The organism is Paenibacillus sp. YAF4_2, from assembly GCF_052113225.1.
GTDB lineage: Bacteria > Bacillota > Bacilli > Paenibacillales > Paenibacillaceae > Pristimantibacillus.
On sequence record NZ_JBFRCT010000003.1, the window covers coordinates 230,686 to 288,356 of the forward strand.

The 57,671-nt window shown below is 46.8% G+C and carries 52 protein-coding genes, 2 riboswitches and 1 other annotated feature (2 of these 55 only partly in view); of the genes, 40 read left to right on the top strand and 12 right to left on the bottom strand.

The window, feature by feature from the left end:
• The 9 genes from AB4Y93_RS08635 to AB4Y93_RS08675 form a co-directional block, all read left to right on the top strand.
• Positions 1 to 1,686, top strand: partial view of a peptide-binding protein gene (locus AB4Y93_RS08635; protein ID WP_441890919.1) — the 3' portion only. Its footprint begins 57 nt before the window's first position; 1,686 of the gene's 1,743 nt are visible here — the last part of the coding sequence; its start codon lies beyond the left edge, outside the window; its stop codon occupies positions 1,684 to 1,686.
• 260 nt (positions 1,687 to 1,946) lie between these two features.
• Positions 1,947 to 2,918, top strand: a complete 972-nt coding sequence (locus tag AB4Y93_RS08640; protein ID WP_441890921.1) for an ABC transporter permease — start codon at positions 1,947 to 1,949, stop codon at positions 2,916 to 2,918.
• Positions 2,915 to 3,886 (top strand): ABC transporter permease, encoded by a 972-nt coding sequence (locus AB4Y93_RS08645; protein WP_441890923.1) that lies wholly within the window; start codon positions 2,915 to 2,917, stop codon positions 3,884 to 3,886. Before AB4Y93_RS08640 ends, AB4Y93_RS08645 begins: the two co-directional genes overlap by 4 nt.
• Complete coding sequence (locus AB4Y93_RS08650) at positions 3,853 to 4,869, top strand: ABC transporter ATP-binding protein (RefSeq protein WP_441890925.1); 1,017 nt, start codon at positions 3,853 to 3,855, stop codon at positions 4,867 to 4,869. Before AB4Y93_RS08645 ends, AB4Y93_RS08650 begins: the two co-directional genes overlap by 34 nt.
• A 6-nt stretch (positions 4,870 to 4,875) precedes the next feature.
• A complete protein-coding gene (locus tag AB4Y93_RS08655) occupies positions 4,876 to 5,856 on the top strand; it encodes an ABC transporter ATP-binding protein (protein ID WP_441890927.1) in 981 nt (326 codons plus the stop codon).
• Between the two features lie 228 nt (positions 5,857 to 6,084).
• Positions 6,085 to 7,197, top strand: a complete 1,113-nt coding sequence (locus AB4Y93_RS08660) for a sulfate ABC transporter substrate-binding protein (RefSeq protein WP_441890929.1) — start codon at positions 6,085 to 6,087, stop codon at positions 7,195 to 7,197.
• Positions 7,198 to 7,232: 35 nt separating this feature from the next.
• Positions 7,233 to 8,075 carry a sulfate ABC transporter permease subunit CysT gene (gene cysT / locus AB4Y93_RS08665; protein WP_441890931.1) on the top strand — a complete coding sequence of 281 codons (843 nt, stop codon included), beginning with the start codon at positions 7,233 to 7,235 and terminating at the stop codon, positions 8,073 to 8,075.
• 11 nt (positions 8,076 to 8,086) lie between these two features.
• Positions 8,087 to 8,971: a sulfate ABC transporter permease subunit CysW gene (gene cysW, locus AB4Y93_RS08670; RefSeq protein ID WP_441890932.1), complete on the top strand. Its 885-nt coding sequence runs from the start codon at positions 8,087 to 8,089 to the stop codon at positions 8,969 to 8,971.
• Positions 8,972 to 9,023: 52 nt separating this feature from the next.
• Positions 9,024 to 9,242 carry a YezD family protein gene (locus AB4Y93_RS08675; protein ID WP_441890934.1) on the top strand — a complete coding sequence of 73 codons (219 nt, stop codon included), beginning with the start codon at positions 9,024 to 9,026 and terminating at the stop codon, positions 9,240 to 9,242.
• Positions 9,243 to 9,296: 54 nt separating this feature from the next.
• On the opposite strand, the gene AB4Y93_RS08680 is transcribed toward AB4Y93_RS08675, so the two are convergent.
• Positions 9,297 to 9,443 (bottom strand): YqzM family protein, encoded by a 147-nt coding sequence (locus AB4Y93_RS08680; protein WP_441890936.1) that lies wholly within the window; start codon positions 9,441 to 9,443, stop codon positions 9,297 to 9,299.
• A gap of 214 nt (positions 9,444 to 9,657) precedes the next feature.
• Here AB4Y93_RS08680 and uvrC point away from each other — a divergent pair, with 214 nt between their 5' ends.
• A complete protein-coding gene (gene uvrC, locus AB4Y93_RS08685; protein ID WP_441890938.1) occupies positions 9,658 to 11,535 on the top strand; it encodes an excinuclease ABC subunit UvrC in 1,878 nt (625 codons plus the stop codon).
• Positions 11,536 to 11,603: 68 nt separating this feature from the next.
• Here uvrC and AB4Y93_RS08690 read toward each other — a convergent pair whose 3' ends face one another.
• Positions 11,604 to 12,341 (bottom strand): hypothetical protein, encoded by a 738-nt coding sequence (locus tag AB4Y93_RS08690; RefSeq protein ID WP_441890940.1) that lies wholly within the window; start codon positions 12,339 to 12,341, stop codon positions 11,604 to 11,606.
• Positions 12,342 to 12,999: 658 nt separating this feature from the next.
• The gene (locus AB4Y93_RS08695) at positions 13,000 to 14,592 is read right to left on the bottom strand and encodes a CPBP family intramembrane glutamic endopeptidase (protein WP_441890942.1); all 1,593 of its coding nucleotides are present in this window, start codon (positions 14,590 to 14,592) and stop codon (positions 13,000 to 13,002) included.
• Between the two features lie 250 nt (positions 14,593 to 14,842).
• Positions 14,843 to 15,003: riboswitch (cyclic di-AMP (ydaO/yuaA leader) on the top strand.
• Positions 15,004 to 15,076: 73 nt separating this feature from the next.
• Here AB4Y93_RS08695 and AB4Y93_RS08700 point away from each other — a divergent pair.
• Positions 15,077 to 16,417: a TrkH family potassium uptake protein gene (locus AB4Y93_RS08700; RefSeq protein WP_441890944.1), complete on the top strand. Its 1,341-nt coding sequence runs from the start codon at positions 15,077 to 15,079 to the stop codon at positions 16,415 to 16,417.
• Between the two features lie 17 nt (positions 16,418 to 16,434).
• Positions 16,435 to 17,097: a potassium channel family protein gene (locus tag AB4Y93_RS08705; RefSeq protein WP_167280458.1), complete on the top strand. Its 663-nt coding sequence runs from the start codon at positions 16,435 to 16,437 to the stop codon at positions 17,095 to 17,097.
• Positions 17,098 to 17,473: 376 nt separating this feature from the next.
• On the opposite strand, the gene AB4Y93_RS08710 is transcribed toward AB4Y93_RS08705, so the two are convergent.
• The gene (locus AB4Y93_RS08710) at positions 17,474 to 18,349 is read right to left on the bottom strand and encodes a LysR family transcriptional regulator (protein ID WP_441890946.1); all 876 of its coding nucleotides are present in this window, start codon (positions 18,347 to 18,349) and stop codon (positions 17,474 to 17,476) included.
• A 248-nt stretch (positions 18,350 to 18,597) separates the two neighbouring features.
• Here AB4Y93_RS08710 and AB4Y93_RS08715 point away from each other — a divergent pair, with 248 nt between their 5' ends.
• The 3 genes from AB4Y93_RS08715 to sdhB are packed head-to-tail and all read left to right on the top strand — an operon-like array spanning position 18,598 to position 21,815.
• Positions 18,598 to 19,269 (top strand): succinate dehydrogenase cytochrome b558 subunit, encoded by a 672-nt coding sequence (locus tag AB4Y93_RS08715; protein WP_441890948.1) that lies wholly within the window; start codon positions 18,598 to 18,600, stop codon positions 19,267 to 19,269.
• A 27-nt stretch (positions 19,270 to 19,296) separates the two neighbouring features.
• Positions 19,297 to 21,054 carry a succinate dehydrogenase flavoprotein subunit gene (sdhA, locus tag AB4Y93_RS08720; protein ID WP_441890950.1) on the top strand — a complete coding sequence of 586 codons (1,758 nt, stop codon included), beginning with the start codon at positions 19,297 to 19,299 and terminating at the stop codon, positions 21,052 to 21,054.
• Positions 21,055 to 21,056: 2 nt separating this feature from the next.
• The gene (sdhB, locus tag AB4Y93_RS08725; RefSeq protein ID WP_441890952.1) at positions 21,057 to 21,815 is read left to right on the top strand and encodes a succinate dehydrogenase iron-sulfur subunit; all 759 of its coding nucleotides are present in this window, start codon (positions 21,057 to 21,059) and stop codon (positions 21,813 to 21,815) included.
• A 171-nt stretch (positions 21,816 to 21,986) separates the two neighbouring features.
• Here sdhB and AB4Y93_RS08730 read toward each other — a convergent pair whose 3' ends face one another.
• On the bottom strand, positions 21,987 to 22,295 hold the full coding sequence (locus AB4Y93_RS08730; RefSeq protein ID WP_279590381.1) for a winged helix-turn-helix transcriptional regulator: 309 nt from the start codon (positions 22,293 to 22,295) through the stop codon (positions 21,987 to 21,989).
• Positions 22,296 to 22,482: 187 nt separating this feature from the next.
• Here AB4Y93_RS08730 and AB4Y93_RS08735 point away from each other — a divergent pair, with 187 nt between their 5' ends.
• Entirely contained in the window at positions 22,483 to 22,881 is a 399-nt protein-coding gene (locus tag AB4Y93_RS08735; protein ID WP_441890954.1) for a DoxX family protein, read from the top strand.
• A 68-nt stretch (positions 22,882 to 22,949) separates the two neighbouring features.
• Here the strand turns inward: AB4Y93_RS08735 and AB4Y93_RS08740 are convergent, their stop codons facing one another.
• The 3 genes from AB4Y93_RS08740 to AB4Y93_RS08750 form a co-directional block, all read right to left on the bottom strand.
• Positions 22,950 to 23,795, bottom strand: coding sequence for an EamA family transporter (locus AB4Y93_RS08740; RefSeq protein WP_441890956.1), 846 nt, complete (start codon positions 23,793 to 23,795; stop codon positions 22,950 to 22,952).
• Between the two features lie 237 nt (positions 23,796 to 24,032).
• Positions 24,033 to 24,842, bottom strand: coding sequence for a histidinol-phosphatase (locus AB4Y93_RS08745; protein ID WP_441890958.1), 810 nt, complete (start codon positions 24,840 to 24,842; stop codon positions 24,033 to 24,035).
• A 264-nt stretch (positions 24,843 to 25,106) separates the two neighbouring features.
• A complete protein-coding gene (locus tag AB4Y93_RS08750; protein WP_441890960.1) occupies positions 25,107 to 26,009 on the bottom strand; it encodes a LysR family transcriptional regulator in 903 nt (300 codons plus the stop codon).
• Positions 26,010 to 26,168: 159 nt separating this feature from the next.
• Between AB4Y93_RS08750 and AB4Y93_RS08755 the strand changes: the two genes are divergently transcribed.
• Both AB4Y93_RS08755 and cysK read left to right on the top strand, forming a co-directional pair.
• Positions 26,169 to 27,443, top strand: coding sequence for an MFS transporter (locus AB4Y93_RS08755; protein WP_441891608.1), 1,275 nt, complete (start codon positions 26,169 to 26,171; stop codon positions 27,441 to 27,443).
• A 69-nt stretch (positions 27,444 to 27,512) separates the two neighbouring features.
• A complete protein-coding gene (cysK, locus tag AB4Y93_RS08760; RefSeq protein WP_441890962.1) occupies positions 27,513 to 28,448 on the top strand; it encodes a cysteine synthase A in 936 nt (311 codons plus the stop codon).
• A 555-nt stretch (positions 28,449 to 29,003) separates the two neighbouring features.
• Here cysK and corA read toward each other — a convergent pair.
• Positions 29,004 to 29,939, bottom strand: coding sequence for a magnesium/cobalt transporter CorA (corA, locus tag AB4Y93_RS08765; RefSeq protein ID WP_167280448.1), 936 nt, complete (start codon positions 29,937 to 29,939; stop codon positions 29,004 to 29,006).
• Between the two features lie 372 nt (positions 29,940 to 30,311).
• A riboswitch (SAM riboswitch) is annotated at positions 30,312 to 30,414 on the top strand.
• A gap of 100 nt (positions 30,415 to 30,514) precedes the next feature.
• On the opposite strand from corA, the gene metA reads away from it, so the two are divergent.
• The 10 genes from metA (at position 30,515) to AB4Y93_RS08815 (ending at position 41,247) form a co-directional block, all read left to right on the top strand.
• On the top strand, positions 30,515 to 31,432 hold the full coding sequence (metA, locus tag AB4Y93_RS08770; protein WP_441890964.1) for a homoserine O-acetyltransferase MetA: 918 nt from the start codon (positions 30,515 to 30,517) through the stop codon (positions 31,430 to 31,432).
• Positions 31,433 to 31,478: 46 nt separating this feature from the next.
• Entirely contained in the window at positions 31,479 to 32,639 is a 1,161-nt protein-coding gene (locus AB4Y93_RS08775; RefSeq protein WP_441890966.1) for an aminotransferase class I/II-fold pyridoxal phosphate-dependent enzyme, read from the top strand.
• Between the two features lie 6 nt (positions 32,640 to 32,645).
• Positions 32,646 to 33,818, top strand: a complete 1,173-nt coding sequence (locus tag AB4Y93_RS08780) for an aminotransferase class I/II-fold pyridoxal phosphate-dependent enzyme (protein ID WP_441890968.1) — start codon at positions 32,646 to 32,648, stop codon at positions 33,816 to 33,818.
• A 154-nt stretch (positions 33,819 to 33,972) separates the two neighbouring features.
• On the top strand, positions 33,973 to 35,112 hold the full coding sequence (gene mqnC, locus AB4Y93_RS08785; protein WP_167280444.1) for a cyclic dehypoxanthinyl futalosine synthase: 1,140 nt from the start codon (positions 33,973 to 33,975) through the stop codon (positions 35,110 to 35,112).
• Positions 35,113 to 35,256: 144 nt separating this feature from the next.
• On the top strand, positions 35,257 to 36,276 hold the full coding sequence (locus AB4Y93_RS08790; protein WP_441890971.1) for an FkbM family methyltransferase: 1,020 nt from the start codon (positions 35,257 to 35,259) through the stop codon (positions 36,274 to 36,276).
• 381 nt (positions 36,277 to 36,657) lie between these two features.
• Positions 36,658 to 37,605, top strand: a complete 948-nt coding sequence (locus AB4Y93_RS08795) for a putative sporulation protein YtxC (protein WP_441890973.1) — start codon at positions 36,658 to 36,660, stop codon at positions 37,603 to 37,605.
• Between the two features lie 41 nt (positions 37,606 to 37,646).
• Positions 37,647 to 37,908: a binding site (T-box leader), on the top strand.
• A 63-nt stretch (positions 37,909 to 37,971) separates the two neighbouring features.
• Positions 37,972 to 39,909 carry a threonine--tRNA ligase gene (gene thrS / locus AB4Y93_RS08800; protein ID WP_441890975.1) on the top strand — a complete coding sequence of 646 codons (1,938 nt, stop codon included), beginning with the start codon at positions 37,972 to 37,974 and terminating at the stop codon, positions 39,907 to 39,909.
• Positions 39,910 to 39,969: 60 nt separating this feature from the next.
• Positions 39,970 to 40,521, top strand: a complete 552-nt coding sequence (locus AB4Y93_RS08805; protein ID WP_441890977.1) for a 3D domain-containing protein — start codon at positions 39,970 to 39,972, stop codon at positions 40,519 to 40,521.
• Between the two features lie 66 nt (positions 40,522 to 40,587).
• The gene (locus tag AB4Y93_RS08810) at positions 40,588 to 40,719 is read left to right on the top strand and encodes a hypothetical protein (RefSeq protein WP_441890979.1); all 132 of its coding nucleotides are present in this window, start codon (positions 40,588 to 40,590) and stop codon (positions 40,717 to 40,719) included.
• A gap of 150 nt (positions 40,720 to 40,869) precedes the next feature.
• A complete protein-coding gene (locus AB4Y93_RS08815; protein ID WP_441890981.1) occupies positions 40,870 to 41,247 on the top strand; it encodes a hypothetical protein in 378 nt (125 codons plus the stop codon).
• A 265-nt stretch (positions 41,248 to 41,512) separates the two neighbouring features.
• On the opposite strand, the gene AB4Y93_RS08820 is transcribed toward AB4Y93_RS08815, so the two are convergent.
• Positions 41,513 to 42,805 carry an ammonium transporter gene (locus tag AB4Y93_RS08820; protein WP_441890983.1) on the bottom strand — a complete coding sequence of 431 codons (1,293 nt, stop codon included), beginning with the start codon at positions 42,803 to 42,805 and terminating at the stop codon, positions 41,513 to 41,515.
• A gap of 271 nt (positions 42,806 to 43,076) precedes the next feature.
• Here AB4Y93_RS08820 and liaF point away from each other — a divergent pair, with 271 nt between their 5' ends.
• The 10 genes from liaF (at position 43,077) to glnA (ending at position 54,677) form a co-directional block, all read left to right on the top strand.
• A complete protein-coding gene (gene liaF, locus AB4Y93_RS08825; protein WP_441890985.1) occupies positions 43,077 to 44,192 on the top strand; it encodes a cell wall-active antibiotics response protein LiaF in 1,116 nt (371 codons plus the stop codon).
• Between the two features lie 5 nt (positions 44,193 to 44,197).
• Positions 44,198 to 45,244: a histidine kinase gene (locus AB4Y93_RS08830; protein WP_441890987.1), complete on the top strand. Its 1,047-nt coding sequence runs from the start codon at positions 44,198 to 44,200 to the stop codon at positions 45,242 to 45,244.
• Entirely contained in the window at positions 45,231 to 45,896 is a 666-nt protein-coding gene (locus tag AB4Y93_RS08835; protein WP_441890989.1) for a response regulator, read from the top strand. The genes AB4Y93_RS08830 and AB4Y93_RS08835 overlap by 14 nt, the downstream gene beginning before the upstream one ends.
• A 75-nt stretch (positions 45,897 to 45,971) precedes the next feature.
• The gene (locus tag AB4Y93_RS08840; protein ID WP_441890991.1) at positions 45,972 to 46,385 is read left to right on the top strand and encodes a YugN-like family protein; all 414 of its coding nucleotides are present in this window, start codon (positions 45,972 to 45,974) and stop codon (positions 46,383 to 46,385) included.
• A gap of 223 nt (positions 46,386 to 46,608) precedes the next feature.
• Positions 46,609 to 48,258, top strand: coding sequence for a S1C family serine protease (locus AB4Y93_RS08845; protein WP_441890993.1), 1,650 nt, complete (start codon positions 46,609 to 46,611; stop codon positions 48,256 to 48,258).
• Positions 48,259 to 48,335: 77 nt separating this feature from the next.
• Entirely contained in the window at positions 48,336 to 49,028 is a 693-nt protein-coding gene (locus AB4Y93_RS08850) for a response regulator transcription factor (RefSeq protein ID WP_167280433.1), read from the top strand.
• Between the two features lie 7 nt (positions 49,029 to 49,035).
• Complete coding sequence (locus tag AB4Y93_RS08855; RefSeq protein ID WP_441890996.1) at positions 49,036 to 50,556, top strand: sensor histidine kinase; 1,521 nt, start codon at positions 49,036 to 49,038, stop codon at positions 50,554 to 50,556.
• A 30-nt stretch (positions 50,557 to 50,586) separates the two neighbouring features.
• Entirely contained in the window at positions 50,587 to 51,552 is a 966-nt protein-coding gene (locus AB4Y93_RS08860; RefSeq protein ID WP_441890998.1) for a 4-hydroxy-3-methylbut-2-enyl diphosphate reductase, read from the top strand.
• A gap of 386 nt (positions 51,553 to 51,938) precedes the next feature.
• Positions 51,939 to 53,000 carry a 3-deoxy-7-phosphoheptulonate synthase gene (gene aroF, locus AB4Y93_RS08865; RefSeq protein ID WP_441891000.1) on the top strand — a complete coding sequence of 354 codons (1,062 nt, stop codon included), beginning with the start codon at positions 51,939 to 51,941 and terminating at the stop codon, positions 52,998 to 53,000.
• Positions 53,001 to 53,252: 252 nt separating this feature from the next.
• Entirely contained in the window at positions 53,253 to 54,677 is a 1,425-nt protein-coding gene (gene glnA, locus AB4Y93_RS08870) for a type I glutamate--ammonia ligase (protein ID WP_441891002.1), read from the top strand.
• Between the two features lie 47 nt (positions 54,678 to 54,724).
• Here glnA and thpR read toward each other — a convergent pair whose 3' ends face one another.
• Positions 54,725 to 55,303 (bottom strand): RNA 2',3'-cyclic phosphodiesterase, encoded by a 579-nt coding sequence (thpR, locus tag AB4Y93_RS08875; RefSeq protein ID WP_441891004.1) that lies wholly within the window; start codon positions 55,301 to 55,303, stop codon positions 54,725 to 54,727.
• Positions 55,304 to 55,427: 124 nt separating this feature from the next.
• Here thpR and serC point away from each other — a divergent pair, with 124 nt between their 5' ends.
• The gene (serC, locus tag AB4Y93_RS08880; protein ID WP_441891006.1) at positions 55,428 to 56,516 is read left to right on the top strand and encodes a 3-phosphoserine/phosphohydroxythreonine transaminase; all 1,089 of its coding nucleotides are present in this window, start codon (positions 55,428 to 55,430) and stop codon (positions 56,514 to 56,516) included.
• A gap of 59 nt (positions 56,517 to 56,575) precedes the next feature.
• On the opposite strand, the gene AB4Y93_RS08885 is transcribed toward serC, so the two are convergent.
• A complete protein-coding gene (locus AB4Y93_RS08885; protein ID WP_441891008.1) occupies positions 56,576 to 57,292 on the bottom strand; it encodes a response regulator in 717 nt (238 codons plus the stop codon).
• A gap of 161 nt (positions 57,293 to 57,453) precedes the next feature.
• Here AB4Y93_RS08885 and trmL point away from each other — a divergent pair, with 161 nt between their 5' ends.
• Positions 57,454 to 57,671: the start of a tRNA (uridine(34)/cytosine(34)/5-carboxymethylaminomethyluridine(34)-2'-O)-methyltransferase TrmL gene (gene trmL, locus AB4Y93_RS08890; RefSeq protein WP_441891010.1), read on the top strand. 247 nt of this gene lie beyond the right edge of the window; 218 of the gene's 465 nt are visible here — the first part of the coding sequence; it begins with the start codon at positions 57,454 to 57,456; the stop codon falls past the right edge of the window.

Genomic DNA, 57,671 nt, shown 5'->3' on the forward strand with positions numbered 1-57,671 from the left:
GTAATCGCAGGCTGTTCTAGTAATAACAATGGTAACAGTACCAATTCTCCATCACCAACAGCGACAACAGCAGACGAGTCARCATCCCCTTCCGCAGAACCATCTGAAGATCCTAATACGCCTAAAGTAGGCGGTACATTAACAGTAAGTACATTCTCCGACATCGTATCGGTCAATCCTATTTTCGTAAATGATACGGCATCCGGCGATATGCAGTATTTGTTATTCGCCCAGTTGTATGATCTAGACCGCGACGGCAACCTGGTTGTACAGCCATGGTCGATCGCTGCTGAGCTTCCACAGGTTTCGGAAGATGGCAAAACGTATACCGTAAAAATGAAAAATACGGCCAAATGGAGTGATGGTCAGCCAATCACTGCAGAAGATTTGGTCTTTACCCTTAATACAGTGATTAACCCAAAAACAGGTGCACCAGGTATCAGCCTTTATGACAAGGTTGGCAGTGTAGAGAAAGTCGACGACTACACGGTCAAAATTACTCTGAAGCAAGTGTATGCACCATTCCAGTACTCCCTGATGCTCAATCCGGTGCCAAGCCATATTCTGAAGGATGTGAAGCCAGAAGAACTGCAGGCTAATCCATTCGGTAAGGATCCTGCCAAGACGGTTACAAGTGGTCCTTGGAAATGGTCGGAATGGAAGACAGGTCAATACGTAAGTCTTGAAGCGGATCCGAATTACTGGGGTGAAGTGAAGCCAAACATTCAAAAAGTTGTGTACAAAATTTATGCGGATCAAAATACCGAGGTTCAAGCTCTGATTAAGGGTGATGTTGATACTTCACTTGCGATTCCGATTACACAGCTTGAAGCGGTAGAGAAAAATGACAAGATTAATGTGATCAAAGGGGCAACTTCAACTTACGAATATATCAGCTTCAACTTTGATGCAAACAACTTCCCAGATAAGTTCATTCCATTCAACACGCAAAAGAGCCGTCAAGCTATTGCTTATGCTCTGAACCGCCAAGGCATGGTCGATAATGTCCTGAAAGGTACAGGTGCCCTGATGAACGCGCCATTCCTGCCAGGCTCCTGGTCAGATCCAGGAGACAAAGCAGTTAACTATGCCTATGACGCGGAGAAAGCAAAAGCCTTGCTTGCTGAAGATGGCTGGGTACCAGGTAAAGACGGTATTCTCGAAAAAGACGGCCACCGTTTCTCGTTCGAGCTGCAATACAACGCCGGTAACAGCCGCCGTGAAGCCGTATCCCAAATTATTCAGCAAAACCTGAAAGACGTTGGTATTGAAGTGAAGCCAACAGCGATTGACTTCGCAACCTGGATTGATCAGAACATTACGCCAGGCAAATACCCTGCCATTCTCCTTGGATGGTCGCTTAGCAATCCGGATCCAGACGGTGAAAGTATCTTCTCATCGAAATACTTCCCGCCAGCAGGTCAAAACAGCGGCTGGTACAAGAACGATAAGCTCGACAAGTTATGGGTTGACGGATACTCCGTTGTAGATCAAGCAGCCCGTAAAGAGATTTACGGTCAAATCGCAACTGAAATTTCCACAGATCTGCCTTATGTATTCCTCTATCAATACGGTAATCCGCAAGGTATCGGACCAAAAGTGAAGTATGCCCCAGAAGATGCTCCAGAGCCAACCCATCAAACAGGATACTTCTACCACATGATCAAATGGTGGCTGGCCGAATAAGCAGCGTACAACCGATCGTTTACAGGAGAAGAGGGCATGGCCCTCTTCTTCCTTGTAAACCTTTAGGTTGATGCTCACAAAGTAAGAATTGCCACAAAAAGCAGTGACAATTCTAGGTTTATGCTTTCGAAGTAGAATTGCCATAGGCAATTCTTAGGTTTATGCTTTCGAAGCAAGAATTGCCGCAAAAGCAGCGTCAATTCTAGGTTTATGCTTTCGAAGTAGAATTGCCATAGGCAATTCTTTTAGGAGGATGGGATATGACCGAGTTTTTTATTCGCCGAACGCTTCAGTCCGTCTTGGTGCTATTCCTGATTACGCTCGTTACCTTCGGGCTTATCCATGCCGCTCCGGGAGGACCTTTTCAAATGATGCTGGCGCCGGGCTTATCGCCGGAGGCCATGAAGGTACAAGCACATAATATGGGGCTGGATCAGCCGCTCCCTCTGCAATATTTACATTGGTTAGGCAACTTGCTGCAAGGTGATTTGGGATATACGTTCAAGAATCATTTACCGATCGGCCAGGTGATTTGGCCTACCGTAGAAAACACATTTGTTCTGATGGGTGTGGCATGGCTGCTGACCCTCATCATTGCTATTCCATGGGGTATCTACAACAGCACGAAGGAGTATAGCCTCTCCGATCAGACGGCCTCTTTTATTTCGTATATTGGATTTGCGATGCCAACCTTCTGGTTCGGGATCATCCTACAGCAGATCTTCTCGATAAAGCTGGATTGGCTGCCGCTTGCTGATATGTACACGATGGATAAAGAAGGCCAGCTTGGCGACTTGATGATGCATCTTATCTTACCCGTCTCTGTGTTAACGCTAAGTTTCCTGGCAGCATATGTGAAATATTCGCGCTCTAGCATGATGGAAGTGCTTGATAAGGATTATATCCGTACTGCACGGGCCAAAGGGGTGCGGGAAGGTAAGGTTATCTACAAGCATGCTCTCCGTAACGCTCTAATTCCTGTCATTACGATTGTTGCGCTTGACCTTCCGCTGCTTGTTGCGGGTGCGGCTTTAACCGAAAGTGTATTCAATTGGCCGGGAATGGGGCGTTTATTCGTCCAGATGGCGGTTGCACGCGAGTATTCCGTTCTTATGGCTATTACTCTTTTAACAGCTGTTATTGTTATTGTTGGCAATCTAATCGCCGATCTGCTTTATGCGGTTGTAGATCCACGTGTACAGCTTGGTAAGAGAGGGGGGAGATCGGCATGAGTGAAGCCAATATGCAAACCTCTGCCATAATCCCGCCGGTTGACGTACAGGCGGTCAAGCCGCTCAAACGTCCTCCAGGGCCTTGGCGTACAGCATGGTCCAAGTTCCGCCGTAATCCATACGCAATGAGTGGTCTTGTCGTTCTACTGGTATTTGTCTTCTGTGGGGCGTTCGCTCCGTGGCTTACCAAATATGATCCGGCAAAAATTGATTTGATGTTTGCCAATTTGAAAGCAGGGACCGATGGGCATCTACTCGGGACAGACGAAGTAGGCCGTGACATATTTGCACGATTGCTGTACAGCGCACGGATCTCCTTGACCGTTGGATTTTCCGTTGCGGCTGGATCAGTCATCATTGGAACCTTGATAGGGTCCATATCCGGTTATTTTGGAGGATTTATTGATACCTGCTTCATGCGGCTTGTAGACGTGATGAATTCGATTCCATTATTGTTCTTGAATATTCTCGTGCTCGCGATCTTTGGTACAGAGTTCCGTTATATGATTAGCGTTCTTATTCTAACGAGTTGGATGAGTGTGGCCAGACTTGTGCGAGGCACATTCTTACAGCTTCGAGAGATGCAGTATGTGGAGGCAGCAAGGGCAATTGGGGTTTCGAACTTTGGCATTATATTTAGACATTTACTCCGTAACGCAAGCTTTCCTATTATCGTAAACGCTACGCTGATGGTAGGTGCCGCTATCCTTAGCGAATCGGCATTGTCTTATCTTGGTTTAGGGATAAAGGCTCCCGATACAAGCTGGGGACTAATGCTGACGAATGCACGTGAATTTATGCTGATTGATCCGGTGCAATCCGTTTATCCAGGTGTCTGCATTCTGCTTGTTGTGCTTGCCGTGAATTTTATTGGCGACGGTATTCAAGACTCATTGAACCCGCGGCAGAAAATGTCCGAGAGGAGAATCGACAGATGGCGGAAAAGCTTCTTGAAATCGAAAATCTAACAGCCGGATTTCTGACGGTAGGCGGAACAGTAAAGGCCACCGAGCATGTGTCGCTCTCACTCGACAAAGGTCAGACGGTTTGTCTGGTAGGGGAGTCCGGAAGCGGTAAAAGCGTAACTTCCCTCGCGATCATGCGGCTGATTGATTATAATGGCGGAGCCATTCTTGAGGGCAGTATTAAGTTCCAAGGGGAAGATTTGGCGAAACGAAGCCAGGACGATATGATCCGCATTCGCGGGAATAAGATCGCTATGATTTTCCAAGATCCGATGTCTTCTTTAAATCCCGTCTACACTGTAGGAGATCAAATCGCGGAAAGTATCGTTCTTCATCAGAAGAAGAGTAAGAAAGAAGCCCGCAAAATGGCAGTTGATATGCTGCGGCTTGTTGGTATTCCGGCTCCCGAGATTCGCGCCAGACAATACCCGCATGAGTTGTCCGGCGGGATGTGCCAGCGTGTCGTTATTGCGATTGCCTTAGCCTGCGACCCAGTATTGCTCATTGCAGATGAACCTACAACTGCGCTTGATGTAACGGTGCAAGCCCAAATTCTTGATCTTCTTCGCAGTCTCCAGAAGGAGCTTGGCATGTCCATTCTGCTCATTACTCATGACATGGGTGTTGCGGCTGAAATGGCTGACCGCATTGCGGTCATGTATGCCGGTATTATTGTAGAAGAAGGAAGCGTGAGCGAAATATTCACACGCCCCAGCCACCCTTACACGGTAGGTCTTCTGAAATCGGTACCAGGTCTTGAGGGATCACGTGGTGATGAACTGTATACGATACGCGGCAATATTCCGGGGCTCAGCCAGCTTCCGGTAGGATGCCGCTTCCATCCACGCTGCCCCTATGCGAAGGATATTTGCCGGGAGAAGTCACCTCCATCATTCACGGTAGGGGAAGAGCATCAAGCTTCATGCTGGATGTATATGGAAGATGGCGGGGCAGCAGCATGGCAAAATGAATCGGAGCTGAGGTGAGTCGAAATGAAAGCGGAATATGTACTTGAGCTTCGTGGAGTCAAAAAATATTTTCCGATTCGATCGGGGCTTCTGAACCGGGTCGTTGGCCAGGTAAAAGCAGTTGATGATATAACCCTGTCGATCCGCAGAGGGGAGACGTTTGGACTCGTTGGCGAGTCGGGCTGCGGCAAATCTACGCTTGGCCGGGTTGTACTTAATCTTCATCAGGCAACGGAAGGCGAAGTGAACTTTAATGGCACTGATGTACAAAAGCTAAGCGGGCAGGAGCTGCGCCGGCTGCGCAAGCAGATGCAGATTATTTTCCAAGATCCGTTTGGCTCGCTTAATCCACGTTTTCTTGTAAAGGATATCATCGGAGAGCCGCTGCGGCTGCATGAGCGGATGACGGAGAGGGAGATTGACAGTCGTGTCGTAGAGCTGATGGAGCTGGTTGGACTAGATGCGACCCGTAGAAACCGATATCCGCAAGAGTTCTCCGGCGGACAGCGTCAGCGGATCGGGATTGCAAGAGCTATTGCCTTAAATCCCGAATTCATCGTAGCAGATGAAGCGGTATCTGCCCTTGACGTATCCGTTCAGTCACAGGTCATTAACCTGCTGATGAAGCTGCAGCGAGAACTAGGTCTGACCTTCTTGTTTATCGCCCATGGTCTTAATGTTGTCCGGCATATATCTGACCGGGTTGGTGTGATGTACCTGGGGAAAATCGTTGAGGTTGCGCCAACAGAGGAGCTGTTCGCTGAGCCCCTTCATCCGTATACGGCTGCGTTACTATCCGCGATCCCACGGCCGGATCCAGCACGCAGGCGGGAGAGAATTGTGCTGCAAGGGGATGTGCCGTCTCCGGCTAATCCGCCCTCGGGCTGCCGTTTCCATCCGCGTTGTCCTGCAGCAAAAGCAAAGTGTAGTGTAGAGGAGCCATTACTTCGCGAGGTTAATGGAGGGAGACAGATTGCCTGTCATTTTCCGCTGAGTGCGACTTAAATCGATAACTATGGAAGGCTGGGCTAACTGCCCTGCCTTTTTATTTTGGCCAGCTTATAAGCTTAGCTTATACAATCAATAAATATTTTCCAATTTCTATTGACAGATAATTGGGCGGCTGGTAAGATTCATCCATAACCAACTAAACAGGTAGGAATAATACAGACTACCCGGACCACCGGATGCTAACATTATTCTTCTGTCAATAAAAATAGGGGTGTGTTGACTATGAAGAGATTAGCTATTGTCCGTTCGCTTGTACTTATCCTTACGTTTACCCTGGTGCTTGCAGCATGCGGCTCCAACTCTAACTCCAATTCCAACTCAAATAAAAATGGAAATAAAGAAGCAGCCGCAACAAACAATGCGGGTGCAGCTTCTGAAGCTCCTACAGATAAACCAAAGCCACCAGTGGAAATCCTTAACGTTTCGTATGACCCAACTCGTGAATTATATGAGAACTACAACAAAGCATTCGTAAAATATTGGAAAGATACAACTGGCCAAGACGTTACAATTAAGCAATCTCATGCCGGTTCTGGTGCACAAGCGCGTGCAGTTATCGACGGTCTGAAAGCAGACGTTGTTACTTTAGCACTTGGTTATGATATTGATGCTCTTGTAGAACCAGGACTTATTAATGCCGATTGGCAGACGAAATTCGAACATAACAGTGCTCCATACACATCAACAATCGTTTTCCTCGTTCGTAAAGGTAATCCAAAAGGCATTAACGACTGGAGCGACCTTGTAAAAGACGGCGTTGAAGTCATTACACCAAATCCAAAGACTTCTGGCGGCGCACGTTGGAACTATCTCGCAGCTTGGGGTTATGCTCTGAAACAAAACGGCAATGACGAAGCAAAAGCACAAGATTTCGTAAAAGAGCTGTATAAGCATGTACCTGTTCTTGATTCTGGCGCTCGTGGCGCTACAACGACATTCGTAGAAAAAGGAATCGGCGACGTCCTGCTTGCTTGGGAGAATGAAGCATACTTGTCCGTAAAAGAACTTGGCCCAGACAAATTCGACATTGTGTATCCATCGCTCAGCATCTTGGCAGAGCCTCCAGTAGCAGTTGTTGATAAAGTAGCTGATGACCGTGGTACAAGAGAAGTAGCAGAAGGTTACCTGAAATATTTGTACTCGGATGAAGGGCAAGAAATTGCTGCACAAAACTACTACCGTCCAATCAATGAAACAATTGCTGCGAAATACAAAGATCAATTCAAAGACCTTGAACTGATTACGATCGACGACTTTGGCGGCTGGAAGACTGCTCAAGAGAAGCACTTTAATGATGGCGGTATCTTCGACAAAATTTACACGCCAGGCTCGTAATGATGGTGAACACTGATGAACGGAGCTGACTTCACATGAAAGGTTCCAGAGCAAAGAGGTCTAAAAATGTATTGCCAGGCTTTGGCCTGTCGATGGGCTTCACCATTGCTTACCTGAGCTTGATCGTTCTTATCCCTCTCGCCGGTGTGTTTGTGAAAACAACCGGCCTGAGCTGGAGCGAATTCTGGGCAGTCATTACGAACCCTCGGGTAATCGCAGCCTATCGAATCAGTTTTACGACTTCCTTTTTTGCCGCTTTAACGAATCTCGTCTTCGGCCTTCTTGTTGCTTGGGTGCTTGTTCGGTATCGTTTCCCCGGGAAAAAGTTGATCGACAGCCTCGTCGATTTGCCGTTCGCTCTCCCGACGGCGGTAGCAGGTATTGCGCTGACAGCGATTTATGCACCTAACGGCTGGGTTGGCTCGATCCTTGAGCCGCTTGGACTAAAGGTTGCTTACACGCAGCTGGGCATTACGATTGCTTTAATTTTTATCGGTATACCGTTTGTTGTACGGACCGTACAGCCTGTCCTGCAAGACTTCGAGAAAGATACAGAAGAAGCAGCAGTAATGCTAGGTGCTTATCGGTGGCGTACATTTTGGAAAGTGATTTTTCCGGAGCTGCTGCCAGCGTTATTGACCGGGTTCACACTGGCCTTCGCCAGGGGAATTGGGGAATATGGTTCAGTTGTCTTCATCTCCGGCAATATGCCAATGAGAACGGAAATTGCACCACTTCTGATTATGACGAAACTTGAGCAATTTGATTATAAAGGTGCCACTGCAATTGCGCTGGTGATGCTCATCATATCCTTCTTGCTTTTACTGCTTATCAACTTCATGCAATGGCGCATTAGCCGCCGAACAGCAGCGGAATAGGGGGATTAGAGATGGCTGGAGCAGTTACCGCGCATTTGTCTCAGGAAGCGTCCAAACGGCCGAAACATATAACAGAATCGGCTGGCGTAAAATGGTTATTGATTAGCATTTCTCTTTTATTTCTCGGGCTTGCAGTTGTTATGCCACTAGTATCTGTATTTATTGAAGCTTTCAAGAAAGGCTTTGATGTATACAGGGCGGCGATTACCGATCCGGATGCCTTATCAGCCTTACGTTTAACGTTGTTTGTTGCTCTTATTGCAGTGCCGCTTAACGCGGTGTTTGGTATTGCAGCAGCATGGGCAATCAGCAAATTCCGTTTCAAAGGGAAGAACCTTCTAATTACATTAATCGATCTGCCATTTGCCGTATCACCTGTTATTTCAGGGATGATTTATATTTTGTTATTTGGTGCACAAGGCTTCTTTGGACCATGGCTCGACAAGCATGATATTCAAATCGTATTTGCGTTACCAGGTATTGTTCTAGCTACGGTTTTTGTTACTGTTCCGTTTGTTGCACGCGAATTGATTCCTCTTATGCAGGCACAAGGAGTACAGGAGGAAGAAGCGGCTGCAAGCCTAGGTGCAAAAGGCTGGCAAATCTTCTGGCGTATTACGCTGCCGAATATCAAATGGGGCTTGCTTTACGGCATAATTCTGAGTAATGCCCGTGCGATGGGGGAGTTTGGTGCTGTATCCGTTGTATCCGGTCATATCCGGGGAGAAACGAATACGCTGCCTCTTCATATTGAAATTCTTTATAACGAATATCAGTTTTCTGCATCCTTTGCAGTGGCATCCTTGCTCGTTATGCTGGCGGTTCTGACATTAATCGTCAAAGCCTTGTTCGAATGGAAAACCAATCAAAGATCATCACATGAAATGCTGGACTAATTTTTTTTGAAATTAATACCGAGTAAATCGGTTGATTATGGAGGGGTTAATAATGGCAAAACCTTTGGAAGTAGATCAAGTGTGGTTGGATCGTATTCTTGAACAAGTGAACGGATTGCAATATGGTTCTGTCAATATTACCGTACATGATGGACGCATCGTTCAGATTGATCGTACGGAGCGTACGCGTTATGATCAACCGCCGCATAAACAAGCTTCAACGGAGCAAAAGGCAGCAAACAGCGATCAGCTGCGTGCAGTTGCTCAATAATAATAAGATAAAAAAAAGCTCCGTATCGGAAATCCGATACGGAGCTTTTTTGTGTTAAGAGATGATGAATTTCACGATGACAGCTACAGCGAAGAGAACGGTCATAAAACCGAGCATACCGCCAAAGCCCATCATAACGTCCATCAAGTCGTGGCGCGGTTCTTCGTTCACATGTTCGCGCGGATCACGTACATTTTCCATATGATTACGCCTCCCTTGAAGACCATTCAGCTTTTAATAGTATACCCAACTTTACGAATAATTGTAAAGCAATTGATTGACAAATATAAGGCGAAACATGCGTTCGATATGTTAAAATAAAAGAATGCAAAAGCAGCCCCGAGCTTATGCTTTCGAAGTAAGAATCACCACAAACTAGCCAGAGTTCGGCCATTTGTGTGGTAGGAGGAACAATATGGATCAGCAACAACAGAATACAGCCATCAGCCGGGCAGAAGCAGAAGAGCTAATCCGCAACAAATTAGCGCTGCTGCCAGATCAGTCAGGCTGTTATTTAATGAAGAATGGGGAAGGCACCATTATCTATGTAGGTAAAGCAAAGGTGCTGAAGAATCGTGTTCGATCCTACTTCAATGGCAGTCATAATGGCAAGACACAACGCCTCGTATCCGAAATTCGGGATTTTGACTATATTATTACCTCAAGTAATATGGAAGCACTTATCTTGGAGTGTAACCTGATTAAGCAATATCATCCGCGGTATAATGTACTTCTTAAGGACGATAAGACTTTTCCATATATTAAGATCACGAATGAGACTCATCCGCGTCTTGAAGTTACTCGTCGAGTTGTGAAGGACAAGGGGAAGTATTTTGGTCCGTATCCCAATGCCTATGCTGCTCAACAAACGAAGAAGCTTCTTGACCGGCTGTATCCGCTGCGCAAATGTGGTACCTTGCCGGATAAAGTGTGCTTGTATTACCATATCGGCCAATGCATTGCCCCATGCGAATTCGAAGTGGAGCAAGGGCGATATGACTCAATGGTTCAGGAGATTACAAAATTCCTTAATGGCGGTCATGATGTGGTTAAGGCTGATCTTCAGCGCAAGATGGAAGCTGCGGCGGAAGAGCTGGACTTCGAGCGGGCTAAGGAATACCGAGATCAGATTATAAGTATTGATGCTGTGATTGAGAAGCAGAAGATTACGATGAACGATGCCCTCGATCGCGATATATTTGGCTATGCGGTGGAGAAAGGCTGGATGTGTGTTCAGATTCTGTATATGCGTCAAGGTAAAATGATTGAACGCCGCGGTACATCCTTCCCGTATTATGGGGAAGAATATGATGACTTCATGACGTTCGTCACACAGTATTACAGTGATAACCCGGCGCTGCCGAAGCAGATCTTGCTGCCCTTGCCGCTAGGGGATGAGGAAAGTACCGATGAATCTGCCAATGTTCCGGACGAGTTCGCAACAATGCTGCATAACTGGCTGAAGGTGAAGGTATTATTGCCGCAACGTGGACGGAAAAGCGAAGCTGTTACCATGGCCATTGACAATGCGAAGATTGCACTGGCTGATAAATTTCGCCTTATTGAACGGGATGAGGAGAGAAGTATTCGGGCATCAGAAAAACTGGCAGAGTGGCTTGGCCTGTCTGATGTACGGCGAATTGAAGCCTTCGATAACTCGAATATCCAAGGTACAAATCCGGTCTCGGCGATGGTTGTCTTTACTGACGGCAAGCCGGACAAGAAAGAATACCGTAAATATAAAGTGAAGACTGTAGTTGGGGCAGACGATTACGAGACTATGCGTGAAGTTGTCCGTCGTCGTTATGAGCGAGTACTTAAAGATCAGCTGACTCCTCCAGACTTGATTGTGGTCGACGGAGGGAAGGGGCAAATATCAGCGGCTCTTGATATCTTGCAAAATGAGCTCGGACTAGATATTCCGGTATGTGGTCTAGTTAAGGATGCGAAGCATAAGACGGCTCAGCTAATGACCGGCGATCCGCCAGAAGTGGTGCCTTTGCCGCGGGACAGCCAGGAGTTTTATCTGCTCCAGCGGATTCAAGATGAGGTTCACCGATTCGCGATCTCCTTCCACCGTGAACAACGTGGAAAATCGATGATCGCTTCCAAGCTGGATTCGATTCCAGGCATTGGAGAGAAGCGGCGCAAGCTTTTGCTTAAGCATTTTGGTTCAATCAAGAAAATTAAGGAAGCTACGATTGAAGACTTCAAACTGCTATCAATTGGTGAAAAGCTTGCTTCACAAATACTCGAGGCTTTAAATGAGAGCGACAAAGAAAAGGAAATGTAGGGCAACCTCATTTCTTTTTACAAGATTAGCAGAAAAGGAAATGTAGGGTGACCTGCATTTCCTTTTATTTACTTATTTTCCTTTGCCCCCGGATTTGCTGTTACCGCCTTTATCGCCAGCGGATTTACCACCTTCAGCTTTATCTGCTCCAGCTTTTTTGCCCCCGGATTTGCTGTTACCGCCTTTACCGCCAGCGGATTTACCACCTTCAGCTTTATCTGCTCCAGCTTTTTTGCCCCCGGATTTGCTGTTGCCGCCTTTACCACCAGCGGATTTACCACCTTCAGCTTTATCTGCTCCAGCTTTTTTGCCCCCGGATTTGCTGTTACCGCCTTTACCACCAGCGGATTTACTACCTTCAGCTTTATCTGCACCGGCTTTATTGCCATTAGATTTACCTTTTCCGCCGCCGGATTTACCACCTTCAGCTTTATCTGCTCCGGCTTTTTTGCCCTCGGATTTACTGTTACCGCCTTTACCGCCAGCGGATTTACTTCCCTCAGCTCTATCTGCACCGGCTTTGTTACCTCCGGATTTGCTTCCACCAGATTTGTTACCGCCTTTTCCGCCTCCAGCTTTCTTAGCTGCAGCTTTGTTAGCGCCTGCACTTCTACCACCAGGGCTTTGATTGCCGCCAGGGCTTTGGTTGCCGGGGCTTTGGTTGCCGGGGCTTTGGTTGCCAGGGCTTTGGTTGCCGGGGCTTTGGTTGCCGGGGCTTTGGTTGCCGGGGCTTTGGTTGCCAGGGCTTTGGTTGCCAGGGCTTTGGTTGCCAGGACTTTGGTTGCCACCAGGACTTTGGTTGCCACCAGGGCTTTGATTACCACCTGAGCTTTGGTTATTAGGCAATTCTATCACTCCTCATGAACGTAATAATAGAGTATATGAAGGTTGCTAGAGTTACTCTTGTACAGGAGTGGACAAACGGACGAAATAGTCTCATGACCATCTCATTACAGAGCGATGCTTGTAATTTTATTAAGTGGAACATACACAATATAAGGTGTTTTGTAGCTTACTGCAGAGAATGTAGCATTTCCGCTTTGAAAGCCTGCCCATTTCACCTTATCAAGATCTTTTCCATTATCCAGCGTCACACGTTGGATAACTTGTCCGAGCGACAGCTTGCGAAGAATACTGTGCGCATGTTCAGAGTTGCTATTTCCGCTTGATTTGTCTCCTTGGTTGCTTGGAATTGCAGAGTTATCAGAGCAGCCAGAAGATTTGTGTTTGTTACCGCTTGATTTCTTCTTACCTGATGATCTATGTTTGCCGCCGCTTGATTTTTTGCCATATTATTGTTGTCAATCCTATCACCTCCATAATGGTTTTAATAGAGTATATTAAGGTGAATTGAATTGCTCTTGGACAAACGTTACCCTTTCTATTAAATAGGCTTTTTGAACAGCAAAAAGGGATGTATCACAGGAGGATACATCCCTTTTTATCGGTTATAACTTTCTGAGGTCAGGCTCGTAAGTACCGACGGTTATGCCAGTACTTAATCGTCCAGGCAACAATGATCGGCAGAACTGCATAGATGATGGCTGCTGTAATATTAACAGCTCCGCCAACACCAATGAGATCGAAGCCCATGAGTAGACTGTCTAATATAGCATGAGTGAAAACGGCTGTAATAAATCCGTATTTGAGGAAGATCAAACAAAATACGGTTCCTAAAATAACGAGCTCTACGATCCGGGTATAAAACGGGAAAATCGGGTAGCCAACATGGCCAAGCGCCCACATGGTTGTAGGAATAAGGGTGGCAATAAAGGTGTTTTTGAACCACTTCTTAAATAAGGCAATCCCGAACAACCGGAATATGGCTTCTTCGGAAATCGCCGCACACCAGGCCATCATCGGCATCAGCCACAGCATATTCGTATTATAAGGCGATTGAGTAGCATCACTTGTCGCCCATGATCCTGCAAGAAACTCCATGGCAATCATAATAATGGCCTGACAACCCAATATGACAGCGGCAAAAAGATAGGATAGTCCAACGCTGCGCCATACATGTTCTCCATAACCCCGCTCGCGGAAGCCTGGCCATAACGGACGTTTTTGGGACCGCCACATACCGTCACCGGCAACAAGGGCGAAATAGACAGCTAGACCTACTGGAATGAGCAGGACGACAGTAATGATGATAGTTGCATTCATCTCTGAGTCTGAGCGGATTTGCTCGCCTAAGGATGCCATAATGCCGTCCAGCACGTTCAGATTGTTATAAATGTAGAACACGATGAACACAAGGCTGATAAAAACGCCTCGTTTAAATGTGGTGTGCCGGCGGTACAGAATCGCATAAATAATAGAAAGAACCAGTGAGATAAAGCACATGTACGCCAGACTGACGACGGATAAAATGCTGCCAATGTCTTTCTGACCATCTACATACGTTATGTAGCTTGCAGGAGCCTGGAAAGCTGGCTTATATCTTGTAATAACCGCTTTATCATCAATCAATCCTACACCGATAACTAGCTCGAGCGTTGCATCTCCAAGCTTATATCCTGTTGGATGAAGAACAACATCACCGTCATCGTTAATGTACAGGCTCTTTAGTTCTTCTGAACGGAAGCCTTTGGTAATGGCAAAAGCCTTCGCAGCTGTCTGCATCAGCTTTCCATTATCAGTTGGAGCGGCACCCAGCCAATGCCAACCTGTAACACTGCCGCTTGTCATATGAACGTATACAATAGCTTTGCTGCCATCTTCGAGATCAAGATTAACCTGAAAGGTATCCGTCGGGAACTTGGCGTCATACTTGTCCTCATACGTCTTAAGTAAGTCCTCTTTGGAAAAATAACCATTTGCCAAACTATCGGTCTGATAAATCGTATGGGACGAAACAGCAGCTTCATGAAATTGCTTTTTTACGAAGGCTTCTGCAGTCTGGGCTGCTTCACTTTTAGAAATGACCTTGGGGGTTGAACTGGAGAACAGCTGGTCGCCCGCAATTGGGCCAATCTGTGTAAAGATAAAAATAATTGCACCTGCAACAGCAGCCCACAGGAAACGTCTCCATTCATGGGGAGCGATGGAAGGGATCATACATTACCTCCATTTCGGATTCAAACGATGCTTATCTATTGTAACCATATCATTATTAGCCTGAATTATCCAATAGATGCGAAAGGAGAGGATGCTAACGGTAAGCTGTGAAATAAGGACTTGCAGCCAGCAAGTGACCATTTGCTCCATGTGATTGACCGTTTTTGGACGAATACCGCTCAATTATCGCCTAAGCCCATTTTGATCGCATCTGTCATTTGGGCGTATAATCGATAACGTCATATTAATTGAATAGCAACAGCCGAATTTCGTCATGAAAACGGGGGAACCATAACGCTGCCCGGAGCAATCCGTCAGCATGGGGTGAATTTTAAGCATTTCGCTTGAATAGGGCTGCCTTTCCAGGCCCGAATCCGTCAGCTAACCTCGTAGGCTGGGTGGAACAGGACTCATATCGCATTGGGGGTTCCCGTGCTTTTTTTTATGCCCAATTTTAGATATGTCCTATATGAAGGAGTGAAACATGACCCGTTATTTCAACATATTGAAATGGCCGCCGCCTCGAATTCTTGTTTTTGGCTTTGCCGCCATTATTGTGATAGGTGCTTTTCTGCTCACGATGCCGTTTGCCTCAAGTGACGGATCTAGACTACCTTTCATTGATGCACTGTTTACAGCAACCTCGGCGACATGTGTTACCGGCTTAGTAGTGGTAGATACAGGTACATACTTCTCTACCTTTGGGAAAGTGATTATACTTTCCTTGATCCAGGTCGGCGGACTTGGTTTTATGACGATGGCCACGCTTATTGCGCTTGCAATTCGCAAGCGGATATCGCTTAAGGAACGGTTGATCTTGCAGGAAGCGATGAATCAGACAAGCATGGAAGGCATTGTTAGATTAATCCGCAGGGTCATTATTTATTCTCTAACAATTGAGCTGGTCGGCGCCATTTTGTTCGCTATTCGCTTTGCCTTCGATATGCCGTTTGGCAAGGCCGTATGGTTTGGCTTTTTCCATGCCATTTCATTCTTTAATAATGCAGGCTTTGATATATTCGGCAACTTCCGCAGTTTGACGATGTATGCAAGTGATCCGCTCGTTAATTTGGTGTCGATGCTGCTTATTATTTTGGGCGGACTTGGTTTTGTTGTTATGGCAGATTTACTGGAGTACCGTAAAAACAAACGGCTCTCCCTTCATAGTAAAGTTGTTTTATCTATGACTGGAACCCTAATTGCTGTCGGCGCTATCGTCATCTTCATTTTTGAATTTTCGAATAGCAAGACGCTTGGTTCATTGGATTGGGGAGGCAAAATTCTGGCGTCCTTCTTCCAATCGGTTACGCCAAGAACAGCAGGGGCCAATACCGTAGACTATACGCAGCTGCGGCAGGCTACAGTTTTCTTCACCATTATTCTGATGTTTATCGGTGCATCTCCTGGCTCAACCGGAGGCGGGATTAAGACGACTACCTTCACGACGATGATTGGTGCGGTTATTGCTATGATCCGAGGCCGGGAAGATATTGTGTTGTTTCATTACCGGCTTGGTAAGGACCGGATTTTTAAGGCACTGACGATTACAATGCTGTCGCTCACGCTGGTCATCTTTGTTACGATGCTACTGTCGACAACAGAAGATCAGCAGTTTCTGAAAATTTTATTTGAGACAACATCAGCCTTTGGCACGGTCGGCTTGACGGTCGGCATTACACCGGAGCTGACGGATTTCGGCAAAATTGTTATTGCATTAACCATGTTCGCAGGCAGACTTGGGCCGCTTACGCTTGCGTATGCGCTTGGACCAAAATCAGAGAAAGAGCTGTACCGGTATCCGGAAGGCAAAATTACGATTGGATAGGGGAATAGAGAGAAAGAATGAAAAACAATCAGTTTGTGATCGTAGGGCTTGGGCGATTTGGCTCCAGTCTCGGAAGAGAGCTTATCAAATTAGGGTATGAGGTGCTCGGTATCGACCGGGATGAGGAAGCTGTCCAAGAAATGAGCAATGTGCTGACTTATACGGTGTCGGCCGATTGCACGGATGAGGAAACTTTACGATCATTAGGCGTTCGTAATTTTGACTGCGGGGTTGTCGCGATTGGCGATGATATTCAGGCGAGTATTCTGACGACTATCTTACTGAAGGATCTTGGCGTGAAGCGGGTTGTAGCGAAAGCGATGAGTGAGCTGCATGGCCGCGTGCTGGAGAAAATCGGAGTGGACCGGGTGGTTTATCCCGAGCGGGACATGGGTATCCGGGTTGCGCATCAGCTTGTAAGTCCGAATCTGCTCGATTATATCGAGCTGTCGAAGGAATATACGATAGCAGAGCTTTCGGTTCCGAATTGCCTAAATAATAAATCTCTAAATGATTTGAATCTGCGTGCCAGATTCGGCTGCAGCATCGTTGCGATTAATAAGCCTACCGGTATTATAATAGCTCCTACAGCGACGGATGTTGTAACGGAAAAAGACGTGATGGTTGTCATCGGGACAAACGAGCAGATTGAACAGTTTGAAGAAACGATTATCAGGTGATGATAAGGACAGTGGGCGCAGTTAGCGTTCTCTGTCCTTTTTTTAATTCCGGCTGTCGCTGGTCGCTGGGGATGGGATGGACGGGGATGGATGGGGCGGGATGGCTCAGGTGGGACGGGGTATCTCTTACGGCCGCTGTTGTCCTTCCTTTGCTCTGAATTGGTTTACATAGGTGTAGCAAAGGAAGGACAAAGGCGAACGCTCCGCTCCTTCAGAGATACCCCCTTACCCACCGAGCCCCGCACCCAACCATCCCCATCCCTCCATCCCCCATGCGCGGGAATGTAAAGAAGGATAGTGAAGCGCTAAAAAGCGCATTCACTGTCCTCCCCTGCGGGGAAGAGAGAAGGAAGAACAAGACTAGAGCAAAACCAGATCACTGACCCAACTCAGCAATCCACCTGCGGACAGCAGGATGGAGATCGGAAGGGTCGTTGTGGATCAGGCAAGTTGTTCGCTTGGTTTCTTCCAGCTCACGGATAGGGACGACAATGAGTTCGTTGTCGGCTAACAGCTGCTTACGCATATAAGATTGTGGGAGCAAGGTGGCTGCACGGCAAGTATGAAGAAGACGGACAATTGCTTCGAAGGAATCAATCTCCATTCGGACATCAGGCTGGAGATGGTATTTGGCGAATACTTCGTCTGTCAGCCTGCGGTACCATGTTCCTTTGGAGAACAGAATCATCGGCAGTCCGTTCAAATCTTCAATTGTAAGCTCCTGACTGGTAATGGAGACACTAGTTGGGATGACGAGCAGCAGATGATCATCAAATAGCGGAACGCAGTGGAGCTGGGAATCCTCAATCATCGAGGCGATGATCGCGATATCTGCTTTATTGTCTCGGACTAGGCTAACGATCTCATGCGTTTTGCCGGTTACCGCTTTAATGTCAAATTCCGGATGGCTAGCGTTTAGTGTCTTTATGAAATCGGGTAATGTAGTCTGAAGGGTTGTAAGACTGGCACCAATGGTAATGGAAGTCCGTCCTGCAGCCGTATATTCGGAAACGGAATCCATATAGCGGCGATGCAGTCTGCGCAGGTTCACCGCATATTCGTAGGTCAACTGACCAACTCGTGTCAGTTCAAGGCGCTTGCCAACACGCTCGAACAGCTTGGCCCCAATCTCCTCCTCCAGCTTGGCAATTTTGCGGGATAAGGCTGGCTGGGACAAATTTAGAAGGGCTGCTGCTTTATTCATGCTGGAATGTTCAACAATGGCAGCGAACATATTGAATTCTTCGATCATAATCGTCACTCCAGTCGGCTTATGCTAAATTGTTATAATAAATTATAATAAATATGCAATTCCATTATAAGTCCAAAAGGAGTAGGATTAAAGAGGTAGCTTTAGCGGAAAGTCTTCACAATTGACGTGGAGTGAATCTTTTCACACCTGGTGTCGACTTTTGTTGACGGACGTAAGTACCGGGGGTAAAATGTAGAATGGTTTGTCAACAGTAAAATGTGATGGAGTACTGGAAAGGAGAAGTATTAATGAACGGAAATTCGTACTACTGGCGTAAGCTGCACTCTCTTCTAGGGGTGATTCCGCTCGGTGGGTTTATCATCGTGCATGCGCTGGCCAATTTTCAGGCTTATGAACGGGGGCCAGATGGCTTCGTTAGAGCCGTTAACTTTATTAACGGACTGCCTGTTGTAACGCTGCTTGAGATTTTCGGTATTTACCTGCCGATCTTGTTCCACGGTATTTATGGCCTCTACATGGCTTATCAGTCGAACCTCAACTCGAGTCGTTTCCAATATGGCCGCAACTGGGCGTTCACGATGCAGCGTATTACGGGGGTAATTACCTTCATCTTTATTTTCTGGCATGTGTTCGAAACCCGTGTGCAAGTAGCACTGGGCAATGTGACACATGAAGAGCTTGGCTCGACGATGCATGATATCGCAACCAGCCCTGCTTTGTTTATCTTGTATCTCATTGGTATTCTGGCTGCGGTATTCCACTTCAGCAATGGCCTTTGGGCATTCCTTGTTAGCTGGGGGATTACAGTATCGCCGAAGGCACAAAAAGTTTCGGCGAATATTTGCATGGTCATCTTTGTACTGGTATCTGCGCTGTTCATTCTGTCTCTTATCGCTTTCTCAGGTGACGAGTTCAAAGAAGCAGCAAGTGCCGCATTGGCATTGACCAATATCGGTTAGTAGTATTTAGACAAGGAGCGAAACGTAATGGCTAAAAATAAAATTATCGTCGTTGGTGGCGGTCTTGCCGGTCTTATGGCAACCGTAAAAGCGGCGGAAGCGGGCGTGCATGTCGATTTGTTCTCCGTCGTGCCGGTTAAACGTTCCCATTCCGTTTGCGCACAAGGCGGCATTAACGGCGCTGTTAATACAAAAGGTGAAGGCGACTCCCCTTGGGAGCACTTTGACGATACTGTCTATGGCGGCGACTTCCTCGCGAACCAGCCTCCGGTAAAAGCAATGTGTGAAGCTGCACCTGGCATTATTCACTTGATGGACCGTATGGGCGTAATGTTCAGCCGTACACCAGAGGGTCTGCTTGACTTCCGTCGTTTCGGCGGTACGCAATATCACCGTACAGCCTTTGCAGGTGCAACAACTGGCCAACAGCTGCTGTACGCACTGGACGAGCAAGTTCGCCGCTGGGAAGCAGCCGGTCTCGTAACGAAATACGAGCATTGGGAATTCCTTGGCGCTGTGTTGGATGACGAAGGCATCTGTCGTGGTGTTTCAGCACAAAGCCTGCGCTCGATGGAAGTACATACTTTCGTTGGCGACGCAGTTATTCTCGCATCCGGCGGTCCAGGTATCATCTTCGGTAAAACAACAAACTCCGTTATTAATACGGGTACTGCAGCAAGTGCGGCTTACCAGCAAGGCGTACATTACGCTAACGGCGAATTTATTCAAATTCATCCAACGGCTATTCCAGGCGACGATAAACTTCGTCTGATGTCTGAATCCGCACGTGGTGAAGGCGGCCGGATCTGGACTTATAAAGACGGTAAGCCTTGGTACTTCCTTGAGGAAAAATATCCGGCATACGGAAACCTGGTTCCACGTGACATCGCAACACGTGAGATCTTCAGCGTCTGCGTTGATGACAAGCTTGGTATCAACGGCGAGAACATGGTATACCTTGACCTGTCGCATAAAGATCCTAAGGAGCTTGATGTTAAGCTCGGCGGCATCATCGAAATTTACGAGAAATTCATGGGTGACGACCCGCGTAAAATTCCGATGAAGATCTTCCCGGCAGTTCACTATTCGATGGGTGGCATGTGGGTTGACTACAACCAAATGACGAACATTCCAGGTCTGTTCGCAGCTGGCGAATGTGACTACAATTACCATGGTGCGAACCGTCTTGGTGCGAACTCGCTCTTGTCTGCTATCTTTGGTGGTATGGTTGCAGGACCAAAAGCAGTCGAGTACATTAATGGCCTTAAGAAGTCTTCTGAGGATGTTGCTTCTTCGGTATTTGATAGTGAGAAAAAACGTCAAACTGAAAAATACAACAAGATCCTAAGCATGAACGGTACGGAAAATGCATATGTCCTTCACAAAGAGCTTGGTGAATGGATGACGAACAACATGACCGTAGTTCGTTTCAATGATAAGCTGAAGCTAACGATCGACAAGATCAAAGAGCTGAAGCAGCGTTACCAGAACATCAACATTAACGATACGGCGCAATGGAACAACTCGAGCGTTGCCTTCACACGTCAGCTGTGGAACATGCTTGAACTGTCCGAAGCGATGACACTTGGTGCTTTGCTCCGTGACGAAAGCCGCGGCGCGCATTACAAGCCAGACTTCCCGGATCGTAATGACGAAGACTTCCTGAAAACAACGAAAGCAACTTGGACGCCAGAAGGTCCACAAATTTCGTACGAGGAAGTTGATACTTCGCTTATCAAACCGCGTAAACGCGACTATACAGCCAACAAGAAGAAAGGAGAATAACAATGGCTCAAACGACAGCAACAAAAACCGTAAAGTTCGTTATTACCCGTCAAGATGGACCAGACTCCCAGCCGTATACAGAAGAGTTTGAGATCCCTTACCGCGCTAACATGAATGTTATCAGCGGCCTGATGGAGATACAACGTAATCCGAAAAAATCGGACGGCGGCAACACGGCTCCTGTATGTTGGGAATCGAACTGTCTTGAGGAAGTATGTGGTGCCTGCTCAATGGTTATCAACGGCAAGCCTCGCCAAGCGTGCAGCGCGCTGATCGATCAGCTCGAGCAGCCAGTACGCCTTGAGCCTATGCGTACATTCCCTGTCGTACGTGACCTTGTTATTAACCGCGAGCGCATGTTCAACGCGCTCAAACGGGTTAAAGCATGGATTCCAATCGACGGAACGTACGATCTGGGTCCTGGACCACGTCTCGCCGAGTCGAAACGTCAATGGGCTTACGAATTGTCCAAATGTATGACTTGCGGCGTTTGTATGGAAGCTTGCCCGAACGTTAATGACCGGAACAGCTTTATCGGTCCGCAAGCGATCTCCCAAGTGCGCTTGTTTAACGTTCACCCTACTGGTGAAATGAACAAGGCTGAACGTCTGGAAACGCTGATGGAAGACGGCGGTATCGAGGGCTGCGGTAACTCGCAAAACTGCGTGCGTTCTTGCCCGAAAGGTATTCCGCTTACGACTTCGATCGCAGCAATCAACCGTGATACAACCAAACATCTGTTCAAAAAATGGCTTGGTTAAGAATAATGCCCTCCGAATAGCGGAGGGCTTTTTCTTACCCTTCATTTGATAATGATAACTATTATCAATATAGTAAAATAGTTGCCGAGGAATGTCAACCAAAGCAAAAAAAGCTGTGCCAGACAGGGTAGTGATAATCCTGTCTTGGCACAGCTTTTTTTGAGTAGTTCCTTACATCCAGTGCTCGCCCCAGTTTTGTATCGATTCGATAACAGGCTGGAGCTCGCGGCCCTTCGGTGTTAGTTCATATTCGATTCGAACAGGCATTTCGGGATAGACCGTTCGTTTGATGATATTCTGACTTTCTAATTCCTTCATCCGATCCGTTAACATCTTGTCACTCATCTCAGGAATCTGCTCTTTGATTTCCTTGAACCGTTTAGGTCCACCAAGCATGACCCGAATGATAAGCCCTGTCCATTTCTTACCTAAAATGTCGGCCGCAGCTTCATACTTTGGGCACATAGTTGAATAATCCAACGCGATCACCCCTTTTTCTACCCTCATTGTAGCATATGTTCTATGGAAAAGTAAGTTCGTTAAAATAGCCAAATTTGGGTATTAACTATTTTATTTATATTCACTTGACTAAAGTAAGTAACATACATTATGATAAGTGCATCGAAGCTCTATAAAAGAGAAGAATAGATAAAGGGAGAGAGTTAAAATGATGGATACAGGATTATTGATTATACGGGTAGTTATTGGTTTTTTGATGATAGGTCATGGTGCACAGAAGCTGTTTGGCTGGTTTGGCGGATACGGGCTTAAAGGTACCGGCGGATGGATGGAATCATTAGGTCTTAAACCAGGTGTCCTGATGGCAGCAGGTGCAGGTCTGACAGAGGTTGTTGGAGGCTTGTTGTTCGGAGCCGGATTGTGGATCGAAGTTGGAGCGGCTTTACTAATCATCCCAATGATTATAGCAATTGTGAAGGTACATGGCGCGAATGGTCTCTGGGTTACACAGAATGGTTATGAATATAATCTGGTATTGATCGCAGTTGCTCTTGGAGTAGCCTTTGTTGGCGCAGGTGATATCTCGATTGATGCTTTACTGAAATAATCGATAAGACAAAGCACCGCAGGTTCTGCAATCAGCAGACTCCGGCGGTGCTTTTGTGTTATAAACAATTAGATCCGAATAATGATTAGTCCGGCAATGGTCAAGAGAAATGCCGCCCATTGGGCACGGTTGAGCCTCTCTTTATAGATAAGTATAGAACCTGCTGCAACAACAAGGCTGTTCGTCGCAAAGATGGGTGCAGCCAGGTTGGCGGGGCCAGTTGCTAACGCGACCGCATACAGCTGGAGTCCGCCATATGAGAACAAGCCTGCGAGCAAGCCAAGCTTTAAGCCGGTCCGGACTGCTGCGCGGTCTGTAGCTTTTCTAACTGGAAAGGCGAACCATATAAGGGACAGGGCATACCCGATAAAAAGAATTGGTGCACTGGATAAGCCGAGCTCCTCTGTGATCTTCAATCCTCCATTACGGAAGGTGAAAAAAAGAACAGCTGCTATAACATATAGGTACCATCGGGATTGTATCGCTGTAGATTGTGATTGTTTTTTGTAGGAGATTAAGACAACGGCAACAAGCAACAGCAAGATGCCCAGTGATTCTGTTGCACGTAAAGATTCTCCATAATAAAGGGTGCCTAGTGCTATAACAAGCACAATATTCATATTTGTTAAGGGGGAAGTTAAGCTCGCAGGGCCATAGTCCAAAGCCTTCATGAACAAAGCGTTGCCGAGGGCAGAGCCTGCTCCAATGATAATCCCCGCGATCCATACCCGATAATCATTTAATTCATGTATAGTTCCTTCAATTGCTGCATGGATGCCAAAACCAGCTGTCCCGGACACATAAAGCCCGAACAGCATAACCGATACATGTCCCCGGCGCATTTGGCTTACTTTCATCCACCAGCCTGCCAGTCCAAACAGCACGGCGCTGCCGACTGCAGTTGCAAGCCACATTGATGTCATCTCCTGCCCAAATTTGTTACACAAATGAAATAGTTCTGTTACGGTACAAACATATTATTAGGCTATTATAATAAACAAGACCCCCTTTTAATATATCAATTTTGGACCTGTGATCGCACAGGTCCACTTTTTTTGTCGCATAATAAAAAAGCTTCGCCTTGGCGAGGTTTGTTATTTCCTAAAATATAAAGTAAAAGCTTCGCCTCGGCGAAGCTTTTACTTTATATTTTACAACGGAACAATAATTTGCTGGCGTTTGCGGTAGAAGACCCACTGGGAGAAGCCAATTTCCTTCAGACGTTTGCGTACAAGCTCGAATTCATCGCCAACTCGGCTTGGTTTGTGGGCATCCGATCCAAAAGTGACGTTAACCCCAAAATGAAGAGCTCTCTCCAAAATTGCATCGGAAGGATACCATCCACCTACATCTTTGGTGCTGCCTGAAGTATTGATCTCAATAGCGATATCATGCTTCGCAATTACACGTAACGTATCATCAATCGCTTCATCAGCAGGAATATCAGAGAAAGCAGGGAAGTAGCCTTTCATTGCATCAATATGTCCTAATATATCGAACATTCCGCTGCGGGCGGACTGCTGAATAAGATCATAATACGATACTTTCTCCACAATTTTCTTCTCCTCGGATAAGCCCTTCCAGCGGTTACGGTTAAAGATGCTGACACCGCTTACCTGATGGACTGAACCAATCAAATAATCGAAAGGTACATCCTTGTAAGCTGAGCGGTAGGTCTCAGCGTGCTTTGGGAAGAAATCCGATTCCATGCCAAGCAGTACTTCAATACGGCCTTTATACTTTTCCTTCAGTCGAAGGACTTCATCAACATAGCTGGAGAAATCGCTGCGAGCCATGGCAATTCCGGGAAAAGGCTGATCTTGCTCGCTTCCGAAATAGGGCGAATGGTCAGAGATGCCAATTACTTGAAGGTCGGCATCAAGTGCAGCAATAATATAATCTTCGATCGTGCCGTTTGCGTGACCGCAACGTTCGTGATGGGTATGCAAATCGAATTTCATAATCAGTTCCTCCTAAAAGAATTGCTACCAAGATGGCCAAAGTTTATGGCCGTTTGTAGTGATTCTTACTTCGTAAGCATGGACTTAAAGAATTGCTACCAAGATGGCCAAAGTTTTTGGCCGTTTGTAGTGATTCTTACTTCATAAGCATGGACTTAAAGAATTGCTACCAAGATGGCCAAAGTTTTTGGCCGTTTGTAGTGATTCTTACTTCGTAAGCATGAGCTTAAAGAATTGCTACCAAGATGGCCAAAGTTTTTGATTTTACTCGCTTCCAAGAAATGATTGCTCGGGCATTCCCTTCAAGTCACTTAAAAATTGCTGCATCGCAATATTTAAGTATCTGCCGGATTTGTAGACAACCGCTACCGGATGATAAGGTTCAAGCTCTGCAACTTTGATGATCTTGAGTGAACCTAACTTTAATTCGTTTGCAATGGACAGCTTGGATACGACAGCAACGCCGAGATTAATCTCAACCATCCGTTTGACTTCCTCACTGCTCGACAGTTCCATAATAATATTCGGCTGGATATTATTTTTCTTGAATATCTGATCCAGGAACCGGCGGCCTAACGTATCAGGTGCAAGCATGATGAAAGGCATATCCTTCAGCATATCTATGGTAGTATGCGTTACTTGGCTCAAAGGATGAGCTGGAGAAGCAACGAGGACAAACGAATCGTAATAAAGAATAGAGGAGTTCACATTCGGGTTCTTTTCAGCTATGTACGAAATACCGATGTCTACGGAGCCGTTCTCCACGCTGGCCATAACCTGAGAGGATGGCATCGTATGAATGGTTGTTTTGATCAGCGGGTACTGATCTTGGAAATAGGACAACACCCGGGGCAAAATCTGAATGGCCATCGATGAGGTTGTTCCTAATATAATATGGCCCTGAGGTGTCGCATTCAAGTCGGACAGCTTCTGCTTCAATTCCTCGACAACCGATAAAATCCGCTCTGCATGCTCCAGGAACACTTTTCCATGGTCGGTCAGGGTGACTGGCTGGTTGCGATCGATTAGAACCGTCTTGAATTCTTCCTCGAGCGTCTTAATTTGAGCTGAGACGGCTGGCTGAGTTAAATTCAGCAGCTCGCCGGCTTTGCGGAAGCTCATCGTTTTCGATATGGTGAGGAGCGTTTCAAGCTGGCTAATATTCAATTCAATTCCCCCTCGAACATGATCACTTAATATTATAAGGCAAATGGAGGATTACAGCAAAAAAGCAGCCAAGCTTCAAAAATTCTTAAAAGAGGAATAAACAGGGTACCGTCGAACTATTGCTGAAGTATAGCCATTATCATATGGGAGGCGTTTGTGCTGGATCAGAAAGCATTACGCGGATGGAAAATGTATGATTGGGCGAATTCAGCCTTCGCTACAACGATGATGGCGGCGGTGCTGCCCGTGTATTATTCCGATGTAGCGGGGATCCACCTTGTGGGCAACAGAGCTGAAACGTATTGGGGTTATACCCAAAGCATAGCGATGCTGATGGTTGCCATTTTGTCGCCGATTCTTGGCGCAATTGCAGATTATACGGGTTCCAAGCTGAGGTTTTTATCGATATTTATGATGACAGGCGTCTTGTCCTGCGTATTTATGGCGTTTGCAGGAGATGGTGATTGGCTGTTGGCCTCGATTCTCATGGTGATTGGCTCTATTGGTTACTCCGGGGGTAATACGTTCTATGATTCGATGCTGGCGGACGGCGTCCCACAAGGACAAAGGGATCGGGTGAGCGCTCAAGGCTATGCTTACGGTTATGCAGGTGGTGGATTGCTGCTGCTTGTAAACGTCATCATGATTCAAGGTTGGGAAATTATGGGGTTCCCGAGCAAAACTTTCGCTACTCAAATGGTCTTTATTACGGTTGGGATTTGGTGGCTGCTTTTCTCCATTCCGATTCTCCGCTGGGTGAAGGAGTCAAGGAAGGACCATGGACAGAGTGGGACGGGAGAAATCGTTCGTGTGGGCTTTGTCCGGATCAAACAGACATTTTCGATGTTGAAGAGGTACCCTGAACTGCTTAAATATATGTTGGCCTTTTGGTTTTTTAATGATGGAATTAATACGGTCATTGTCATGGCGACCATTTATGGTGCGGGTATAGGAATTGGGACTAGTGATTTAATTATTGCTTTGCTTATTACTCAGTTTGTTGGCTGGCCTTGTACGATCTTGTTCGGCAAGCTTGCAGGACGTTTTGGCTCCAAGAAGATGTTATATTACGCGTTGATGATCTATGTCGTAATTGTGGGGCTTGGCTTCTTTATGACAAGTGCCCTACATTTCTATGCGCTTGCCATTATGGTGGGCTTCGTACAGGGCGGAAGCCAATCGGTAGCTAGGTCCATTTATGCTGATCTAGTGCCGCTGACGCGATCGGGTGAGTTTTTCGGATTTTTATCCTTATCAAGCAAGTTTTCTTCCTTCGCGGGACCACTCATGTTCTCTGTTGTAGGTACAATCACCGGCTCTAGCCGGGTAGCCATTTTATCTTTAGTGGCCTTTTTCCTAATCGGTATTGCCCTATTGTGGAAGGTTAACCTGGAGAAGGGTGCGCGTGAAGCGGCAGAGGATCTGACAGCTTGAGCATGCTTCAGTTTGATCTCGTAAATGATATAATGAATGGAGATTTCATGAAGAAAGGTGTGAAAAGTTATGCCAAACATTTATAGCAATTTGACGGAGTTGATCGGCAATACACCATTGCTCGAGCTTACTCATTACAATAAGCGTCATGAGTCACTTGCGAAAGTTATTGCGAAGCTGGAGTATTTTAATCCGGCGGGCAGTGTTAAAGACCGAATCGGATTAGCTATGATTAAGGATGCCGAGGAAAAAGGGAAGCTCGTGGAAGGCTCCGTTATTATCGAGCCAACGAGCGGCAATACCGGTATTGCACTGGCTTTTGCAGCTGCAGCCTTAGGTTACCGCTTAATCATTATTTTGCCGGAGTCGTTCAGTATTGAACGACGGAAATTGCTTGAAGCGCTTGGCGCTGAGCTCGTTCTAACCCCTGCATCCGAAGGAATGTCAGGCGCGATCCGGAAAGCGGATGAGCTGGCAGCTAAAATTCCAAATGCCTACATACCGATGCAATTCAGCAATCCGGCGAATCCGGAAGTTCATAAACGGACAACGGCGGAAGAAATTTGGCGCGATACGGATGGTAAAGTCGATATTTTCGTTGCCGGCGTTGGCACTGGTGGTACAATCTCAGGCGTAGGCGAGAGACTGAAGGAGCTTAATCCAAACGTCAAGATTGTTGCAGTAGAGCCCTTTAACTCCCCTGTATTATCGGGTGGTGAAAGAGGCGTCCATCTGATTCAAGGCATCGGCGCCGGCTTTGTCCCAGATAACTATAACGCTGAAGTCGTTGACGAGATTATCAAGGTCAAGAACGAAGACGCCTACCGCACCTCCCGCCAATTGGCACGCAGCGAAGGCTTGCTGGTCGGGATCTCCTCCGGCGCCGCAGCATTCGCAGCAACGGAGCTGGCTAGCCGAGCAGAAAACAAGGACAAAAACATCGTCGTCCTTCTCCCCGACACAGGCGAACGTTACCTGTCAGCGAATTTGTACGACGAAGCTTAATTGCAGAAGGGGCCGTCTCAATCGTCTTATGAYGATTGAGACGGCCCCCTTATTTCATTCTTGGTTAAGTTGCAAATTACACACTTGAATGTTCTTCCGATCGCTTTTGCTTGGGGATTCCTAAGAAGAATTAAGCAGGTCGGAATCCCCAAGCAAAAGCGAACGCTACCGCTTCTACAGAATCATTCGAAATGCTCCGTTTGAATTAACCAGTTTAAAATACCTACCTGTATAACACAGGTAACAAATAAAATCAGGCTCGTGCGATAGCACCTGAGCCTGTTCCCTTTTACCCCACCTCTCAGCCGCCCGAAGGGATTCGGCGGCTGGGTGCGGGGGCGCTGCGGGGAGGGGCGCAGGGGTAAGGGGGAGATCTCCCTTGAAGAGCGGAGCGTCCGCCTTTGTCTACACTTTGCAACCATTGAATATTGTTCAAGCAAAGTGTAGACAACAGCGGCTGAAAGGAGATCTCCCCCGTCCCCGAAGCATACCGACCCGCAAAAGCACCAACGCCAGCGCACAAAAAAGCCGCCCCAACCAAAGGGCGGCTCCCACTCATAACCATTTTTTCTTCCTAAACACAACCAGCATACCTGCTCCCAAAGCAAGCATAATACCAAGTAAGATAATCGATCCGCCGTGCACATGCATGCCTGGTATGAAGTCAAAGTTCATTCCGTAGATCCCGGTAATGAAGGTCAGTGGCATGAAGATCGTCGTCATAGCGGTGAACACGCGCATGATTTCGTTCGCCCTGGCCGAGATACTCGACTGATATGCTTCTCGTAAGTTGCCCATGAGCTCTCGATACGTATCGAAGGACTCGGCGATTTTTACGGCGTTCTCATAAATATCGCTGAAGTATTTTTGCAGCTGGTCGTCGATCAGCTTTAAGTCACGCTTGTTAAGCGTAGCGATGAGGTCTTTTTGCGGGCCCAGCACTTTCTTGAGCCACAAGATCTCGCCGCGTAAACCGATGATTTCGTTCAGATGCGATTTTTTTGTATTCATTAATATATCTTCTTCCAGCATTTCGATCCGATTATCGATCCGGTCGCCAACTTGGAAGTAATTATCGACAACAATGTCGACGAGATGATATAGGAAATAGTCAGGCCGATTAACTTCCTGTTCCCACAAGATGGGCTTCAAACTGCGRAGTTCGTTCAGCTTTTGCTTAGTAATTGTAATGATATAATGACGGCCTAGAAAAATGTTAAGTGCACGCAGGAAAATTTCCTCATCATCAAATCGAATACTGTTAATTACAATAAAATATTGGCCTTCATAAATTTCCAGCTTAGGGCGTTGTTCCTCTTCGCTTAAGCAGTCCTCCACGGCAAGATCATGCATGCCGAATAATGGCTGCAAAATGGCGAGATCCTCAATATCGGCATCAATCCAATAGAATCCTTCCCTGGCAGGAACAAGGGTTTCATTAATGTCTTCAATCAGGGTAAATAACCCGTTGTTTACATGACGAATTTTCATCCGAGCTTCTCCTTTCATGTAACGGAGACTGCCGGATGAACATACAAGTGCAATAGAACGGAGTTAAATAGCTAACGCCCGCTTGAGCAACTGTTTATCCGGCAGCAGCCGTATTCGATTGTTGTCAGGCTTAGGTCTGTCGCCTTCCATGTCCTTTAGCACTCCTTTATCCCTTTATTCTTGATGAAATAATGGCTTTTAATCCTTGTCTAGTATACTCCCGCATATCCTTTACATACAAGCGGAAAAATAGGCGGCAGCGGTATACCCATAAGCCTCCTGTAGTATATGCCAACATCGACCTTGACGCGAATGGCGTAATCCATTAAAGTTAAGAATAGAATTGGAATTCGACAACCGAATAGATCTACTTTCTTATCAAGAGCAGGCGGAGGGACTAGCCCGATGAAGCCCGGCAACCGGCGTAAGCACGGTGCTAATTCTTGCGGAAACTTAGGTTTCTGAGAGATGAGGGAGGCGAAGGCTCTTTTTGATGAGCGCACGACCTTTTCTCACGGCAGAAAGGGTCTTTTTTGCGTCTAGAAGGCCGATATCGAAGCAAAGGAGTGATCGCAATGCCGATTAAAGTACCTGATTTTTTACCAGCTAAAGAGATTTTGAACAATGAGAATATTTTCGTTATGGATGAAAGTACAGCTTTCCATCAAGATATCCGTCCACTGCGGATTGCCATACTGAACTTGATGCCGACGAAGGAAACAACGGAAACACAGCTTCTCCGTCTGATCGGGAATACCCCGCTGCAGTTGGAAATTGTGCTGCTGCATCCAAAGACGCATACATCAAAAAATACTTCGCATGAGCATCTTGAATCCTTCTACAAAACGTTTGATGATATTAAGGACCAGTACTATGACGGCCTTGTTATTACAGGCGCTCCGGTGGAACATCTGTCATTCGAAGACGTGAATTATTGGGAAGAACTGAAGGACATTATGGATTGGAGCAGACGTCAAGTGACGTCGACCTTCCATATTTGTTGGGCCTCGCAGGCAGGCTTGTACCATCATTACGGTGTACCGAAGTATGATTTGGATAAGAAGATTTTTGGTGTATTCCCGCACACGACAGAAAAGCAAAACGTGAATCTGCTGCGCGGCTTTGATGAAATGTTCTTCGTTCCACAATCCCGTCATACGGAGGTTCGCCGGGAGGATATTGAGAATATTGGAGATTTGGAGATTTTGTCGGAATCCGAAGACTCTGGCGTATATATTGTAGCTTCAAAAGATGGCAGACAGATCTTTGTCAGCGGGCATTCCGAATACGATCCACTTACGCTGAAATATGAATATGATCGTGATAAAGCAAAAGGGATGGAAGTTGAACTTCCGGTGAACTATTTCCCGGGAGATAATCCGGAAAAACTCCCTTATTCGACATGGCGCTCCCATGCTAATTTGCTGTTCTCGAACTGGTTGAACTATTATGTATACCAACAAACGCCCTATGATTTGGGCGGAGGTATCTAAATATATAATTAGACAAAGACGACGACAAAGGAGACGGACGAATTTTATGAAAATTGAAAGTCATCTTGCGCAAATCGGTTCCCAGAAGGAGCCAGTTACGGGTGCGATCAGCTTCCCGGTTTATCAGGCGACGGCATTCCGTCATCCTCAGCTTGGCCAAAGTACTGGATTTGATTATGCCCGTACCAAAAGCCCGACACGTTCTGTTCTTGAAGAAGCAGCAGCTCAGCTCGAATCCGGTGATGCAGGGTTTGCCTGTAGTTCCGGTATGGCCGCTTTGACAACGATCTTCGCTTTGTTTGGTCAAGGCGATCACCTGATCGTATCCCTCGATTTGTACGGCGGCACATACCGTTTGCTCGAAAAAATCATGTCGAGATACGGCGTTACGGCTTCCTATGTCGATACGAATGATTTAGACGGCATATCTGAGCTGCTTCAGCCGAACACGAAAGCGATCGTGATCGAAACGCCAACGAATCCGTTGATGATGATTACCGACCTGGAGCGGGTATCGGCTTGGGCGAAGTCCAAAGGTCTCCTTACCATCGTTGATAATACTTTACTTACTCCATTCTTCCAACGTCCAATTGAGCTTGGAGCAGATATCGTCGTACACAGCGCAACCAAATATTTGGGCGGCCATAACGACGTGCTTGCAGGTCTAATTGTAACCAAGGGAGCCGAGCTGTCCCAGCAAATGGGCTTCCTGCATAATTCGCTTGGTGCCGTTCTTGGGCCGCAGGATTCCTGGCTGTTAATGCGCGGTATGAAGACACTGGCACTTCGTATGGAACGCCATCAATATAATGCAACAGCGATTGCGAATTACTTAATGGAGCATGAGGCGATTGAGGATGTTTATTATCCTGCACTCCCGCATCATCCTGGACATGAGATTCAAAATAAACAATCATCAGGCAACACGGGTATTTTCTCCTTCCGCTTAAAGGATGCCCGTTATGTAGAGCCGATTCTCCGCCACATTAAGCTGATTGCATTTGCAGAAAGCCTTGGCGGTGTTGAATCGCTTATGACTTATCCTGCTGTACAGACACATGCTGACATTCCGTTAGAAATCCGTCAACAAATTGGTGTAGATGACCGGCTTCTGCGCTTCTCCGTGGGGATTGAGCATGCAGATGATTTGATCGCAGATCTCGAGCAGGCACTCGCTGCGGCAAAAAGTGAAATCCAGGAGGCGTAAGCGAATATGACAGACCGACATAATCTTGAAAAAATCGCCGGCCGCAGCTTTGCGACAAAGCTGCTTCATTTCGGCGCTGAAATTGATGAACAAACGGGTGCCTCAAGTACTCCGATTTTCCAAGCATCCACTTTCCATCAAGCTGATATTATGGATCCGCCGCATCACGATTACAGCCGTTCCGGCAACCCGACTCGTGAAGCGCTGGAGAATTATATCGCTCTGCTTGAGGGTGGTACACGTGGTTTTGCTTTTGCATCGGGCATGGCAGCAATCTCGACAACCTTTATGCTGCTGTCTGCCGGCGATCATGTTATCGTAACGGAAGATGTGTACGGTGGTACTTATCGTTTGTTGACGGCGGTATTAACGCGGTTCAATATTGAGACAACCTTTGTAGATATGACGGATTTCGAGCAGGTACAAGAGGCGCTGAAGCCTAACACGAAAGCAGTCTTCATGGAGACGCCTTCCAATCCTACGCTCAAAATTACCGATATCTCGTTAGTAGCTGGCTGGGCGAAAGAAAAGGGTCTTCTGACGATGCTTGATAACACCTTCATGACCCCTTACCATCAGCGTCCATTCGAGCTTGGTGTCGATATTGTACTGCATAGCGCTACGAAGTTCCTGAGCGGCCATAGCGACGTGCTGGCTGGCCTCGCAGTAACGAATGACGAAGCACTCGGACGCCGCTTGTATCAGCTGCAGAACGGCCTTGGCGCTGTTCTAAGTGCTCATGAGAGCTGGCTCTTAATGCGCGGTATGAAGACCCTGCAAGCTCGTATGGAGCATAGTGAGCGCAGTGCTCGCAAGCTGGCAGAATGGCTGTCGAATCATCCGGAGGTTACGCAAGTGTATTACCCAGGGCTTGAAGACCATCCGGGACGTGAAATTCACGAGAAGCAGTCGAAGGGCTATGGTGCTGTTGTATCCTTCGATGTAGGCAGCGGCGAGCGTGCTGCAAGCTTGCTGAGCCGAGTACAACTGCCGCTTGTAGCGGTAAGTCTTGGAGCGGTAGAAAGTATTTTATCCTACCCTGCGAAGATGTCGCATGCGGCAATGCCGAAGGAAGTGCGTTACCAGCGTGGTATTACGGACGGCCTGGTCCGTTACTCGGTAGGTCTAGAAGATATCGACGATCTGATTGCAGATCTGGATTCCGCTTTAAAAGGATAATGATTCAAATTAAGCGAAAAATGCGGCTGTCGTACATGACAGGCCGTATTTTTTCGCTTTTCCGTAACATACGAAAGATGACGGACAAGAACGAGATATGATAGGATGAATTGATAGCTATTAAGAACGGAAAAAGATAAGGAGGTCTTACGATATGTCTACGTTGGACCAGATTTTGGATAAAGCACGTCTTGGAGAACGTATTTCGTTTGACGAATGTGTAACGCTGCTTGAATCCGATGAGATTGAAAAAATGGGCGAGGTTGCGAATCAGCTTATGCTGAAACGCCATCCTGAACCGATCACGACCTTTGTCGTAGGCCGGAACGTCAACTATACAAATATTTGTGATGTGTACTGCCGGTTCTGTGCGTTCTACCGCGCGCCGGGTTCGAACGAGGGCTATGTCCTCTCGAATGAAACGATACTTAATAAAATCCAGGAAACGGTTGATGTAGGCGGTACTGAGATTCTGATGCAGGGTGGAACTAACCCGAATCTGCCATTCTCGTACTATACGGATCTGCTTCGTGAGATTAAGCAGCATTTCCCGGACATTACCATGCATTCCTTCTCGCCAGCTGAGATTCAGAAAATGAAAGATGTTTCCGAAGGTTTATCGCTGGATGAGGTTATCCGCCAGCTGCATGAAGCTGGTCTAGACTCGCTGCCTGGCGGCGGTGCTGAAATTTTGGATGACCGTACCCGCCGTAAAATCAGCCGTCTGAAGGGCTCTTGGACAGACTGGATGGATGTTATGAAATCCGCTCATCGTCATGGCATGAACACAACGGCCACTATGGTATACGGGTTTGGTGAAACAGCTGAGGAACGTGCGCTTCACTTGCTCCGCATCCGAGATGCGCAGGATGAGTGTATTGCTAACGGCTATGATTCGAAAGGCTTCCTCGCTTTCATCTGCTGGCCATTCCAGCCGGATAACACCAACATGAAACGTGTTGAGAAGTCGAAACCGGAAGAGTATCTGAAGATGGTTGCAGTCAGCCGTATTATGCTCGATAATATCGATAATTTCCAATCGTCCTGGGTGACGATGGGTCCTGACATTGGTAAGCAATCACTCTCGTATGGCTGCAATGATTTCGGCAGTACGATGATTGAAGAGAATGTTGTATCCGCCGCAGGCACGACTCATAAAGTGAACATTGAATCTATTCTTCAGCTCATTCGCGAATCGGGAAAAATCCCGGCACAACGTGATACGAAATACAATACAATTAAAATGTACGATGATCATGAGCATGCTGCGAAAGACTTCATCATGCAGAACTAATTCATTTATTAACAAGGCATTCGACCCCTGGTTAACAGGGCTCGGATGCTTTTTTTTATGCCGGCTGGTCTGTGAAGCTACTAAATAGGCAGTTCCTCACATATTCTTTTTTGATCAAGCATACATAAAGGAGGCTGTGAAAGGATGAATCAGCAGAAATTAATTGCAGCAATTAAGCACATGGAAGAGCGGCTTCACTGTCAGGATATCAATGTGAGGGAAGAAATAACGGGGCCAATACTTGATGCGATATACAATCAGAATACGATTCTGAGAAAAGAAATAGCTAACGGATTGAAGTTTGACTTCTATTACAGAACTAAAATTGCTCGTGATTTTTTGCTTTCCATACCGGTTTGTCCCGACCATGTGTGGGAACCGCAGACAACCAAATTGCTGTCTATTTTCACAAGGCAGGCTAAGGAAGTGTTAATTGGCGGAGCTTATTTCGGTGATCAGGCCTTAATTGTGGCGAGCGAGATTGCGGGGCAAGGTGGAACGGTCCATGCTTTTGAACCAAACAAAGATCAATATCAAATGTTGAGGCACAACGCTGCATTAAACGAAATTGATAATGTTAAGGCATGGCGCCTGGGCCTATGGAACAATGAAATAGGAAAACTGAAGCTGGTCGGAGACGATTCTTTTGCTCATGCAGAGCTGGTGACGGATATGAAGGAGCAGGAGGAAGCCTCTGTTTTCGGGACGATTTCGATAGATACTTATGTAAAAGAGCAGGGAATCAATCATTTTGATCTCATTCTGCTCGATATTGAAGGCTTGGAGTATACCGTTCTTCAGGGCGCCAGCAGCCAACTCGATTTGCCGGCTGAAAAAGCTCCTAACATCATCTTCGAAGTTCACCGCAGCTATGTCGATTGGAGCAATGGTCTTGATCAAAGCGATATCGTTCAATATTTACAATCCTTTGGTTACCACATCTTCGCCTTGCGCGACTACAATTCCAATGTCGACATGTCCGGCAAACCTGTCGAGATTATCCCTCTGGGCAGAGTCTACTTAGAAGGCCCGCCACACGGGTTCAATATGATCGCAGTCAAAAACCTTTCTATCCTAGACCACCCTGAGATCAAGCTCTGCTACGATGTCAGCCCCAAGCTCTTGACCCACAAAAACAGTTATCTCCACCAGCCAACGGAATAACCTCCTCTCGTACGAGAGGGTGAGGCCGGAGAGTTGAAATGGTTTGAGCTATTTGCTGCTGCCCGAATAAATAGGGCTGCTCCTAACTGCTCCCCCACAAGAGTGGGGAGTGATGTTTTGGCGCAGCAAGCTGGTGAGGAGCGGAGCGAGAATAACGTACTGGAGAAGCGGAGCGTTCGCCTTTGTTCTCCGGATTTCAACCGCTGAGCGGCTTGAATAAAAGAAATCCGGGAACAACAGCGATCGGAAGGTCGTTATTCTCGCGCAGCGGTCTCCACCAGTAAACTAATGCAAGCCATCTCCAATCACTCCCACCACTCCTTTCGTATATACCCAACCCCCCAGCCATATACTGATAAGGGGAATGAAAGGGGTGAGCTCATGGAGCTGTTTACCGTAACGCTGCCTTCGAACATGGAGCAATCGGCTGCCCAATTAGCGGCGTTGATGGCGGAGTACACAACAACTGATCTACATATCGCACACATCGAAGGAGAAGCCATACAATACACGCTGCTATCAGAAAAGGAGATTAGCTGCCAAGCGATCCTGCCTTATTTTCATCTGGCTGACCATAGCCAATCGGTGTACCAAGCTGCTTCCAAGGCACTAGCCGAATTCATCGTAACCGATATGGAGCCGCATATCCTGGCAGCCATCATTCGGAGAAAATACAGGAATAACCACGCTATTGACGCACCTGTTATTGAAAAATATTGCCACGAGCTGCTTCACGGTACAGAATGGGATGGCCTTGGGACGAGATTTCTTGATGCTGACAGGCAGCGCCGCAAAACGAAGGTAGCCGATGAGATTGACCGATACCTGCAGGAGAATTCGGCTTTGAACTTGACCGGATTAACTTCATTTAGGCTGCAGCCTTATCGAACGGAATTAGCTGAAATTGTAGATTATGCTTTGGATGAATACGTGCTTGATAAGCAATACCAGGAGTTTATTTCGCTGCTCAAATATTTTGTAGGCCTGCAGGAGTCGAAGGTGCCTATCGTTCACCTTGTACACAAGGGCAGCCATGATTTTGTCCTGTTCAATGAAAAGTTTCAGCCTTTTGAACCGAAGCCCCACTCGGACAAGTTAGTTGCTGAAATGCTGGAGACCGAAATGAATATTGAAGATATGGTGATCAGCTCGCTCATTGCCGTATCTCCAAAGCATATTATGATTCATACCAGACAGGATGATATGCAGGTTATAAGGACAATCGAGACGATTTTTGATAACCGGGTATCCGTCTGTACACAATGTCCAGCCTGTAGTCCCGTCTTTGAAGGTAATGGATCCGTCCAGCCTGACAGCCGCATCTATTGACGATTAGGGGTCAAGCGGTTATAATAATGCTCATAACTATGCAAACAGCAATGACAAAGACATGTATTGGCTTCAAATGTTGGTCCAGAGAGAGGAAACTCGGCTGTAATTTCCTTCAAGACATTAGCGAATATACCCCTTTGTAGCTGTGCAGTTGAACGTGGTCGATTATCGCGTACCATTACTAAGCTGCACCGGATGTCTCCGTTATCAGATCAATACAAGGATTGCTTATGTTGTAGATTCATCAAGCAGCGATCGAAGTAGGGTGGAACCACGAGTATACAAGCACTCGTCCCTTTGCGGGATGGGTGCTTTTTTGCGTTCATCCCGCGTGCTATGCCAACTTTTTCAGGAGGAAATTCAATGTCTATTAAAGTTACTTTTCCAGACGGCGCCATTAGGGAGTACGAAGCTGGAACAACAATTGAAGAAGTAGCAGGCTCGATTAGCCCGGGACTTCGCAAGAATGCTATCGCTGGTAAAATCAATGGTAAAGTGGTTGATGTGTACGCACCAATTGAGTCTGATTCCGCAATTGAGATCGTTACGATCGAATCTGCTGACGGCCTTGAGGTCTATCGCCACAGTACAGCTCACTTGATGGCGCAAGCGATCAAACGTTTATATGGCAACGCTAATGTGAAGCTGGGCATCGGTCCGGTTATCGAGGACGGCTTCTATTACGATATCGATATGGATCAATCGCTTACTCCAGAAGATCTGATTAAGATCGAGAAGGAAATGCAGCGTATCATTAACGAGAACCTCAACATTCGCCGCCGCGAAGTCAGCCGTGAAGAGGCTCTTGCAATCTTTACAGAGCTGGATGATAACCTGAAGCTTGAACTGATTCGTGATCTGCCTGAGGATTCGGTCATTACCATGTACGACCAAGGCGAGTTCTTCGATCTTTGCCGTGGACCACATTTGCCATCCACTAGCCGTATTAAAGCCTTCAAGCTTCTTAGCGTAGCTGGCGCTTACTGGCGCGGCGATTCGAAGAACAAGATGCTTCAGCGTATTTACGGAACTGCCTTTGCGAAGAAAGCGGAGCTGGATGAGCATCTGCACTTCTTGGAAGAAGCAAAGAAACGCGACCACCGAAAGCTCGGCAAAGAGTTGAAGATGTTCACGTTCTCCCGCGAAGTTGGCCAAGGCTTGCCGCTATGGCTGCCAAACGGCGCTAAGGTTCGCCGTACGCTCGAGCGTTACATCGTTGACCTTGAAGAGCGTCTTGGTTACGAGCATGTCTACACACCGGTTCTGGCTAACGTTGAGCTGTACAAAATCTCCGGTCACTGGGAGCACTACAGCGAGGACATGTTCCCGCCTATGGCACTTGATAACGAGGAACTCGTTCTTCGTCCAATGAACTGCCCGCATCATATGATGGTATATAAGAGCGATATGAGAAGCTACCGCGATTTGCCGGTTCGTATTGCAGAGATGGGCACCATGCACCGTTATGAAATGTCCGGTGCATTGACTGGTCTGCACCGCGTACGTGCGATGACACTGAATGATGCCCATATCTTCTGCCGCCCGGATCAAATCAAGGAAGAGTTCGCACGCGTAGTGAATCTGATCCGCAAGGTCTACGAGGACTTCGGCATTAAAGAATACCGCTTCCGCTTGTCTTACCGGGATCCGCAAGATACAGAGAAGTACTTCCAAAATGACGAAATGTGGGAAATGTCCCAGCGTATGCTTCGTGAAGTAGTAGAAGAGCTTGGCCTGCCGTTCTTTGAAGCAGAAGGTGAAGCGGCATTCTACGGTCCGAAACTTGACGTTCAGATCAAGACAGCGCTTGGTAAGGAAGAGACACTGTCGACTGCACAGCTCGACTTCCTGCTGCCCGACCGCTTTGAACTGGAGTACATCGGTGAAGATGGGAAGAAGCATCGTCCAGTCGTTATCCACCGCGGTATCATTAGTACAATGGAACGGATGACTGCCTTCTTGATCGAGAACTTCGCAGGCGCATTGCCGCTATGGCTGTCCCCGGTGCAGGCTAAAGTTATTCCGGTATCCACTGCGTACGAAGCATATGCACGTGAAGTGGAAGAAAAGCTGAGGGAAGCTGGTATTCGCGTTGAGAGCGATCTGCGCAACGAGAAGCTGGGTTACAAGATTCGTGAAGCACAGCTTGAGAAGGCGCCATATATGCTTGTTGTTGGCGAGAATGAAGCACAGGCAGGTGCTGTGTCGGTACGTAAGCGCGGCGAAGGCGATATCGGTGCTAAGCCGGTAGCTGAACTGATTGAGCTGCTTACTCAAGAGATCGCAACTAAGGCAATCTAATTGTTATGAATAAAGCTTGGACCGTTTGGGAATTATTCTTCTGAGGAGGAAGCTGCCCAAATGGTCACAAGCTTTTTTACTTGCAAAAAAACAATTTCATGCCTAGCTATAGCGGCAATGCTGACAAGTGTGGCACCAAGCCTCGCAGCTGCGCCAGCAGACAAAAAAGACCCCGTAGCGGTGGAAGCCATCGCCGAGCAGACTCTGTCGACTGTACAGGTCGTGGCAACCGGTTATACGGCAGGCTATGAGTCAACCGGCAAACGTCCGGGACACCCGCAATACGGGATTACTTATTCAGGGGTAAAAGTCAGACGGGGGCAAGTATCGACGATCGCTGCCGATACGAAGCTATTCCCGATCGGAACGCTGCTCTACATTCCTGGTTACGGCTACGGTGTAGTGGCGGATACCGGGTCGGCCATTAAAGGCCGTCGGCTCGACTTATATTTTGAGACGATAAAGGATGTATATAAGCAGTGGGGTAAGCGTACCGTAGCCGTTCAGGTGCTTCGCAAAGGCAACGGCAAGCTGTCCCAGGCATGGCTCAACCAGATTAATCGTGCGGTAGAAGCGGGAAAACCGATCCCGCAAACGTATCTGGAATCGTAATTCGGTTCTGAATAATAAGCCTTTGCTATGCCATACTAAGGGATGGACGGGGAGGTGAATACTACAATGGCTAAGAACAAGAACAACAAAGCACAAGGGCAAAACAACAAGCAAAACGCAGAATTCGCTGAAGAGTTTAATCAAAATGCTGCAACTGGCAAAGCGTCGAACCAAGCTACTCAAAATACTCAGAAGTAATTACTAAACCAATCAACAGGAGGAGCCTTATGGTTCCTCCTTTTTGTTAAATTTACTGATGTCACATAATTTTGAGTTTTCAAGAGCGGATCTTTATTGTATTATTAGTTATGTAAGAAATAATAACGCAATGAAGACAGGTGAGCTATCATGACTGATCCAATTATTCATATGAATCATTCTGCGTCCCATCATCGCAAAGCTGCGGAGGTACTGCCCTTCATCGATGCTTATGTGACGAAGAAAGAGCAGGAAATCGCGGAAATCGAGCAAATGGTTGAACGATATGAGAAGCGCCGTCTGAAGGAAGAGCGGGCTTATCAGTCCATGTCCACATTGCGGCGGATTTTGTCCGGCCGTAAGCCGGATCATCATTTGGCTGTTGAATACATTCATTTTGTGAAAAAACCAATGGAGCAAGTACGTGCACTCCGCCAAGAAATCGAGCATGCTCGTTCGATCAAGGTATCGTCACCGACTGACATTGTATCTGTTTCCGGGGATTTGGCTAATGAACTATATAAATAATTCTACTTATAAATAAAGGGGCCGTCTCAAAAGGGGTTCGTTCGCTTGAGAAATGGGTTCGCATATAAATTTTATAAAATAGCAGTGTGAGGGCTATCCCTGCACTGCTATTTTTGTTTTTATATCTCTTGCGGCTTTCTTAAGCGTTTGCTTTTGTGAAGGGATAATGGTGATCGGAAGAACATATGCGCAGGCTGCTGTTTAGCCCAGATAAAAAGGGGTGTCCCATCGTCATTTTCATGACTTATGGGACGCCCCTTTATGTTTAGCTTCTTGTAATGCGATCAACATCGATAAAGTCGCTTTCCTGACTGTAGGCTGGAACACCGTGAATCCCTACATCAAGACCAATAAGCTCTTCATCTTTGGATACGCGTACCGGCACGATGCGGCGGATAAGCAGCAGCACTCCCCAGGTAACGACGAACCCCCAGATGGCTATAACAACAAGGCCAAGCGCCTGTGCGCCAAGGAGCTTCCAGCCGCCGCCGTACAGAAGGCCGTAATAGCCTTGGCCCGAGCCTTCTGTCAGCTCAGGAATTGCACAAAGGCCAACAGCCAGTGTCCCGATACTGCCGCTGATTCCATGTACGGCAAAAGCTCCAACCGGATCGTCTATTTGTTTGCGCTCCATGAGCTCAGTGACAAGCACCATAGCAATGCCGCAAATGGCCCCAATCCAAATCGCTGCTCCATCTGATACATAAGCACAGCCGGCAGTGATCCCTACAAGACCTGCTAATGAGCCGTTAATGACCATTGGAGGATCAGCTTTCCGATAACGGAACATGGTAAACAGAATACAAGTAGCACCGCCCGCAGCAGCGGACAACATGGTTGTAACCGCGATGTGGCCGATTGCAACATTGGTCGCGCTTAGCGTACTGCCTGCATTAAAGCCAAACCAGCCGAACCAAAGAATGAATGCTCCAACTGAGGCAAGAGGAAGATTGGAAGGTGATACAATGTTCACTTTACCGTCTGGCGAAAATTTACCGATCCGAGGACCGATGAATAAGGTAGCTGCAAGTGCAGCAAAGCCGCCAAGAGCATGGATAACTGCTGAACCGGCAAAGTCAATCATCCCTAGCTTGTTTAACCAGCCGTCGATTGCCCATACCCAATGGCCGGCGAGCGGATAGATAATGCCCGTCATCGCAATGGTCAACAGAATGTAAGCCCGGAAATGAATTCTTTCTGCGACGGCACCGGAGACGATAGAGATTACCGCGATAACGAAGGCGCATTGGAAAAACCAGTAGGTTTCATGGGAAATATTGAGATTGATGTGAGATAAATCTCCATTAAGCATAAATCCCGTTGATCCAAACAAACCACCAATGTCTTTTCCATGCATGATAGCGAATCCGACGAAATAAAAAACAAGTGCGCCAAAAACAATGTCGACGAAGACTTTCATAATAATGCTGACAGCATTCTTCTGCCGGACAAATCCGGCTTCGAGCAAGGCAAAACCGCCTTCCATCAGCAAAATCATTGCTGCTGTCAAGACAACCCAGACGGTGTCCAGCCCTCTCGACAGTTCTGCTACATCCATTGATTCAACTCCTGTTGTTCATAGTATGAAGTGATGTAAGGTTTCTCTGTCTCTATGAATCCGCTCACCATTATAAATAGCCGAAGTGAGTAATGTCAACGTGTTAGCGTGATGTTTTATGACGTATGTCAGCTATTTTTTTGTAGAATCCTTGTTCTCGGTCTCGAGACCGATGCAAAGTTCAATCGGCCGTCCCTTTATAAGCTATCTTTCATTAGATATACTAAGTAGCAATAAGACATTCTGAAGCACTGGCAGGGAGTTGAAAAAATTGAATGGGAGCTTTTTAAACCGGTTATTATCGGGTCTCGTCATTATCTCAATTGGCGTGGTCTTCCTATTAAGACAATTGGACGTAATTCAATTTGATATTAGTATTGGCGAGATCATCTCTAATTATTGGCCTGTCGTTCTGCTCTGGATTGGTCTGCATGGACTTGTTGCCGGACGTCACGGCTCCGGTTCAGGCTGGTGGTCAGGGATGATGATTCTTATCGGATTTGTATTTCTTGGTCATAACCTGGAATGGTTTTCCTGGTCGTTCGGTGACATTGTTTCATACGCATGGCCAATTATTATAATTTTGATCGGTCTCAACTTTTTACGCCGGCCGCGTCATCGTCATCATGAACCACCTCAATATGATGACGAGTGGAAATCGTACAATGCTGCTTATACGGATTACAAAGGAGACATTCCTTCCGCGCCGCCACTTCACCCGGATCCAACGAAGGTAGATGAAGAAGGAGCTCCGAATAACTCGGAAAACCAGAACAACCCGAGAGAGGCCTTTACGGATCCTAATGAGAGCGGTGGGCCAGAGCCTGATCTGAGAAGAGATTCTTATCATCATGGAAGGCGGCACCAAAGCTACAAGCATGAGCTGCGTCAGCAGATAAATGCGCAGAAGCACCATTTTAGAGCTCATAAGCAGCAGATGAAGGATCAATGGCGCAAGCAGCATCACTCCAAGCACGGCTCCTTTGAATATTGGAACAATGATCCCAATGCACAGTCGAGGTCGGGATTTATCGGGGATATTCATATCGGCCAGGATTATTGGGAGCTGAAGCCGCTAAATATTTCACATTTCATCGGTGATACCATTGTTGATCTGACGAAAGCACAAATACCATTTGGCGAGACGAAGATTTGTATCTCTTCTTTTATAGGGGATGTGAAGGTTTATGTCCCGAACGATTATGAAGTAGGCATACAAGTCATATCAAGTGCGTTTGCAGGGGATGTAAAGATTCTGGGTCAGAAGGAAGGCGGAATGTTCAAGAGCATTCACATTCATTCTCCTCATTACTCGGAAACCGATAAAAAAATCAAACTCGTCGTAAGCACGTTTGTCGGCGATGTTCGCGTTACGAAGGTGGGTTAATCATTATGATGGTTCGATTGTTCCGCGGCGGCAAATGGCAGCTGCTCACCATGTTTGTTGCCTCTTCGGTAACGGCGCTGCTGCTTGCGATTGTCGTATGGACAGGATTATCTAACGGTGGCGAAGTACAGACGGAAGTGCGCTACGGCGCTGCCTCCGTCTTTCTGCTTGTCAGTGCAGCCTTCGGTTATTGGACCGGCAGAGTTATACAACGACGAATTGATACGCTTCAGCTGGCTCTTAAGCAGGCGGTGAACGGAAACTTTGAGGTTCGGATTACGGAATCAGGAGACTTTTCTTTTTCTGAGCTGTATCGTGAGTTTAATGAGCTTGCGAGTTTGATGGAAAAGCGGATGAAGCGGCTCCAGATGACAGGGGAAGAGCAAGTGATGACCCAGACCGCTTCGAATGAAGCCGCTGTGCAGGAGGAAAGGAAACGTCTCGCAAGAGATCTGCATGATACCGTCAGCCAGCAGCTATTCGCGATGCACATGTGTGCTTCCTCGCTGCCGAAGCTTCAAGAAATCGATCAAGAACGTGCGGCATCAGTGCTCGATCAGCTGATTCAGATGTCAACACTTGCGCAAAAGCAGATGCGTATCTTTATTGCACAGCTTAGGCCAATGGAACTCGAAGGACGTACGCTGCATGAGGCACTGGATAAGTGGTTTCCTGATTATTGCCGGCAGAATGGGCTTCAGGGTGTCTTTGATTGGCGCCTGACAGATGCGTTAACTGAAGCGAAGGAGCATCAGTTATTCCTTATTGTCCAGGAAGCGATGGCGAACGTTGTTAAGCATTCCGGAGCGCAAAGCTGCTCACTGACTTTGACGGAGAATGAACGCCAAGTTGTACTAAGTCTGCAGGATGACGGGGCAGGTTTCCGGGCTGATCAAGTAAGACGCGGCTCTTATGGTCTATCAACGATGCAGGAACGAGCCCAGCAGTTAGGCGGGTTAGCTGAGATTCTGAGCAAGCCGGGAAGCGGCACGAGAGTGAAGGTAACGATACCAAAAATATGGCGGGGGAATGGTAACGATGAACGGGACTAATACGTTAAAAGTGATGATTGTGGATGACCATGATATGGTGAGAATTGGTCTTCGTACGTATTTGATGCTGGAGCCGAAATTTGAAGTCGTCGCTGAAGCTGGCAGCGGTCAGGCTGCTATTTCTATGCTGCAAGCGGGTATTCCTGCAGGCATTCCGGACCTTATCCTCATGGATTTGATGATGCCGGGAATGGATGGTATAGAGACGACACGCCAAATCATTGCGAAGTATCCCGATTTAAAGATCGTTATGCTTACGAGCTTCCTCGAGGATGATAAAGTATATGGGGCGATTGAAGCTGGAGCGGTCAGTTATGTCCTAAAGACAGTGTCAGCGGAGGAACTTATTTATGCGCTTCACGGTGCGGTTAAAGGCATGCCTGTCATGACAGCGGATGTCTCTCAGGCGCTCACGAGAGGGCTGCGCCAGCGTACCGCGCAATCAGGTGATGAGGATTTGACAGAGCGGGAGAAGGAAGTACTGCTCTTGATAGCCGAAGGCCGCTCGAATAAGGAAATCGGTGAGGAGCTTCATATAAGTATCAAGACGGTTAAGACCCATGTCAGCAATCTTCTAATGAAATGCGAGCTGGAAGACCGAACGCAGCTTGCAGTTCTTGCTCATCGTAAAGGATGGGCAAAGAACACATAAACGGCAGGATGACGGGACATATTATCCTTTAGCAGTTATTCAAAGCAAGTTATGCCAAAGGAGAGCTGAACTGTCATGATCCCACTTTCATCTACATTGGAAGCCCGTCAGCAAGCATTCACCGATTCCAGAGATTGGCTTGAGCAGCATCAATTCTCGCTCGGCGGCAACTGGGACTATATTAACGGATCCTTCGACCGGGCATTGGACAACGAGAATAAAGTATGGCTTCGTCTGCCTTTCCAAGTGACCAATGGCAGCGTAGTTGATGTGACCGCGGATACAAATGCGATTATCACACTAGGAACGCCTTATGTGCTAAGGCATGAATACCAGGAGGGCAATGATCCTGAAGCAAGCGCGCGTGTGGTAGGTGCACTATTTGATCAATTTCAAGCTCCTTCCAATCCTGATGCACATATTGATCCGCGATGGATTGATAAGGCAAAACAGGTGTTGGCAGAGGTTGAGAAGCTTTTCCCCCAATAAAATATGGCACGCCAAGCTCTCTATTGGAGAATGGAGAGTTTGGTAGAGTAATATGAAAAGTGCATAGAAATAACGTCGCTAGACGTTTTTTTTATGTTCGTTTTAATTCATTTTAAGTTTGTTTTAAGGTAGAATGTGCATGATAGGGATACAGGATTTAGAGAGCGCCGATGATTGAAAGATTCGGCTGCTTTATTGGAATAGATCAAGGAGGAGAACGGATATGGACGATCAGAACAAAAAATACGATGATTTCTTTCAAAATCGAGCTAATGGTGAAGAGAATGATCCGCGCGAAGAAGACAATACAGAATCGTCAGAAGGATCGGAAACGCCAAGCAAAACTTCCTACTACTATTCATATGGGCCTTTCAAATCTTCGGCTCAAGATGATAATGGGGCTTCGGTTCCTTCCAGATCTTCTAACTCTCCGCAGGAAGAGCGGACATATGAAGCTCCTTATTCGGCACAACCTGGTGATGAGCCTGAACTAGACCAGCAGCCGAATGTAGAAGTTACGCCGCCTGTACCAATGAGGCCTTTTACTTATAGTCAGCAATCTGGGAAAAGTGGTTGGCAGGCACGTGAACCACGTAAGAAAAGCCCTATTAAAGGATTGTTTGTGTCGTTCCTGGCCGGGGTTGTTGTAGTAGGTGGTTTGATGGGCGGATTAATGTACGCTGCTGATACGAATAATTGGTTTACTAGCAATTCCGTGTTCTCCTCCGAGCAGGCAAGTAGTGGTTCGAATGCCGGAACAGGAACAACAACCGGAACGACAAGTAATGGCGGTGCTTCTGTAGCAGCGGCAAGACCAGATAACTTCGGCAAGCTGTTCGAGACAGCAAGTCCTGCGGTCGTTAAGATCGAAACGTATGTGAAGCCTACTTCTCGCAACAGCAGTGGCAGCAGCGGTAGTATTTTGGATGATCCATTCTTCCGTCAATTCTTTGGTCAAGATGCACCGGATGCGACTCAACCGGAAGATAATAAAAGCGATGACAGCAGCCTGCAAGCTGCAGGTATCGGTACAGGCTTCTTCTTTGAATCAGATGGTTACATTCTGACGAACCAGCATGTAGTTGCAGATTCCGATAAAATCGAAGTAACTGTTCAGGGCTATGATAAGCCGTTTACCGCAGAATTGCTTGGCTCGAGCTTTGATCTTGACCTTGCTGTGCTGAAGGTTACAGGTGACAAAGCTTTCCCTACCCTTCCATTAGGCAGCTCGGATGATATCAACATCGGTGATTGGGTAGTTGCCATTGGTAACCCGTACGGCTTTGACCATACGGTAACGGTAGGCGTACTGAGTGCGAAGGAACGTCCAATTGATATTCAAGACACAGACGGCACTCGTGAATATAAACATTTGCTGCAGACGGATGCTTCCATTAATCCAGGTAATTCCGGCGGTCCGCTCCTGAACACTAATGGTGAAGTTGTGGGTATTAATACAGCAGTTAGCTCACAGGCTCAAGGTATCGGTTTTGCGATTCCAACAAGTACAATCCAAGAAGTTCTTGATACGCTGAAAAACAATAAAGAAGTACCAAAAGAGCCGGTTCCGTTCATCGGGGCAGAGCTTGGGGATGTAACAGATGCGATTGCGAAGCAGCTTGGCATGGCTAAAGCCCAAGGCTCGATCGTAAGCAACGTATACTACAATTCTCCAGCTTATCTAGCGGATCTGAAACAATTTGACGTTATCTTGGGTATTGACGGTAAAACGTATAGCAATACACAGGCGCTTATCGCTGAGATTCAAAAGCGTAAGGTTGGCGACAAAGCTGTATTGAACATTGTTCGTAAAGGTGAAAAGATGGATCTGACCGTCGAGATTGGCAACCGCAACGAATTTAACGCGGAGTAAGAAATAAGGTAAGCGCAGAGTAAGATAGACTCTGCGCTTCTTTTTTAGCAGATAAGTTATACAAGGGGAGAATGAAAATGAGACATCACATAATGGTTGTAGATGACGATGATAAGATTACTTCTTTATTAAGAAGAAGCTTGGCGTTCGAAGGCTATGAAGTCACGACTGCAAGTAATGGCATGGAAGGCTTGAAGATGCTTTTAACTGCGGATCCGGACATGCTGATTCTTGATGTGATGATGCCTCAAGTTGATGGCTGGGAAGTATGCCGGCGTGTTAGGGAAGGCGGCAGCACGGTGCCTATCCTTATGCTCACTGCGAAGGACGATATCTCGGACCGGGTAAAAGGACTGGATGCTGGAGCAGATGATTATTTGATCAAACCATTCGCACTGGAGGAACTGCTTGCCCGGGTCCGTGCTTTGCTGCGCCGTAAACCGGACAAGATCGACGAAGCGAACAGCAACAAGATTGTATTTGATGACTTGGCGCTGGATCTTGATTCCCGTGAAGCTATCCGTTCCGGCAGAAGAATTGAACTAACAGCGAAGGAGTATGACCTGCTGCTGTTATTTATGCAAAATCCACGCCGTGTACTTACGAGAGATGCCATTATGGAAAAGATTTGGGGCTACGACTTTAGCGGTGAGTCAAACGTGCTTGAAGTGTACATTGCTATGCTCCGTCAGAAGCTAGAGGAAGGCGGAGCCAAGCGTATTATTCAGACCGTTCGTGGTACCGGCTATGTATTGCGGGGAGAGGGTTGATTAACGGATGACGATCCGGCTTCGTCTAACTTTATGGTTTTCCGGCATCCTTGCGGTTGCATTGATCGTTTTATGTTTCTCAATTTATTTCTTTATTAATATGAATACGTACAGCGATACGAAAGATCAGTTGCGTGAACAGGCGCTCGATTATAATGTTTTAAAGTATGAGTACGGCTTGAATCAGATGGATCTTAATATTGAAAAAAAATCAATATTTGCAGATAAAGATTTTTATTTGCAGTTAGTAAATTATAAGGAAGGTGTCATTAAAGCCTCTGGAGAATTACAAAGCAGCGGTATTAAATATCCAATTCCAGAAGCGAAGACTAATCCTGGTTTCGGCTATGTAAAAGCTTATCTCAAGACCAATGAAGGCGAAGTTCCTTTCCTGATTTATCAGATGCCGATTTATAATAATACAAAAGACCATGAGTTGATTGGTCTGCTTCAGATTGGCACCGTTATCGTTAGCGAAGAGAAGTATCTGACAGGACTTCGATTCATTCTTATTATGTCTTCGCTCATTTGTTTGATTTTGGCCTTCACAATAGGGTTGTTCCTAGCAAGAAAGGCCTTGCAGCCAATTGAACGTGTTATCCGCACGACTGAGCAAATTCAAGTCGGCTCTGATCTTAGCGTTCGTATTCCTATAGAAGGGCCCAAGGATGAGATTGGCCGGCTTGTGTATACCCTGAACATTATGCTGTCTCGTATTGAAATCGCTTATAACGGTCTTGATGAATCGTACAAGGCGCAGCGGCGTTTTGTCTCGGATGCTTCTCATGAGCTACGCACCCCACTCACCACCATTAGAGGCAACATTGAACTGCTGCAGCGTATGTGGTCGAAGAAGCTTGAGGCTGGTGAAGTGGAAGATATTGTACTTGCGCTTGATTCAGAGAGATGGGAGCTTTCTAACGAGGCCATGCAGGACATCTCATCAGAAGCTAGGCGTATGTCCACGCTTGTTAATGATCTGCTTGCTTTAGCAAGAGCGGATGCAGGTTATGAAATGGAGAAGACGAACGTACAGATGATGCCTCTCGTAGAAGAGGTTGGACGTAGAGCAGGCTTACTTCCCCGCAATGCAGAATGGCGAATTGGCGATCTGTCGGCATTGGATGGCTATCAGGTATACGGGAATGCGGACTATTTGCAGCAGCTGTTGTTCATCTTTATTGAGAATGCGTTCAAATATACACCACACGGCTGGATTGAGATGACGGCAACCTGCAGAGAGAACCAGCTTGGCATCATTATTCGGGACACAGGTATTGGTATGAATCCGGAAGAAGTTCCACATATCTTTGACCGCTTCTACCGAGCGGATGAATCACGCGGAAAGACCGTAGGAACAGGGCTTGGTTTGTCCATTGCCAAATGGATTATTGATGAGCACCGAGGTTCAATTGAGGTGACAACGAGAGAGGAAGAAGGGTCCACGTTTATTATTTGGCTGCCAATAGACTTTTCCCCCCAGCCTGCTTCGATTATAATGGAAGGAACGGATCAAAACGAAGCCTAACGTTCGTTATAGAGAAAGCAGGTGCAACAGATGGAAATTGTTAAAATATCGCCGAGAGGTTATTGCTATGGCGTCGTAGATGCAATGGTGCTTGCTTTGCAAACAGCAAAAAACTTGGACCTCCCGCGTCCCATTTATATTCTTGGCATGATTGTTCATAATGCGCATGTTACCGATGCATTCGAGCAGGAAGGCGTTATTACGCTTGACGGCGAGAATCGTCTTGAAATTTTGGAGCAGATTGAGCAAGGGACTGTTATTTTTACCGCCCATGGTGTATCTCCGGAAGTACGGAACCGTGCCCGTGAGAAAGGTCTTACGATCGTAGATGCGACTTGTCCGGACGTGACAAAGACGCATGATCTAATTCGGGAAAAAGTGGCCGAGGACTATCATATTATTTATATCGGCAAGAAGGGTCATCCCGAGCCGGAAGGAGCTATTGGCGTAGCACCGGACCGTGTTCATCTGATTGAACGCGTTGAAGATATTGCGAAGCTTAATGTGCCCGAGGGCCGCATTATTATTACGAACCAGACGACGATGTCGCAATGGGATATTCGTCTGATCATTAGCAAGCTTATTGAGACGTATCCAAAGGCTGAGATCCATAACGAAATCTGCCTGGCTACGCAAGTACGGCAAGAAGCTGTCGCAGAACAAGCCGGAGCAGCACAGCTGTGTATCGTTGTTGGCGACCCGCGCAGTAATAACTCGAACCGTCTCGCACAAGTATCCGAGGAGATTGCCGGTGTAACAGCCTACCGTGTAGCCGACGTCTCGGAGATCAAGCAGGAGTGGCTTGTTGGTATCGAGCGTGTTGCTGTAACCTCTGGCGCTTCTACTCCTACACCGATTACAAAAGAAGTAATCGCCTACCTGGAGCAGTATGACAATGCTAACCCAGACACGTGGGAGATCAAACGTACGGTTAACAAAAACAAACTGCTTCCTACGATTCGTACTAAAACGGTCGCAGGCCCAGCAGAAGCTTAATAAACAGTTAGGGTACAACTAATGGGAGATGTCCTATGGTTGTGCCCTTTTGTTTGTTTTTAAGTGCCCTTTGAAGTTTCAAAGGCTAATYGCACAGAGTGCAACGGAGTAAGTGAATGTTCTGGAGAAGCGGAGCATTCGCCTTGGTGGTCGGATTCTAACCTTCGGGATACTTGTTCAAGGAATCCGACCAGCACAGCGATCGTAAGAATATTCACTTACGTAGTTGCATGTTTTCGAAGCAAATTTCTTGTTGACGAAAAGGGTACTCCTCGTGTATATTTACTTTAACAAGTAAAAGCATAAAAGCCAGAAAGCATAAAAGCCAGAAAGCATAAAAGCTAAGAAGCGTATAAGCGTTGAAGTGAAAAAGAGGAGAGATGAACATGATCGCAATTACTAATCAAAACATATCCGAAGAACGTATTCAGGAGATTGTCAATTATATTGAAAGATCCGGCGTGCAAGCCCATGTCTCAAGAGGTACAGACCGTACAGTAATCGGTATCATCGGTAAGGCAGAACCAACACTTGCTGAGCATCTGCGTCAGATGAAAGGCGTAGAGAACGTTATCAAAATTTCGAAGTCCTACAAACTTGCAAGCCGTGACTTCCATCCGGACGATACAATCATTGATATTAAAGGCGTTAAGATCGGCGGCGACAACCTGGTCATTATGGGCGGACCATGCGCTGTTGAATCACCGGAACAAATCGATGAAATTGCTCGTCTTGTGAAAGCGGCAGGCGGCCAGGTGCTGCGCGGTGGAGCGTTTAAGCCTCGTACAGGTCCATACAGCTTCCAAGGTGTAGGTGTTGAAGGCTTGATTATGATGGCGGAAGCGGGTAAAAGACATGGCCTGCTGACCATCACTGAGGTTATGACTCCAGAGTACGTTGATGTATGTGCGGAATATGCGGATATTCTCCAAGTTGGTACCCGCAATATGCAAAACTTCGATCTGCTTCGCAAGCTTGGAACGATTAAGACACCGGTATTGCTCAAACGTGGTTTCAGCTCAACTTATGACGAATTCCTGAATGCAGCAGAATACATTCTTGCCGGCGGAAATCCGAATGTTATGTTATGTGAACGCGGAATCCGAACGTTCGAGACTTACACAAGAAATACACTCGACTTATCGGCGATCCCAGTCCTGCAAGGGCTTAGCCATCTGCCTGTAATCTCGGATCCTAGCCACGGTACAGGCCGCCGCGAATTGGTAGAACCAATGTCGAAAGCATCTGTTGCAGCCGGAGCGAACGGATTAATCGTAGAAATGCATACCGATCCGGATAATTCGATGACAGGTGATGGCGTACAGTCCTTATTCCCGGATCAATTCGCTAATTTGTTAAAGGATTTAGAGAAACTAGCACCACTAGTAGGCAAGCAATTTAATACTTCGAAGGAGCCTGCAGAGGCCTTCGCAGAGTGGAAAATATAATCAATATGTAAATCGAAAAAGCCGAGAAGCCTTGATACACAAGGTGTCTCGGCTTTTGTGATCGAATGTAAAGCCTTAAATGTGAACAAATGTTTAAACTTGTAAGTATACCTCACATACGGATAAAAAATACCTTACATAAGTATTGACGATGCTAAACCGTAGTTTTATAATTACCTCATAGTTTGGAACGAAAATTGAACAATAACAGTTCAACACTAAGCAAATGTTCGGAAATGGAGGAAATATCTGATGTCAGTTCAAAAAGTTTTGGACAATATTAAAGAAAACAGCATTCAGTTTGTAGATTTCCGTTTCGTCGACCTCGCTGGTCGCGCGCACCACATTACACTTCCTTCGACAGAAGTTGACGCCGATACTTTCGTAAATGGTGTAGCTTTTGACGGCTCCTCGATCCCAGGTTTCCGTGGTATCGAAGAATCTGACATGGTAATGATGCCGGATACTGAAGCAGTATTCGTTGATCCTTTCACAGATCATCCTACACTGAACATTATGTGTAACATTCATACGCCTGATGGCGAACGTTATGAGCGCGACCCGCGCAGCATCGCTCAAAAAGCGGAAGAGTACCTGCAAACTACAGGCATCGGTACTACTGCATTCTTCGCTCCAGAGTCCGAGTTCTTCATCTTCGACGAGGTTCGTTACGAAAGCACAATGAATTCTTCTTCCTTCTACGTGGATTCCGAAGAAGCAGGCTGGAACACGAACCGTAAAGAAGAAGGCGGCAACCTTGGCTTTAAAGTTCCTGTAAAAGGCGGTTACGTTCCGGTAGCTCCTGTTGACCAACAACAAGACATCCGCAGCGAAATGGTTCGTCTGATGCAAGAAGTTGGCCTTCGCGTTGAGCGTCATCACCACGAAGTTGCAACTGCTGGTCAAGCAGAAATCAACTTCCGCTTTGATACACTGACGAAAACAGCTGACAACCTCATGCTGTACAAATATATCGTTCATAACACAGCTCGCCAATATGGTAAAGTGGCTACTTTCATGCCTAAACCATTGTTCGGTGACAACGGTTCTGGTATGCACGTGCATATGTCCATCTTCGATGGCGATGCTCCAATGTTCTTCGAGAAAGGCGCTTACGGCAACCTGAGCCCACTCGCTATGAACTACATCGGCGGTGTATTGTACCATGCTCCAGCATTGATCGCTTTGACGAACCCTTCGACAAACTCGTTCAAACGTCTGGTTCCTGGTTACGAAGCACCGGTTAACCTTGTATTCTCGAAAGGTAACCGTTCCGCTGCAGTACGTATTCCAATCGCATCGGTAACGCCAAAAGGCTGCCGTATCGAGTTCCGTACTCCGGACTCCACAGCTAACCCTTACCTGTGCTTCGCAGCTATGCTGCTTGCTGGTCTTGACGGCATCAAACGTAAACTGGATCCTGTTGCTTTGGGCTATGGTCCTTTCGACAAAAACATTTACGAATTGCCAGAAGAAGAGAAAAAAGAAATCCGCAGCGTACCTGGTACACTCGACGAAGCGCTTGACGCTCTTGAAGCGGATTCCGAATTCTTGACTGAAACAGGCGTATTCACGGAAGAGTTCATCGCTAACTATGTTGCCGTTAAACGTAACGAAGCTAAAGCGGTAGCAATCCGTATCCATCCACACGAGTACAGCCTTTACTTCGGCTGTTAATTCGAAACGCACTTATCCAAGCGGGCTCCCAATCGGGGGTCCGTTTTTTATTTGGTTAATTCAAGCTCAACAAGCGGCTCATACATAGGTCTTTCGCCCAACCGGGTACGATAGAGAGTAATGCGATTGACGTCGAAAGTTGTCTGATGCTGTAGAAAGGGGCTGGAGAGGCTTTGTAGCTTCTCGGGTGTACAAGTCTCATTGGCTGCATATTTCCTCGCTAACGTGACATGAGGACGATAGGGACGGGTTTCAGGAGTGAAACCGATGGCGGAATGAAGTGATTGGCCAAGCTTATTATGCAGCTGCAGGAGTGATTTGGGTATTTCTTTTAGACCAAGCCATAGTACTGACGGCTGATCCTTGCGGCCAAATATGTCTAAATTCGACAATTCAAGAGGGAATACATTAGACTCGGAAACGGCTTCAGTCATTGCTTGCTTAATGTCGGGAATTGTAGAAATAGAGGTGTCACCAATAAAATGAAGCGTAATGTGCAGATCGTGGGGATCTACCCATCGCTGAAATTTCAATTGGCCCCTCCATTCAGGCAAATGACTAACGATTTGCCCGGTAATGTTTGCTGGAATGGATATTGCGGTGAAAATCCGAATATTATCTACCATATTATTAATCTCCGTTCGACTTTTTGTCACTAACATGTTGTAAATGTACTTGAAGACAGCTCCTAAACTTGCTATCATAATCAGTATCATGTGAGATCATAAAAACTAAAGGTGGGTAACGGAAATGAAACGAGCCTATAATTTCAATGCAGGACCGGCCGCTTTGCCGCTTGAAGTGCTGCAGCAGGCACAGGAGCAATTTGTCGAATATCAGGGCGCAGGTATGTCCATCATGGAAATGTCGCACCGCAGCGCACTGTATGAGCAAGTGAATAACGAATCACAAGCACTCATGCGCGAATTGTTCGGTATTCCGGATAACTATCATGTCTTATTCCTTCAAGGGGGCGCAAGCCAGCAATTTGCAATGATTCCAATGAACCTGCTTCGTCCGGGTCGTCCCGGCGCTTATGTTAAGACCGGCGCTTGGGCTGATAAAGCACTGAAGGAAGCAAAATTCATTGGTGAGACTGTTATTGCAGCTTCGTCAGAAAACGACAAATATATGCGGATGCCAAATGTGAATGATTTCATTGTTCCCGATAATGCCGCTTACCTTCATATGACATCAAATGAAACAATCGGAGGCGTTCAATTCCAGGAGTTCCCGACGAACCTTGGCAATGTGCCGCTTGTAGCTGATATGTCGAGTGACATTTTGAGCCGTCCAATTGATATTAACAAGTTTGGTCTTATTTATGCGGGCGCGCAAAAAAACCTTGGTCCATCGGGTGTAACCGTAGTTATCGTTCGTGATGATCTGGTTCAAGACAGCCCGAAAGACATTCCGGCCATCTTCCGTTACGATACACATGCGAAGAACAGCTCGCTGTATAATACACCGCCATCCTTCTCGGTATATATGGTTAATCTGGTCCTGAAATGGATCAAATCAAACGGCGGAGTTGCTGCAATGGAGCAGCTCAATCGAGACAAAACGAAGCTGATCTACGATGCGATTGATCAAAGCAATGGCTTCTATATCGGATGTGCTCATCCGGACAGCCGCTCGCTAATGAACATTACCTTCCGTATCCAAAGCGAAGAGCTTGAGAAGCAATTCGTAAAAGAATCGGAACAAAACGGCTTTGTTGGCCTAAAGGGTCATCGCGATGTTGGCGGCTTGCGTGCTTCGACGTACAATGCGGTTCCGCATGAAAGCTGCAAAGCGCTTGCTGAATTTATGGCTGATTTCCAGCGCCGCAACGTTTAAGGATAAACAAAGACCGCCATTCCCAAGCAGGGAAGGCGGTCTTCATCTTTCATACAAGTTTATGCAAGGGAAGAATCGGCTATATTAGGGGCGTGCAGCTTGTAACCGACATTCCGGACCGTCATAATATATTCCGGTGTTCGTGCATTTTGCTCGATTTTATCACGCAGATGACTAATATGAACGTCAACGATCCGAGTATCGCCTAAGAAATGATAATCCCAGACGCCATGCAGCAATTGCTGTCGACTTAATACTTTACCTCTATGCTTACATAAGAAGAGAAGAAGCTCAAATTCTTTGGGTGTAAGTTCAATCGTTTTGCCATCAATGAGTACTTCGCGTTGTTCAGCCCGAACCGTTAATCTCCCAATGTCGAAAGCCGTCGATTCGGCTTGACTCGGAAGAGCTTGAATGCGGCGGAAGATTGCCTGGATACGCGAAATAAGTTCTTGTGGGCTAAACGGCTTCGTCATGTAATCGTCGGCACCGTTATCGAGTCCCGCGATTTTGTCTGTTACATCCTGCAAGGCTGTTAACATAACGATGGGTACAGCGTTGCTTTGCTTGCGCAGCTCACGGCATACTTGAATGCCATCCATCTTCGGAAGCATTAAGTCAAGTACGATCAGGTCAGGGCGGAACGGCTTCAGCATCTCAAATACAGCCTCACCATCGCTTACGCACCGGACATCATAGCCAGCGAGTTTTAAATTAAATTCGATAAGCATGGAGATGGAAGGCTCGTCATCGACGACCAAAATTTTCTTTTTCATCGTATCTATTCTCCTTTTGCCTCCTACATGATATCTCCATTATGAGTAGAGACGTTTATGAGGAGATTAAGGGTACGTTAAGCGTATGTAAAAATTGCCGCATTCGTGCGGGAACTTATTGAATCGTGTATAATGACATAGAATGTGAGGTAAACACAGTTATGACTTTTCATATTGTATTGGTTGAACCTGAAATTCCTGCAAACACGGGTAATATTGCAAGGACCTGCGCAGCTACAGGTGCCCATCTTCATCTTGTCCGTCCTCTTGGATTCCAGACCGATGACCGCACGCTGAAGCGGGCAGGACTGGATTATTGGCATGCCGTTCATGTTGAGTATCATGATTCATTCCAAGAACTGCTCGATGCGAATCCCGA

Excerpts from the sequence above, each read along its gene's own strand:
- glnA (WP_441891002.1), top strand. The coding sequence starts at position 53,253 with ATGTCAGTTCAAAAAGTTTTGGACAATATTAAAGAAAACAGCATTCAG.
- AB4Y93_RS08705 (WP_167280458.1), top strand. The coding sequence starts at position 16,435 with ATGAAAAACAATCAGTTTGTGATCGTAGGGCTTGGGCGATTTGGCTCC.
- AB4Y93_RS08795 (WP_441890973.1), top strand. The coding sequence starts at position 36,658 with ATGGAGCTGTTTACCGTAACGCTGCCTTCGAACATGGAGCAATCGGCT.
- AB4Y93_RS08830 (WP_441890987.1), top strand. The coding sequence starts at position 44,198 with ATGATGGTTCGATTGTTCCGCGGCGGCAAATGGCAGCTGCTCACCATG.
- serC (WP_441891006.1), top strand. The coding sequence starts at position 55,428 with ATGAAACGAGCCTATAATTTCAATGCAGGACCGGCCGCTTTGCCGCTT.
- AB4Y93_RS08675 (WP_441890934.1), top strand. The coding sequence starts at position 9,024 with ATGGCAAAACCTTTGGAAGTAGATCAAGTGTGGTTGGATCGTATTCTT.
- AB4Y93_RS08775 (WP_441890966.1), top strand. The coding sequence starts at position 31,479 with ATGAAAATTGAAAGTCATCTTGCGCAAATCGGTTCCCAGAAGGAGCCA.
- sdhA (WP_441890950.1), top strand. The coding sequence starts at position 19,297 with ATGGCTAAAAATAAAATTATCGTCGTTGGTGGCGGTCTTGCCGGTCTT.
- AB4Y93_RS08855 (WP_441890996.1), top strand. The coding sequence starts at position 49,036 with ATGACGATCCGGCTTCGTCTAACTTTATGGTTTTCCGGCATCCTTGCG.
- thrS (WP_441890975.1), top strand. The coding sequence starts at position 37,972 with ATGTCTATTAAAGTTACTTTTCCAGACGGCGCCATTAGGGAGTACGAA.
- AB4Y93_RS08650 (WP_441890925.1), top strand. The coding sequence starts at position 3,853 with ATGGCGGAAAAGCTTCTTGAAATCGAAAATCTAACAGCCGGATTTCTG.
- AB4Y93_RS08700 (WP_441890944.1), top strand. The coding sequence starts at position 15,077 with ATGACCCGTTATTTCAACATATTGAAATGGCCGCCGCCTCGAATTCTT.
- AB4Y93_RS08840 (WP_441890991.1), top strand. The coding sequence starts at position 45,972 with ATGATCCCACTTTCATCTACATTGGAAGCCCGTCAGCAAGCATTCACC.
- thpR (WP_441891004.1), bottom strand. The coding sequence starts at position 55,303 with ATGGTAGATAATATTCGGATTTTCACCGCAATATCCATTCCAGCAAAC.
- AB4Y93_RS08735 (WP_441890954.1), top strand. The coding sequence starts at position 22,483 with ATGATGGATACAGGATTATTGATTATACGGGTAGTTATTGGTTTTTTG.
- cysW (WP_441890932.1), top strand. The coding sequence starts at position 8,087 with ATGGCTGGAGCAGTTACCGCGCATTTGTCTCAGGAAGCGTCCAAACGG.
- sdhB (WP_441890952.1), top strand. The coding sequence starts at position 21,057 with ATGGCTCAAACGACAGCAACAAAAACCGTAAAGTTCGTTATTACCCGT.
- AB4Y93_RS08805 (WP_441890977.1), top strand. The coding sequence starts at position 39,970 with ATGGTCACAAGCTTTTTTACTTGCAAAAAAACAATTTCATGCCTAGCT.
- AB4Y93_RS08845 (WP_441890993.1), top strand. The coding sequence starts at position 46,609 with ATGGACGATCAGAACAAAAAATACGATGATTTCTTTCAAAATCGAGCT.
- AB4Y93_RS08835 (WP_441890989.1), top strand. The coding sequence starts at position 45,231 with ATGAACGGGACTAATACGTTAAAAGTGATGATTGTGGATGACCATGAT.
- AB4Y93_RS08820 (WP_441890983.1), bottom strand. The coding sequence starts at position 42,805 with ATGGATGTAGCAGAACTGTCGAGAGGGCTGGACACCGTCTGGGTTGTC.
- metA (WP_441890964.1), top strand. The coding sequence starts at position 30,515 with ATGCCGATTAAAGTACCTGATTTTTTACCAGCTAAAGAGATTTTGAAC.
- AB4Y93_RS08710 (WP_441890946.1), bottom strand. The coding sequence starts at position 18,349 with ATGATCGAAGAATTCAATATGTTCGCTGCCATTGTTGAACATTCCAGC.
- AB4Y93_RS08815 (WP_441890981.1), top strand. The coding sequence starts at position 40,870 with ATGACTGATCCAATTATTCATATGAATCATTCTGCGTCCCATCATCGC.
- AB4Y93_RS08740 (WP_441890956.1), bottom strand. The coding sequence starts at position 23,795 with ATGTGGCTTGCAACTGCAGTCGGCAGCGCCGTGCTGTTTGGACTGGCA.
- AB4Y93_RS08645 (WP_441890923.1), top strand. The coding sequence starts at position 2,915 with ATGAGTGAAGCCAATATGCAAACCTCTGCCATAATCCCGCCGGTTGAC.
- uvrC (WP_441890938.1), top strand. The coding sequence starts at position 9,658 with ATGGATCAGCAACAACAGAATACAGCCATCAGCCGGGCAGAAGCAGAA.
- AB4Y93_RS08790 (WP_441890971.1), top strand. The coding sequence starts at position 35,257 with ATGAATCAGCAGAAATTAATTGCAGCAATTAAGCACATGGAAGAGCGG.
- AB4Y93_RS08640 (WP_441890921.1), top strand. The coding sequence starts at position 1,947 with ATGACCGAGTTTTTTATTCGCCGAACGCTTCAGTCCGTCTTGGTGCTA.
- cysK (WP_441890962.1), top strand. The coding sequence starts at position 27,513 with ATGCCAAACATTTATAGCAATTTGACGGAGTTGATCGGCAATACACCA.
- AB4Y93_RS08715 (WP_441890948.1), top strand. The coding sequence starts at position 18,598 with ATGAACGGAAATTCGTACTACTGGCGTAAGCTGCACTCTCTTCTAGGG.
- cysT (WP_441890931.1), top strand. The coding sequence starts at position 7,233 with ATGAAAGGTTCCAGAGCAAAGAGGTCTAAAAATGTATTGCCAGGCTTT.
- AB4Y93_RS08780 (WP_441890968.1), top strand. The coding sequence starts at position 32,646 with ATGACAGACCGACATAATCTTGAAAAAATCGCCGGCCGCAGCTTTGCG.
- AB4Y93_RS08745 (WP_441890958.1), bottom strand. The coding sequence starts at position 24,842 with ATGAAATTCGATTTGCATACCCATCACGAACGTTGCGGTCACGCAAAC.
- AB4Y93_RS08660 (WP_441890929.1), top strand. The coding sequence starts at position 6,085 with ATGAAGAGATTAGCTATTGTCCGTTCGCTTGTACTTATCCTTACGTTT.
- mqnC (WP_167280444.1), top strand. The coding sequence starts at position 33,973 with ATGTCTACGTTGGACCAGATTTTGGATAAAGCACGTCTTGGAGAACGT.
- AB4Y93_RS08655 (WP_441890927.1), top strand. The coding sequence starts at position 4,876 with ATGAAAGCGGAATATGTACTTGAGCTTCGTGGAGTCAAAAAATATTTT.
- aroF (WP_441891000.1), top strand. The coding sequence starts at position 51,939 with ATGATCGCAATTACTAATCAAAACATATCCGAAGAACGTATTCAGGAG.
- AB4Y93_RS08680 (WP_441890936.1), bottom strand. The coding sequence starts at position 9,443 with ATGGAAAATGTACGTGATCCGCGCGAACATGTGAACGAAGAACCGCGC.
- AB4Y93_RS08885 (WP_441891008.1), bottom strand. The coding sequence starts at position 57,292 with ATGAAAAAGAAAATTTTGGTCGTCGATGACGAGCCTTCCATCTCCATG.
- AB4Y93_RS08810 (WP_441890979.1), top strand. The coding sequence starts at position 40,588 with ATGGCTAAGAACAAGAACAACAAAGCACAAGGGCAAAACAACAAGCAA.
- AB4Y93_RS08695 (WP_441890942.1), bottom strand. The coding sequence starts at position 14,592 with ATGATCCCTTCCATCGCTCCCCATGAATGGAGACGTTTCCTGTGGGCT.
- AB4Y93_RS08860 (WP_441890998.1), top strand. The coding sequence starts at position 50,587 with ATGGAAATTGTTAAAATATCGCCGAGAGGTTATTGCTATGGCGTCGTA.
- AB4Y93_RS08850 (WP_167280433.1), top strand. The coding sequence starts at position 48,336 with ATGAGACATCACATAATGGTTGTAGATGACGATGATAAGATTACTTCT.